Source organism: Cellulomonas sp. PhB150 (genome assembly GCF_003755175.1).
Classification (GTDB): Bacteria; Actinomycetota; Actinomycetes; order Actinomycetales; family Cellulomonadaceae; genus Cellulomonas.
The window spans coordinates 572,280-629,688 of sequence record NZ_RKHX01000002.1; the positions used below are offsets into that span (position 1 = coordinate 572,280).

The 57,409-nt window shown below is 73.9% G+C and carries 53 protein-coding genes (2 of these 53 only partly in view); 42 read left to right on the plus strand and 11 right to left on the minus strand.

The window, feature by feature from the left end:
• From ftsW to EDF34_RS10110, 16 genes are all read left to right on the plus strand, one after another.
• Positions 1-1,121, plus strand: the 3' portion of a protein-coding gene (gene ftsW, locus EDF34_RS10035) for a putative lipid II flippase FtsW (RefSeq protein WP_123371193.1). Its footprint begins 118 nt before the window's first position; only the last 1,121 of its 1,239 coding nucleotides appear in the window; its start codon lies off the left edge, out of view; it ends in the stop codon at positions 1,119-1,121.
• Positions 1,114-2,244 carry an undecaprenyldiphospho-muramoylpentapeptide beta-N-acetylglucosaminyltransferase gene (murG, locus tag EDF34_RS10040; RefSeq protein ID WP_123371194.1) on the plus strand — a complete coding sequence of 377 codons (1,131 nt, stop codon included), beginning with the start codon at positions 1,114-1,116 and terminating at the stop codon, positions 2,242-2,244. The genes ftsW and murG overlap by 8 nt, the downstream gene beginning before the upstream one ends.
• The gene (murC, locus tag EDF34_RS10045; RefSeq protein WP_123371195.1) at positions 2,241-3,650 is read left to right on the plus strand and encodes a UDP-N-acetylmuramate--L-alanine ligase; all 1,410 of its coding nucleotides are present in this window, start codon (positions 2,241-2,243) and stop codon (positions 3,648-3,650) included. The genes murG and murC overlap by 4 nt, the downstream gene beginning before the upstream one ends.
• A complete protein-coding gene (locus EDF34_RS10050) occupies positions 3,647-4,654 on the plus strand; it encodes a cell division protein FtsQ/DivIB (protein ID WP_123371196.1) in 1,008 nt (335 codons plus the stop codon). Before murC ends, EDF34_RS10050 begins: the two co-directional genes overlap by 4 nt.
• Before the next feature lie 215 nt (positions 4,655-4,869).
• Positions 4,870-6,108, plus strand: coding sequence for a cell division protein FtsZ (gene ftsZ, locus EDF34_RS10055; protein ID WP_123371197.1), 1,239 nt, complete (start codon positions 4,870-4,872; stop codon positions 6,106-6,108).
• Positions 6,105-6,830 carry a peptidoglycan editing factor PgeF gene (pgeF, locus tag EDF34_RS10060; protein WP_233575304.1) on the plus strand — a complete coding sequence of 242 codons (726 nt, stop codon included), beginning with the start codon at positions 6,105-6,107 and terminating at the stop codon, positions 6,828-6,830. The genes ftsZ and pgeF overlap by 4 nt, the downstream gene beginning before the upstream one ends.
• A gap of 158 nt (positions 6,831-6,988) precedes the next feature.
• Positions 6,989-7,480: a cell division protein SepF gene (locus EDF34_RS10065; RefSeq protein WP_123371198.1), complete on the plus strand. Its 492-nt coding sequence runs from the start codon at positions 6,989-6,991 to the stop codon at positions 7,478-7,480.
• Between the two features lie 3 nt (positions 7,481-7,483).
• Entirely contained in the window at positions 7,484-7,762 is a 279-nt protein-coding gene (locus EDF34_RS10070) for a YggT family protein (RefSeq protein WP_123371199.1), read from the plus strand.
• A gap of 161 nt (positions 7,763-7,923) precedes the next feature.
• Positions 7,924-8,619 (plus strand): DivIVA domain-containing protein, encoded by a 696-nt coding sequence (locus tag EDF34_RS10075; protein ID WP_123371341.1) that lies wholly within the window; start codon positions 7,924-7,926, stop codon positions 8,617-8,619.
• 136 nt (positions 8,620-8,755) lie between these two features.
• Positions 8,756-9,211 (plus strand): TraR/DksA family transcriptional regulator, encoded by a 456-nt coding sequence (locus EDF34_RS10080; RefSeq protein WP_123371200.1) that lies wholly within the window; start codon positions 8,756-8,758, stop codon positions 9,209-9,211.
• A gap of 20 nt (positions 9,212-9,231) precedes the next feature.
• Positions 9,232-9,864, plus strand: coding sequence for a signal peptidase II (lspA, locus tag EDF34_RS10085; protein ID WP_233575305.1), 633 nt, complete (start codon positions 9,232-9,234; stop codon positions 9,862-9,864).
• Positions 9,857-10,792: an RluA family pseudouridine synthase gene (locus tag EDF34_RS10090; RefSeq protein ID WP_123371201.1), complete on the plus strand. Its 936-nt coding sequence runs from the start codon at positions 9,857-9,859 to the stop codon at positions 10,790-10,792. Before lspA ends, EDF34_RS10090 begins: the two co-directional genes overlap by 8 nt.
• Entirely contained in the window at positions 10,789-11,307 is a 519-nt protein-coding gene (locus tag EDF34_RS10095) for a GNAT family N-acetyltransferase (RefSeq protein WP_233575306.1), read from the plus strand. The genes EDF34_RS10090 and EDF34_RS10095 overlap by 4 nt, the downstream gene beginning before the upstream one ends.
• 10 nt (positions 11,308-11,317) lie before the next feature.
• Entirely contained in the window at positions 11,318-14,872 is a 3,555-nt protein-coding gene (gene dnaE / locus EDF34_RS10100; protein ID WP_123371202.1) for a DNA polymerase III subunit alpha, read from the plus strand.
• A 38-nt stretch (positions 14,873-14,910) separates the two neighbouring features.
• Entirely contained in the window at positions 14,911-15,300 is a 390-nt protein-coding gene (locus EDF34_RS10105) for a helix-turn-helix transcriptional regulator (RefSeq protein ID WP_123371346.1), read from the plus strand.
• Positions 15,297-15,839 carry an SRPBCC family protein gene (locus EDF34_RS10110; protein WP_123371203.1) on the plus strand — a complete coding sequence of 181 codons (543 nt, stop codon included), beginning with the start codon at positions 15,297-15,299 and terminating at the stop codon, positions 15,837-15,839. Before EDF34_RS10105 ends, EDF34_RS10110 begins: the two co-directional genes overlap by 4 nt.
• On the opposite strand, the gene EDF34_RS10115 is transcribed toward EDF34_RS10110, so the two are convergent.
• Complete coding sequence (locus EDF34_RS10115; protein ID WP_199737767.1) at positions 15,815-16,033, minus strand: RNA-binding S4 domain-containing protein; 219 nt, start codon at positions 16,031-16,033, stop codon at positions 15,815-15,817. The genes EDF34_RS10110 and EDF34_RS10115 overlap by 25 nt on opposite strands.
• 67 nt (positions 16,034-16,100) lie before the next feature.
• Between EDF34_RS10115 and hisD the strand changes: the two genes are divergently transcribed.
• The 7 genes from hisD (at position 16,101) to EDF34_RS10150 (ending at position 24,336) form a co-directional block, all read left to right on the plus strand.
• On the plus strand, positions 16,101-17,423 hold the full coding sequence (gene hisD / locus EDF34_RS10120) for a histidinol dehydrogenase (protein ID WP_123371205.1): 1,323 nt from the start codon (positions 16,101-16,103) through the stop codon (positions 17,421-17,423).
• A 111-nt stretch (positions 17,424-17,534) separates the two neighbouring features.
• A complete protein-coding gene (locus EDF34_RS10125) occupies positions 17,535-18,542 on the plus strand; it encodes a 3-oxoacyl-ACP synthase III (RefSeq protein WP_123371206.1) in 1,008 nt (335 codons plus the stop codon).
• A complete protein-coding gene (locus EDF34_RS10130) occupies positions 18,542-21,115 on the plus strand; it encodes an alpha/beta fold hydrolase (protein ID WP_123371207.1) in 2,574 nt (857 codons plus the stop codon). The genes EDF34_RS10125 and EDF34_RS10130 overlap by 1 nt, the downstream gene beginning before the upstream one ends.
• Positions 21,112-22,095, plus strand: a complete 984-nt coding sequence (locus EDF34_RS10135) for an NAD(P)-dependent oxidoreductase (RefSeq protein ID WP_255414186.1) — start codon at positions 21,112-21,114, stop codon at positions 22,093-22,095. The genes EDF34_RS10130 and EDF34_RS10135 overlap by 4 nt, the downstream gene beginning before the upstream one ends.
• 35 nt (positions 22,096-22,130) lie before the next feature.
• Entirely contained in the window at positions 22,131-23,246 is a 1,116-nt protein-coding gene (locus EDF34_RS10140) for a histidinol-phosphate transaminase (RefSeq protein WP_123371208.1), read from the plus strand.
• Positions 23,243-23,854: an imidazoleglycerol-phosphate dehydratase HisB gene (gene hisB / locus EDF34_RS10145; protein WP_123371209.1), complete on the plus strand. Its 612-nt coding sequence runs from the start codon at positions 23,243-23,245 to the stop codon at positions 23,852-23,854. Before EDF34_RS10140 ends, hisB begins: the two co-directional genes overlap by 4 nt.
• The gene (locus EDF34_RS10150; protein ID WP_123371210.1) at positions 23,854-24,336 is read left to right on the plus strand and encodes a hypothetical protein; all 483 of its coding nucleotides are present in this window, start codon (positions 23,854-23,856) and stop codon (positions 24,334-24,336) included. The genes hisB and EDF34_RS10150 overlap by 1 nt, the downstream gene beginning before the upstream one ends.
• Positions 24,337-24,455: 119 nt before the next feature.
• Here EDF34_RS10150 and EDF34_RS10155 read toward each other — a convergent pair whose 3' ends face one another.
• Together EDF34_RS10155 and EDF34_RS10160 are read right to left on the minus strand one after the other, a co-directional pair.
• Positions 24,456-26,780, minus strand: coding sequence for a glycosyltransferase (locus EDF34_RS10155; protein WP_148076610.1), 2,325 nt, complete (start codon positions 26,778-26,780; stop codon positions 24,456-24,458).
• A gap of 8 nt (positions 26,781-26,788) precedes the next feature.
• Positions 26,789-28,234 (minus strand): glycosyltransferase family 29 protein, encoded by a 1,446-nt coding sequence (locus EDF34_RS10160; RefSeq protein ID WP_123371212.1) that lies wholly within the window; start codon positions 28,232-28,234, stop codon positions 26,789-26,791.
• 235 nt (positions 28,235-28,469) lie between these two features.
• Between EDF34_RS10160 and EDF34_RS10165 the strand changes: the two genes are divergently transcribed.
• From EDF34_RS10165 to EDF34_RS10185, 5 genes are all read left to right on the plus strand, one after another.
• Positions 28,470-31,262, plus strand: a complete 2,793-nt coding sequence (locus EDF34_RS10165; RefSeq protein WP_123371213.1) for a glycosyltransferase — start codon at positions 28,470-28,472, stop codon at positions 31,260-31,262.
• Complete coding sequence (locus tag EDF34_RS10170) at positions 31,259-32,431, plus strand: DUF6716 putative glycosyltransferase (RefSeq protein ID WP_123371214.1); 1,173 nt, start codon at positions 31,259-31,261, stop codon at positions 32,429-32,431. Before EDF34_RS10165 ends, EDF34_RS10170 begins: the two co-directional genes overlap by 4 nt.
• A gap of 64 nt (positions 32,432-32,495) precedes the next feature.
• The gene (gene hisH, locus EDF34_RS10175; RefSeq protein WP_123371350.1) at positions 32,496-33,146 is read left to right on the plus strand and encodes an imidazole glycerol phosphate synthase subunit HisH; all 651 of its coding nucleotides are present in this window, start codon (positions 32,496-32,498) and stop codon (positions 33,144-33,146) included.
• A 38-nt stretch (positions 33,147-33,184) separates the two neighbouring features.
• Positions 33,185-33,937, plus strand: a complete 753-nt coding sequence (gene priA, locus EDF34_RS10180; RefSeq protein ID WP_123371215.1) for a bifunctional 1-(5-phosphoribosyl)-5-((5-phosphoribosylamino)methylideneamino)imidazole-4-carboxamide isomerase/phosphoribosylanthranilate isomerase PriA — start codon at positions 33,185-33,187, stop codon at positions 33,935-33,937.
• 2 nt (positions 33,938-33,939) lie between these two features.
• On the plus strand, positions 33,940-34,668 hold the full coding sequence (locus EDF34_RS10185) for an SseB family protein (RefSeq protein WP_123371216.1): 729 nt from the start codon (positions 33,940-33,942) through the stop codon (positions 34,666-34,668).
• 1 nt (position 34,669) lies between these two features.
• Here the strand turns inward: EDF34_RS10185 and EDF34_RS10190 are convergent, their stop codons facing one another.
• Genes EDF34_RS10190 through EDF34_RS10200 form a run of 3 tightly spaced genes read right to left on the minus strand, consistent with a single transcriptional unit; the run spans position 34,670 to position 36,421 of the window.
• The gene (locus EDF34_RS10190; protein WP_123371217.1) at positions 34,670-35,098 is read right to left on the minus strand and encodes a spore germination protein GerW family protein; all 429 of its coding nucleotides are present in this window, start codon (positions 35,096-35,098) and stop codon (positions 34,670-34,672) included.
• Between the two features lie 16 nt (positions 35,099-35,114).
• Complete coding sequence (locus tag EDF34_RS10195; protein ID WP_123371218.1) at positions 35,115-35,825, minus strand: S1C family serine protease; 711 nt, start codon at positions 35,823-35,825, stop codon at positions 35,115-35,117.
• Positions 35,822-36,421 carry a hypothetical protein gene (locus EDF34_RS10200; protein ID WP_233575307.1) on the minus strand — a complete coding sequence of 200 codons (600 nt, stop codon included), beginning with the start codon at positions 36,419-36,421 and terminating at the stop codon, positions 35,822-35,824. Before EDF34_RS10200 ends, EDF34_RS10195 begins: the two co-directional genes overlap by 4 nt.
• A 95-nt stretch (positions 36,422-36,516) precedes the next feature.
• Between EDF34_RS10200 and EDF34_RS10205 the strand changes: the two genes are divergently transcribed.
• On the plus strand, positions 36,517-37,728 hold the full coding sequence (locus tag EDF34_RS10205; protein WP_233575308.1) for an MFS transporter: 1,212 nt from the start codon (positions 36,517-36,519) through the stop codon (positions 37,726-37,728).
• 3 nt (positions 37,729-37,731) lie between these two features.
• Here the strand turns inward: EDF34_RS10205 and EDF34_RS10210 are convergent, their stop codons facing one another.
• Positions 37,732-38,091 (minus strand): DUF1844 domain-containing protein, encoded by a 360-nt coding sequence (locus EDF34_RS10210; protein ID WP_123371220.1) that lies wholly within the window; start codon positions 38,089-38,091, stop codon positions 37,732-37,734.
• Between the two features lie 93 nt (positions 38,092-38,184).
• Between EDF34_RS10210 and EDF34_RS10215 the strand changes: the two genes are divergently transcribed.
• The 7 genes from EDF34_RS10215 to thpR all read left to right on the plus strand — a co-directional run bounded on the left by EDF34_RS10215 (position 38,185) and on the right by thpR (position 42,948).
• A complete protein-coding gene (locus EDF34_RS10215; RefSeq protein WP_123371221.1) occupies positions 38,185-38,490 on the plus strand; it encodes a carboxymuconolactone decarboxylase family protein in 306 nt (101 codons plus the stop codon).
• A gap of 324 nt (positions 38,491-38,814) precedes the next feature.
• On the plus strand, positions 38,815-39,951 hold the full coding sequence (gene infC / locus EDF34_RS10220; RefSeq protein ID WP_123371354.1) for a translation initiation factor IF-3: 1,137 nt from the start codon (positions 38,815-38,817) through the stop codon (positions 39,949-39,951).
• A 107-nt stretch (positions 39,952-40,058) separates the two neighbouring features.
• Complete coding sequence (gene rpmI, locus EDF34_RS10225; RefSeq protein ID WP_118765679.1) at positions 40,059-40,253, plus strand: 50S ribosomal protein L35; 195 nt, start codon at positions 40,059-40,061, stop codon at positions 40,251-40,253.
• 60 nt (positions 40,254-40,313) lie between these two features.
• Complete coding sequence (gene rplT / locus EDF34_RS10230) at positions 40,314-40,697, plus strand: 50S ribosomal protein L20 (protein ID WP_118765680.1); 384 nt, start codon at positions 40,314-40,316, stop codon at positions 40,695-40,697.
• A gap of 88 nt (positions 40,698-40,785) precedes the next feature.
• Positions 40,786-41,436: a hypothetical protein gene (locus tag EDF34_RS10235; RefSeq protein WP_123371222.1), complete on the plus strand. Its 651-nt coding sequence runs from the start codon at positions 40,786-40,788 to the stop codon at positions 41,434-41,436.
• Positions 41,433-42,266, plus strand: coding sequence for an RNA methyltransferase (locus EDF34_RS10240; RefSeq protein WP_123371223.1), 834 nt, complete (start codon positions 41,433-41,435; stop codon positions 42,264-42,266). The genes EDF34_RS10235 and EDF34_RS10240 overlap by 4 nt, the downstream gene beginning before the upstream one ends.
• Positions 42,267-42,294: 28 nt before the next feature.
• Positions 42,295-42,948: an RNA 2',3'-cyclic phosphodiesterase gene (gene thpR, locus EDF34_RS10245; protein ID WP_123371224.1), complete on the plus strand. Its 654-nt coding sequence runs from the start codon at positions 42,295-42,297 to the stop codon at positions 42,946-42,948.
• On the opposite strand, the gene EDF34_RS10250 is transcribed toward thpR, so the two are convergent.
• Complete coding sequence (locus EDF34_RS10250; protein ID WP_370450044.1) at positions 42,917-43,888, minus strand: LLM class flavin-dependent oxidoreductase; 972 nt, start codon at positions 43,886-43,888, stop codon at positions 42,917-42,919. The two genes, thpR and EDF34_RS10250, sit on opposite strands and share 32 nt — an antisense overlap.
• Positions 43,889-44,271: 383 nt before the next feature.
• Between EDF34_RS10250 and pheS the strand changes: the two genes are divergently transcribed.
• The 5 genes from pheS to EDF34_RS10275 all read left to right on the plus strand — a co-directional run bounded on the left by pheS (position 44,272) and on the right by EDF34_RS10275 (position 55,029).
• Complete coding sequence (gene pheS / locus EDF34_RS10255; protein WP_123371225.1) at positions 44,272-45,333, plus strand: phenylalanine--tRNA ligase subunit alpha; 1,062 nt, start codon at positions 44,272-44,274, stop codon at positions 45,331-45,333.
• Positions 45,333-47,882, plus strand: coding sequence for a phenylalanine--tRNA ligase subunit beta (pheT, locus tag EDF34_RS10260; protein WP_123371226.1), 2,550 nt, complete (start codon positions 45,333-45,335; stop codon positions 47,880-47,882). The genes pheS and pheT overlap by 1 nt, the downstream gene beginning before the upstream one ends.
• Positions 47,883-48,087: 205 nt before the next feature.
• Positions 48,088-53,550, plus strand: a complete 5,463-nt coding sequence (locus tag EDF34_RS10265; protein WP_233575309.1) for an ExeM/NucH family extracellular endonuclease — start codon at positions 48,088-48,090, stop codon at positions 53,548-53,550.
• Between the two features lie 121 nt (positions 53,551-53,671).
• Positions 53,672-53,890: a hypothetical protein gene (locus tag EDF34_RS10270; RefSeq protein ID WP_148076611.1), complete on the plus strand. Its 219-nt coding sequence runs from the start codon at positions 53,672-53,674 to the stop codon at positions 53,888-53,890.
• A 74-nt stretch (positions 53,891-53,964) separates the two neighbouring features.
• Complete coding sequence (locus EDF34_RS10275) at positions 53,965-55,029, plus strand: LacI family DNA-binding transcriptional regulator (RefSeq protein WP_233575310.1); 1,065 nt, start codon at positions 53,965-53,967, stop codon at positions 55,027-55,029.
• 1 nt (position 55,030) lies between these two features.
• Here the strand turns inward: EDF34_RS10275 and EDF34_RS10280 are convergent, their stop codons facing one another.
• Genes EDF34_RS10280 through EDF34_RS10290 form a run of 3 tightly spaced genes read right to left on the minus strand, consistent with a single transcriptional unit; the run spans position 55,031 to position 57,278 of the window.
• On the minus strand, positions 55,031-55,540 hold the full coding sequence (locus tag EDF34_RS10280) for a GNAT family N-acetyltransferase (RefSeq protein ID WP_158615079.1): 510 nt from the start codon (positions 55,538-55,540) through the stop codon (positions 55,031-55,033).
• Positions 55,528-56,298, minus strand: a complete 771-nt coding sequence (locus tag EDF34_RS10285; protein ID WP_233575311.1) for a DsbA family oxidoreductase — start codon at positions 56,296-56,298, stop codon at positions 55,528-55,530. The genes EDF34_RS10280 and EDF34_RS10285 overlap by 13 nt, the downstream gene beginning before the upstream one ends.
• Positions 56,295-57,278 carry a quinone oxidoreductase gene (locus EDF34_RS10290; protein ID WP_123371362.1) on the minus strand — a complete coding sequence of 328 codons (984 nt, stop codon included), beginning with the start codon at positions 57,276-57,278 and terminating at the stop codon, positions 56,295-56,297. Before EDF34_RS10290 ends, EDF34_RS10285 begins: the two co-directional genes overlap by 4 nt.
• A 71-nt stretch (positions 57,279-57,349) precedes the next feature.
• On the opposite strand from EDF34_RS10290, the gene argC reads away from it, so the two are divergent.
• Positions 57,350-57,409 carry the beginning of an N-acetyl-gamma-glutamyl-phosphate reductase gene (argC, locus tag EDF34_RS10295; protein ID WP_123371230.1) on the plus strand. Its footprint extends 1,017 nt past the window's final position, so the window shows 60 of its 1,077 coding nt (coding positions 1-60); the start codon lies at positions 57,350-57,352; its stop codon lies off the right edge, out of view.

Here is a 57,409-nt window from a genome sequence, read left to right on the forward strand (position 1 = left end):
TGCTGCTCGTCATCGGTCTCGTCATGGTGCTGTCGAGCTCGAGCGTGGAGTCCCTCGCCGACGGGAACTCGCCGTACGCGGTGTTCTTCGACCAGGCCAAGTACGCCCTCATGGGCCTGCCGGTGCTGTTCGTCCTGTCCCGGCTGCCGGTGCGTGCCTACAAGGCGGCCGCCTGGCCCGCGCTGATCGCCGCGATGTTCTTCCAGCTGCTCGTGTTCAGCCCGCTGGGCCGGGCCGTCGGCGGCAACAAGGGCTGGATCGTCGTCGGTGGGTTCTCGGCGCAGCCGTCGGAGGCGCTCAAGCTCGCGCTCGCCGTGTGGCTCGGCGTGGTCCTCACGCGCAAGCAGGCGCTGCTGCACCAGTGGCAGCACGTGTTCGTGCCCGCCGTGGTGGTCGCCGCGGGCGCCATCCTGCTGGTCCTGGCGGGTCACGACCTCGGGACCGCGATGGTGATGATCGTGCTGGTCGCCGGTGCGCTGTTCGTCGCGGGCGTGCCGATGCGCATGTTCGCGGTCGCGGGCATCGCTGGTGTCGGGGCCGCCGTCGTGCTCGCCGCAACGAGCAAGAACCGCACCGACCGCATCAGCAGCTGGCTGAACAGCGACACCTGCAGCAGCTCGGGCCCGTGCTACCAGACGCTGCACGGTGGCTGGGGTCTGGCGAGCGGCGGCATCGGCGGCCTCGGCCTCGGGCAGAGCCGCGAGAAGTGGAACTACCTGCCCGCGGCGCACAACGACTTCATCTTCGCGATCCTCGGCGAGGAGCTCGGCCTGGTCGGCACGATCATCGTGCTCGGGCTCTTCGGCCTGCTCGCGTTCGCGATGATCCGCGTCATCCGCCGCCACCCCGACCCGTTCGTGCAGATCACGACCGGCGCGATCCTGTGCTGGATCATCGGGCAGGCGCTGCTCAACATCGCGGTCGTCATCGGGCTCGCGCCCGTCATCGGCGTCCCTCTACCCCTCGTCTCCGCCGGAGGTTCGGCCCTCATCATGACCATGGCCGCGCTCGGCGTCGTCATCTCCTTCTCCCGCTCGGAGCCCGGTGCGGCAGAGGCCCTCTCGGCCCGGCCCAGCGTGGTGCGGCGCTCGCTCGCCGTGATCGGGCAGGCCCGTGGCTGAGCCGCTGTCCGTCCTGCTCGCCGGTGGTGGCACCGCCGGCCACGTGAACCCGCTCCTCGCGGTGGCCGACGAGCTGCGGCGACGACACCCCGATGCGGTGCTGACCGTGCTCGGCACGGCCGAGGGGCTCGAGGCGCGCCTGGTGCCCGAGCACGGTCTGCCGCTCGCGCACGTGCCGCGGGTCCCGCTGCCGCGCCGCCCCTCGACCGACCTGCTGCGGCTGCCCGGCCGCCTGCGCGCTGCCGTCGCGGCCGCCGGCACGGCGATCGACGACTCGGGCGCGCAGGTCGTCGTGGGCTTCGGCGGGTACGTCTCGACGCCCGCCTACCTCGCGGCACGCAAGCGCCGCATCCCCGTGGTCATCCACGAGCAGAACGCCCGGCCCGGCCTGGCCAACCGGCTCGGCTCGCGCTGGGCCGCCGCCGTCGCCGTGACCTTCGCGGGGACGACGCTGCGTGGCGCGCAGGTCACGGGCCTGCCGCTGCGGGCGACGATCGCCGAGCTCGTCGCGCAGCGCGCGACGGACGCCGCCGCCTCGCGCCGCGCGGGCGCCGCAGCGCTCGGCCTCGACCCGGCTCTGCCCACGCTGCTCGTGACCGGCGGCTCGAGCGGGGCCGCGAGCGTCAACGCCGCCGCGGCTGGCGCCGCTGCCGACCTGCTCGCCGCAGGCGTCCAGGTGCTGCACCTGACGGGCCTGGGCAAGGCCGAGCCCGTGACCGCGGCCCTGGCCGGCGTCCCGGGCGCCGAGCGCTACCTGGTGCGCGAGTACCTGACCGACATGCACCTGGCGCTCGCCGCCGCCGACGTCGTCCTGGCCCGGTCCGGTGCCGGCACCGTCTGCGAGCTCGCGGCCCTCGGCATCCCGGCCGTCTACGTCCCCCTGCCCGTCGGCAACGGCGAGCAGCGGCTCAACGCCGCCGACGTCGTGGCGGCGGGTGGCGGTGTGCTGGTCGACGACGCCGAGCTCGACGCCGCGTGGATCCGCACGCACCTGCCCGTTCTCCTGGTCGGGGACGAGGCTCCCGAGACCCGCGCACGGATGGGAGCCGCCGCGGCGAGCGTGGGCGTGCCCGACGCCGCCGGCCGGGTCGCGGCACTCGTCGAGGCGCAGGTCCGACGATGAGGACGGTCGCCGAGCTCGGCCACGTGCACCTCGTGGGCGTGGGCGGCGCCGGCATGTCCGCGATCGCCACGCTGCTCGTGGCCCGCGGGCTGCGGGTCAGCGGGTCGGACGGGGCGGACGGCCCCGCGCTGCCGGCCCTGCGCGCGGCGGGCGTCGAGGTCCACGTGGGGCACGACGCGTCGCTGGTCGACGACGTCGACACCCTCGTCGTCTCGTCGGCGATCCGTGCGTCGAACCCCGAGCTCGCCCGTGCAAGGGAGCGCGGCATCCCCGTGCTGCACCGTTCCCAGGCCCTCGCCGCGCTGATGGCCGACCGCGACGCCGTCGCCGTGGCCGGCGCGCACGGCAAGACGACGACGAGCGCGATGGTCGCGGTCGCGCTGCTCGCCGCCGGCGCCGACCCCTCCTTCGCGATCGGCGGCACGGTCCTGTCCGACGACGGGCCGCTGGGCGGTGCGCGGGACGGCTCCGGCGCCGCGTTCGTCGCGGAGGCCGACGAGTCCGACGGGTCGTTCCTCGCCTACGAGCCGCTCGTCGCGCTCGTCACCAACGTCGAGCCCGACCACCTGGACCACTACGGCTCGCGCGAGGCCTTCGAGCAGGCGTTCGTCGACTTCGCGGCCCGGGTCCGGCCCGGCGGGACCCTCGTCGCGTGCGCGGACGACGAGGGCGCGGCGCGGCTCGTGGCGGCGGCGCGACCGGATCTCGAGCGCCGCGGTGCCACGGTCGTGACCTATGGGCGGTCCGCCGACGCCGACGTCGTGCTCACGGACGCACCCGGCGGCTGGTCCGCCCACGTGGTCGGGCTGGGTGCCGAGGTGGACGTCGAGCTCGCCGTCCCCGGAGCGCACAACCTGCTCAACGCCGCCGGCGCCTGGGCCGCGTGCGTCCGGCTCGGCGTGGACCCGGGTGCGGCCGCTGCCGGCCTCGGCGCCTTCCGGAGCACCGGTCGACGGTTCGAGCACCGCGGCACGGTCGACGGCGTGCGCGTGGTCGACGACTACGCGCACCACCCCACCGAGGTCGCGGCGCTCCTGCGCGCCGCCCGGTCCGTGGTGGGCGACGGCCGCGTCGTCGCGCTGTTCCAGCCGCACCTGTACTCCCGCACGCGGACCTTCGCGACGGAGTTCGGCGCCGCGTTCGACCTCGCGGACGTCGTCGTCGTGACCGACGTCTACGCGGCCCGTGAGGACCCCGACCCCGAGGTCACCGGTGCGCTCGTCGTCGACCGCGTGCCGACCGCGGGCAAAGCGACGTTCGTGCCGGACAAGCGCGAGGCGGCACTGGCGGCCGCGGCCGCGGCGCTGCCCGGCGACCTGGTGCTGACCATCGGCGCGGGCGACGTGACGGCCCTCGGCCCGGTGATCCTCGCGGCGCTCGAGGCCCGGGCGGGGGACGGCGCATGAGCCCGTCGCGCCCGACCGCCCCCCGCCCGTCCACGCCGACGCCGGCCGCCTCGCCGCGGCGCCCGTCGTCGACCCAGCCGACCCAGCCGACCCAGCCGACCGTCCCCGTCCGCCCGGCGCGCACCGGCGCCGTGCCCACGCAGCCCACGCAGCCCACGGCGTCACCCGCCGCCGGGCCGACCCCGAGCACGGCCACCGGCACGCACCGCAACGTCTCGACGTACTCCGCGTCCGGCCGGCGCCTCTCGGCGACGCCCGCACCCGCGCCGGTCGTGTCGACCACGTCGATCGCCCGGTTCGCCGAGCGCGCGCGTGCTCGGCGCACGATCGCGCGTCGCCAGATCCTCGGCATCGCCGGCGGGGTCGTCGCGGTGCTGGCCCTGGCCTGGCTGCTGTTCTTCTCGCCCGTGCTCGCGCTCGACCCCGACCAGGTCACGGTGACCGGCGCCGGCTCGGTCGTGGCCGTGGACAAGGTCACCGACGTGGTCCACGCGCGCGCCGACGTGCCGCTGCCGCGGCTGGACACCGTGACGATGCGCGACGAGATCCTCGACGTCCCGGGCGTGCGCGAGGCGCGCGTCATGCGCGACTGGCCGCACGGCATCTCCGTGACGATCGTCGCGCGCGAGCCCGTCGCGGCCGTCCCCGACGAGGGCGGGTTCGCGCTGCTCGACATGGACGGGGTGCAGGTCGGCCGCGTGGACAGCGCGCCCAAGGGCCTGCCCGTCGTCGACGTGCCGGTGGGGGAGAAGCGGACGCTGGCCGCGGTCCTCTCGGTGCTCGAGCAGCTGCCCGCCGACCTGCTCGGCGACGTGCGCTCGGTCGCGGCCCGCACGCAGGACACGGTCACCATGACGCTGCGGGACGGCGTGCGGGTCGACTGGGGGAGTGCGGCCCGGACGCCGCTGAAGATCTCGGTGCTGAGCACGATCCTGGGCTCGAAGGAGGGTAAGGACGTGAAGGTCGTCGACGTCTCCGCGCCCCAGCTCCCGGTCACGCGCTGAGGCGCGCGGCACGACGGATCGCAGCAGTCGCCGACACGCGCGGCGCGGTCGTTGAAGTAGGGCGACGAGCCACCTAGCGTCACGCACTGACAGCACACCTGACATAACTATAACCCTCAACCTGAGGGTGAAGGTTGAATGCCGGAGCCGGCGTGTCGGCTCCGGGGACCCGCGGCTCGACCGCGGCCGGCAAGCGAGAACGAGAGGCACCCACCGTGGCAGCTCCGCAGAACTACCTGGCGGTCATCAAGGTCGTCGGCATCGGCGGCGGCGGCGTCAACGCCGTGAACCGCATGATCGAGGTCGGGCTCAAGGGTGTCGAGTTCATCGCCGTCAACACCGACGCCCAGGCCCTGCTCATGTCCGACGCTGACGTCAAGCTCGACGTGGGCCGCGAGCTCACGCGTGGCCTCGGCGCCGGCGCGGACCCCGAGGTCGGCAAGAAGGCCGCCGAGGACCACTCGGAGGAGATCGAGGACGTCCTGCGCGGCGCCGACATGGTCTTCGTCACCGCGGGCGAGGGCGGCGGCACCGGGACCGGTGGCGCGCCCGTCGTGGCCCGGATCGCGCGCTCGCTCGGCGCCCTGACCATCGGCGTCGTGACGCGCCCGTTCACGTTCGAGGGTCGTCGCCGCTCCGTCCAGGCCGACGCGGGCATCGACGCCCTGCGCGCCGAGGTCGACACGCTGATCGTCATCCCGAACGACCGTCTGCTGCAGATCTCCGACCGCTCGGTCTCGGTCCTGTCGGCGTTCCACTCGGCCGACCAGGTGCTGCTCTCGGGTGTCCAGGGCATCACGGACCTGATCACCACGCCGGGTCTGATCAACCTCGACTTCGCCGACGTGAAGTCGGTCATGCAGGGCGCGGGCTCGGCACTCATGGGCATCGGCTTCGCCCGCGGGGAGGACCGGGCCGTCCAGGCGGCCGAGATGGCGATCTCCTCGCCGCTGCTCGAGGCCAGCATCGACGGCGCGCACGGCGTGCTGCTCTCGATCCAGGGCGGCTCCGACCTCGGCCTGTTCGAGATCAACGAGGCGGCCCGGCTCGTGCAGGAGGCCGCGCACCCGGAGGCGAACATCATCTTCGGCGCGGTCATCGACGACGCGCTGGGCGACGAGGTCCGCGTCACGGTCATCGCCGCCGGGTTCGACGGCGGCTCGCCGTCGGTGCGGCGCGACTCTCGCGCGCTCGGCCAGGTCTCCGGCTCCGCAGCCCCCGCGGCGCGCCCGGCGCCCCAGGTGCCGGCTCCCCGCCAGGGCGAGCGCGGCGACGAGCTCACCGCGCCGATCCCCGCGTCCGTCCCGGTCGCGCAGCCTGCCGTCCCGGCGTTCCTGTCCACCGAGGCCGAGCCCGTGCCGATCACCGGCGCGCTCGAGGTCCCGCGGATCTTCTCGGAGGACGCGCCCCGCCGTGAGCGCGACGAGCTGGACGTGCCCGACTTCCTCAAGTGATCGCCCCCGACGAGGTGCGGCTCGGCGCGGGTGTCCGCGCCGGGTTCACCTCGCGGCGGGGCGGCACGAGCCTGGCGCCCTACGCCGGGCTGAACCTGGGTGACCACGTCGGCGACGACCCCGAGGCCGTGGCGCGCAACCGCGCGCTGCTCGCCTCGTGGGTCGGCGCCGACGTCGTGTTCTCCACCCAGGTGCACGGGCGCGGCGTCGTGGTGCTCGACGCCGTGCCGGCCGGACCCGTCGGCGAGGCCGACGCGCTCGTCTCGTGCGACCCGTCGGTCGCGGTGGCCGTCGTGGTGGCGGACTGCGTGCCGGTGCTGCTGGCCGACGACCAGGCGGGGGTGGTCGCCGCGGTGCACGCCGGGCGGCCCGGACTGGTCGCGGGCGTCCTGCAGGCCGCCCTCGACGCGATGGTCGGGGCGGGCGCTCGCCGCGACCGGGTCGTCGCCGCGCTGGGGCCGAGCATCGCGGGCTCGTCGTACGAGGTGCCGGCCGCGATGCGCGACGAGGTCGAGGCGGCCGTTCCCGGCACGGCGACGCTCACGTCCTGGGGGACGCCCGCGCTGGACCTGCCGGCCGGCGTCGTCGGGGTGCTGCGCGCCCAGGGCGTCGGGTCGGTGGTGACGTCGTCGGCGGACACCTGGACCGATCGCGACTACTACTCCTACCGGCGCGACGGGCGCACCGGACGGTTCGCCGGCGTGATCCGGCCCACCCATTGACAGCACACGGACCGACCTGCTGTGCGGGCGTGTCGCGCGCCGGACGGCGTGTCCCGCGTTGCTAGCGTGACCAACGAGACGGACCCGCCCTGATCCGGGGTCCGGACGCAGCACCACCTGTAGACACGCCGGAGCTTTCCGGGGGAGGGGCGAGGGCCATGGCCGGAGCACTGCGCAAGACGATGCTGTACCTCGGACTGGCCGACGACCGCGGCGAGCACGAGGAGTACCTCGACGAGTACGACGAGGGAGAGGCTGCTGTGGAGCACCAGGAGTACGAGGCCCAGGTCACGCCGCTGCGTCCGACGCGCGTCGCCACCACGCCCCAGCACGAGGCGCACGGCGCCGTGTCGCAGGCGGGCGAGCTGCGCCGCATCACGACGATCCACCCGCGCTCGTACAACGACGCGCGCAAGATTGGCGAGGCGTTCCGCGAGGGCACGCCCGTGATCATGAACCTCACCGACATGGACGACGCGGACGCCAAGCGGCTCGTCGACTTCTCGGCCGGCCTCATCTTCGGCCTGCACGGCGCGATCGAGCGGGTCACCGCCAAGGTGTTCCTGCTCTCGCCGTCGCACGTCGAGGTGTCGGGCGAGGCGCCCGCCGCCGAGCCGCCGACGCGTGCCGGTTTCTTCAACCAGAGCTGACGCGTGCGGACAGTCCTGGACGTCGCGTACCTGGCGCTGCTGCTCTTCTTCATCCTGCTGCTCGTCCGCCTGGTGCTGGACTGGGTGATGGTGTTCGCGCGCTCGTGGAAGCCCACGGGCGTCGCGCTCGTCATCGCCGAGGCCACGTACACGGTCACCGACCCGCCGCTGCGGCTGCTGCGTCGTGTGATCCCGCCGCTGCGGATCGGGGCGATCTCGCTCGATCTCGCGTTCCTCGTGCTCTTCCTGCTCTGCTCCGTGGGGCTCTCGCTGCTGAGGTGACCAACGCGACAGACGGCAGCCCGGTGTTCACCGTGCCGGGCGAAACGCCGTCGAGATCGTCGCTGCCAGGGCGTGCTGCCCAGGCAATGTCCGCTACGGTGGCCCGAGGTGGTCGGTGGACTGCCCCGGCCTGACCAGTTCGACCGACAGAGGTGACGACCATGGCGCTGCTGACCGCAGACGAGGTGCTGAACAAGAAGTTCCAGGCGACCAAGTTCCGCGAGGGCTACGACCAGGACGAGGTCGACGACTTCCTGGACGAGGTCGTCAACACGCTCCGTGACATCCAGGGCGAGAACGACGACCTGAAGACCAAGCTGGCCGCCGCGGAGCGCCGCATCGCCGAGCTGAGCCGCGCGGGTGCCCAGCAGGCCGCGCCGGCCCCCAAGCCGGAGCCGACGCCCGAGCCGACGCCCGAGCCCGTCCCGGCCCCCGCGCCGGTCGCGGCCGCGCCGGCCCCTGTGGCCGCGCCGATCGTCGCCCCGGTGGCGGCGCCCCAGCGCGGCAACGAGCCCGAGTCGGCGACCGGCATGCTCGCGCTCGCCCAGAAGCTGCACGACGACTACGTGCGCAGCGGCCAGGAGGAGTCCGAGCGGCTCGTCGCGGACGCGAAGAACCAGGCCACGCGCATCGTGCGGGAGGCCGAGGAGACGTCGCAGCGCACGCTCGGCCAGCTCGAGCAGGAGCGGTCGCTCCTCGAGCGCAAGATCGACGAGCTGCGGGTCTTCGAGCGCGACTACCGCACGCGCCTGAAGAGCTACCTCGAGAACCTGCTCGGCGACCTGGACAACCGGGGCAGCGCGCTGCCGCCGCGTTCGGGTCAGTCCCAGCCGGGCACCGAGGCTCACAACCTCTGACGCCGACGCGCCCCGCGGGACGCGTCGCACCAGGTCAGCAGCAGCACGCCACGCCGGATTCACCCGGCGTGGCGTGTTGTGTCCCTAGTCCCGCACGCCTACAGTCACGTGACCTTGACAGACAGGGGGCACCGTCGTGGCCAACGACTCGCTCAGCACCGTCGACCTGACCGACTCCAAGGACTTCGCCAAGCTCGTGCGCGGCTTCCCCGTCCGGGACGGTGAGAAGGCATGGACCGTACGAGAGGTGCGCGACGTCGCCGACGAGCTCACCTCGGACATCGACCGCCTGACCTCGGAGCTCGCCGCGGCGGACGCGGAGCTCTCCGACCTGCTGCGCAACTCCGGTGACGGTGCGGGTGACGACCAGGCGGACTCCGGCTCGTCGGCGCTCGAGCGCGAGCAGGAGCTCGCGCTCGTCAACAGCACGCGCGACATGCTGGGCCAGACCCGTCGGGCGCTCGCCCGGATCCAGGTCGGCACGTTCGGCACCTGCGAGTCCTGCGGGCTGGCCATCGGCAAGGCCCGCGTGCAGGCCTTCCCGCGCGCGACGCTCTGCGTGGTGTGCAAGCAGCGGGAGGAGCGGCGCTGAGGCGCCCGTAGACTCCTGCGGTGCCCTCCAGCAGCCCGACCACCCGTTCCTCCGTGGCGCGCCGACGCCTGATCGCCACGCTCGTCGTCGTGACGGTCGTCGTGCTCGTCGTCGACCAGCTCACCAAGGCCTGGGCGCTGCGCTCGCTGACGCCCGGCGAGCGCACCGACATCATCGGTGACCTGCTCGGCTTCCAGCTCGTGTTCAACCCGGGTGCCGCGCTCTCGATCGCCACGGGCATGACGTGGGTGCTGACGATCGTCGCGATCGTGGTGGTCGTCGTCATCGCGCGCGCGTCGCGGAAGATCGGCTCGGCGCTGTGGGCCGTCGCGCTCGGGCTGCTGCTCGGCGGTGCGCTCGGCAACCTCGTCGACCGCATGGTCCGTGACCCCGGGGTCGCGCGCGGTCACGTCGTCGACTTCATCGCGTACGCGGACTTCTTCGTCGGGAACGTCGCCGACATCGCCATCGTCGTGGCGGCCGTGCTGATCGTCCTCGCGGTGGTGCTCGGCATCCACCTCGACGGGACGCGGGACGGTGCGCGCGACCTCGAGACGACCGACCATGCGGCCGACGAGCCCGCGCCCGCCGCCCCCGCCCCGGCCGCCCCCGCGCCGGCACGCACCGAGGACGAGGCGCAGGCCGGTGCCTGACACCCGCGCGCTGCCCGTGCCCGACGGGCTGGCCGGCGAGCGCGTCGACGCCGCCCTCGCGCGCCTCCTGGGCCTGTCCCGCACCCGCGCGGCCGAGATCGCCGCGGCCGGTGGCGTGCGCGTGGACGGTCGCGAGGTCGGCAAGTCCGACCGCCTCGTCGCGGGCGCGTGGCTCGAGGTGGAGATCCCGGACGTCGCGCCCGTCTCCCTCGAGGTGGTCGCCGAGCCCGTGCCCGGGATGGTCGTCGTGTATGACGACGACGACCTCGTGGTCGTCAACAAGCCCGTCGGCGTCGCGGCGCACCCCTCGCCCGGCTGGACCGGGCCCACGGTCGTCGGCGCGCTGGCTGCGGTGGGCTACCGCATCTCGACGTCGGGCTCGGCGGAGCGGCAGGGCATCGTCCACCGGCTCGACGCCGGCACGAGCGGACTGATGGTCGTCGCGAAGAGCGAGCACGCCTACACGGTGCTCAAGCGCGCGTTCAAGGAGCGCACGGTCGAGAAGGTCTACCACGCGCTCGTCCAGGGCCACCCGGAGCCGACGACGGGCACCATCGACGCGCCCATCGGCCGGCACCCGAGCTCGGACTGGAAGTTCGCGGTGGTGGCCGACGGCAAGCCGTCGATCACCCACTACGAGGTGCTCGAGATGCTCCCGTCCGCCTCCCTCGTGGAGGTGCACCTGGAGACGGGCCGCACGCACCAGATCCGGGTGCACTTCGCGGCGACGCGGCACCCGTGCGTCGGCGACCTGACCTACGGCGCGGACCCGTCGCTCGCGGCCCGCGTCGGGCTGACGCGGCAGTGGCTGCACGCCATGCGGCTCGGCTTCCACCACCCCAGCACGGGGGAGTGGCTCGAGCTGACCAGCGAGTACCCCGAGGACCTCGCGCGGTCGCTGGCGGTGCTGCAGGACGGGTACGTGTGACCACCGTCGTCCGGGTGGACTCGCCCGAGCGGCGCGCCGCGATGACTGCGATCCGGATGACCGTGTTCGTCGAGGAGCAGCACGTCGACCCGGCGCGCGAGATCGACGCGCTGGACGACGACCCGACGACGGTGCACGTCCTGGCGCTCGCCGACGACGGCACCCCGCTGGGCACGGCTCGGCTGCTCGCGCCGCACCACGGCGGCGAGCCAGCCCACATCGGCCGTGTCGCGGTCAGCGCCGCGGCGCGCGGGCTCGGCGTCGGCGCGATGCTCATGACGGATCTCGAGGCGCGGGCGCTGGACCTGTTCGGTGCGCCCCTCGACGGCGTCCGGGCGGTCGCCGTCGAGCTCAGCGCGCAGGAGCAGGCGCTCGGCTTCTACGCCCGACTGGGGTACGTCGCCCGGCCGGAGCGGTACCTCGACGAGGACATCTGGCACCGCGACGCGGTGAAGATCGTCACGTCCTCGGACACAGGTCGCGGGTCGCCCGGGAGTGTCGGCGCGGGCACGTAGGATCGCCCGCATGGCTGCTGCTGGGGGTTCCGACTTCGTCCACCTCCACGTGCACACCGAGTACTCGATGCTCGACGGCGCGGCCCGTCTGGGCGACCTGTTCACCGAGGTCGAGCGCGTCGGCCAGACCGCGATCGCGACCACGGACCACGGCTACCTGTTCGGCGCGTTCGACTTCTGGGCCAAGGCCACGGCCGCCGGGATCAAGCCCATCATCGGCGTCGAGGCGTACGTCACGCCGGGCACCAGCCGGTTCGACCAGACCCGTGTGCGGTTCGGCCAGCAGGGCCAGGAGAAGGACGACGTCTCGGCCCGCGGCTCGTACACGCACATGACGCTGCTGGCCCGGAACAACGAGGGCCTGCACAACCTCATGCGCGCCTCGTCGCTGGCCTCGCTCGAGGGCCAGATGGGCAAGTGGCCGCGCATGGACCGCGACCTGCTCGAGCGCTACGGCAAGGGCCTGATCGCGACCACCGGGTGCCCGTCGGGCGAGGTGCAGACCCGCCTCCGCCTGGGCCAGTGGGACGAGGCCGTGCGCGCCGCAGGCGAGCTGCAGGACCTGTTCGGCAAGGACTTCTACTACGTCGAGCTCATGGACCACGGGCTCGACATCGAGACGCGCGTCATCAAGGACCTGCTGCGTCTGGCGGAGACGATCGGCGCGCCGGTCGTCGCGACCAACGACCTGCACTACGTGCGCGAGGAGGACGCCGGCTCGCAGGAGGCGCTGCTCGCCATCAACTCGGGGTCCGCGCTCACCGAGCCGAGCTACGAGCAGGGCGGCAACCGCTTCGCGTTCGAGGGCTCGGGCTACTACGTCAAGTCCGCCGACGAGATGCGCCGCGTCTGGTCCGAGCTGCCCGAGGCCTGCGACAACACGCTGCGCATCGCCGAGCAGTGCGAGGTCTCGTTCAACACCTCGGCCAACTACATGCCGAACTACCCGGTCCCGGCCGGGGAGGACGAGACCAGCTGGTTCGTGAAGGAGGTCGAGACCGGCCTGCACGTGCGCTACCCGGACGGCATCCCCGACGACGTGCGCCAGCAGGCGGAGTTCGAGACCGAGGTCATCACCTCGATGGGCTTCCCGGGCTACTTCCTCGTGGTCGCCGACTTCATCAACTGGGCCAAGGACAACGGCATCCGCGTCGGCCCGGGCCGTGGTTCGGGCGCCGGCTCGATGGCCGCGTACGCGATGCGCATCACCGACCTGGACCCGCTCCAGCACGGCCTGATCTTCGAGCGGTTCCTCAACCCGGACCGCGTCTCCATGCCCGACTTCGACGTCGACTTCGACGAGCGCCGTCGTGGCGAGGTCATCCGGTACGTGACGGACAAGTACGGCGAGGACCGCGTCGCCCAGATCGTCACCTACGGCACCATCAAGGCAAAGCAGGCGCTCAAGGACTCCGCCCGGCTGCTCGGCATGCCGTTCGCGATGGGGGAGAAGCTCACCAAGGCGATGCCGCCCGCGATCATGGGCAAGGACATCTCGCTCACGGGCATCTTCGACCCGTCGGACAAGCGGTACTCCGAGGCCGAGGAGTTCCGCCAGGTGCACGCGGCGGACCCGGACGCGCAGCGCGTGGTCGAGCTGGCCAAGGGCATCGAGGGGCTGAAGCGCCAGTGGGGCGTGCACGCCGCCGGCGTCATCATGTCCAGCGACCCGCTGATCGACATCATCCCGATCATGCGCCGCCCGCAGGACGGCGCGGTCATCACGCAGTTCGACTACCCGACGTCCGAGGGCCTCGGCCTGATCAAGATGGACTTCCTCGGGCTGCGCAACCTGACGATCCTCGACGACGCGCTCGAGAACATCGTGATGAACGGCAAGGAGCCGGTGGTCCTCGAGGACCTCGAGCTCACCGACCGCTCGACCTACGAGCTGCTGGGCCGCGGTGACACGCTGGGCGTGTTCCAGCTCGACGGCGGCGGCATGCGGTCCCTGCTGCGGCTCATGCGCCCCGACAACTTCGAGGACATCTCGGCCGTCGGTGCGCTGTACCGGCCCGGACCGATGGGCGCGAACTCGCACACGAACTACGCGCTGCGCAAGACCGGCGCGCAGCAGGTCACGCCGATCCATCCCGAGCTCGAGGAGCCGCTCGCGGAGATCCTCGGCACGACGTACGGCCTGATCGTGTACCAGGAGCAGGTCATGGCGATCGCCCAGCGCGTCGCCGGGTACTCGCTCGGGCAGGCCGACATCCTGCGCCGCGCGATGGGCAAGAAGAAGAAGTCGGAGCTGGACAAGCAGTTCGAGGGCTTCTCGGGCGGCATGATCGAGCGCGGCTACTCGATGGCCGCGGTGCAGACGCTGTGGGACATCCTGCTGCCGTTCTCCGACTACGCCTTCAACAAGGCGCACTCGGCCGCGTACGGCGTCATCTCCTACTGGACGGCCTACCTCAAGGCCAACTACCCGACCGAGTACATGGCCGCGCTGCTGACCAGCGTGCGCGACGACAAGGACAAGTCGGCGCTGTACCTCGGCGAGTGCCGGCACATGGGCATCACGGTCCTGCCGCCCGACGTCAACTCGTCGGCGGCCAACTTCACGGCCGTCGGCACCGACATCCGGTTCGGCCTGACCGCGGTGCGCAACGTCGGCGCCAACGTCGTCGACGCGATCGTGCGCTCGCGCGAGGAGAAGGGCGAGTTCGCCTCGTTCACGGACTTCCTCGACAAGGTGCCGGCCGTCGTCTGCAACAAGCGGACCATCGAGTCGCTCATCAAGGCGGGGGCGTTCGACTCCCTCGGACACCCACGCCGCGCGCTCCTGCTGGTGCACGAGCAGGCCGTGGACGCCGTGATCGGCGTCAAGCGCAAGGAGGCCGAGGGGCAGTTCGACCTGTTCGCCGACGTGTTCGGCGGTGACGACGACCCCGGGTTCGCGGTCGCGATCCCGGACCTGCCCGACTGGGACAAGAAGCAGCGGCTGGCCTTCGAGCGCGAGATGCTCGGCCTGTACGTCTCCGACCACCCGCTGTCCGGCATCGAGCACGTGCTCGCGGCGGCCGCGGACGTCTCGATCGCCACCCTGATGGCCGACGAGCAGCGGCCGGACGGCTCGACGGTCGTCATCGCCGGGCTCATCACGTCGCTGCAGCGCAAGATGTCGAAGCAGGGCAACCCGTGGGCCGCGGTGACGATCGAGGACATGGAGGGCTCCGTCGAGATCATGTTCTTCGGCGAGACCTACCTGGCCTACTCCACGGTGCTCGCCGAGGACGCCGTGGTCGTCGTGCGCGGCCGGGTGCGCCGTCGGGACGAGACGATGCAGCTGCAGGCCATGGAGGTCTCGCTGCCCGACGTGTCGGTCACCGCGGACTCACCCGTCGTCGTCTCGATGGCGGTCGCCCGCTGCACGCCGCCGCTCGTCGAGCGACTGCGCGAGGTGCTGTCCACGCACCCCGGCGTCACCGAGGTCCACCTGCGCCTGACGCAGCCGGGGCGGGCGACGGTCATGCGGCTCGACGACGGCCTGCGCGTCGAGCGGTCGCCCTCGCTGTTCGGCGACCTCAAGGCGCTGCTCGGTCCGAGCTGCCTCGCGTCTTAACTCTTGCGTTATATAACCTGGGGTGCAAACATCGGGTGATGCACCCGATGGACGCGCTGGGGGACCCGGTCCGACGCCGGCTGGTCGAGCTGCTGGCCGACGGCCGGCGGCCCGCGGGCGAGCTCGCCGCCGCCGTGGGGGCGGAGTTCGGCATCAGCCAGCCCGCCACCTCGCGCCACCTGCGCGTGCTGCGGGAGGCGGGCGTGGTCGAGGCCGAGGTGCGCGGGCCCGTACGGCTGTACGCGGTGCGTTCCGAGCCGCTCGACGACCTCGCGGCGTGGGTCGACGACGTGCGCCGGTTCTGGTCGACGCGCCTGGACGCCTTGGACACCGAGATCGCCCGGGGTCGGCGGGCTTCCGCCGGTCGACCCGCACCCGCCGGCCGACAAGCGGCCGCCGGCCCGACTGCAGCGGAGGACCCGAGATGACGAACGACGTCCGAGCCACGCTCAGCCCGTTCCGGGACGGCACCGCCGTGCTGTTCGAGCGGCGGTACGCCACGACGACCGACGACCTGTGGGACGCCGTCACCACCCCCGAGCGGCTCGCGCGATGGCTGGGTCCCGTCTACGGCGACCTCCGGGCCGGCGGCTCCTACGAGCTGCGCATGGGGGAGGACCTCCCGGGCGCGGCCGAGAACGCCGTCGGCGAGATCCGGGACTGCGACGCCCCGCACATGTTCTCCGTGACGTGGCGCTTCCCCGGAGAGGAGCAGACCTTCGTCATCGTGAGCGTCAGCCCGGACGACGACGGTGCCGTGCTCCAGCTCCAGCACTACGGCCTGACCCCGGCGGGTGCGCGCGGGTACGCCGGTGGGTGGCACGCGAGCCTCGACCAGCTGACGGACCACGTGGCCGGCGTGCCGGTGCGGTCCTGGCAGGAGGCGTTCGACGCGGCGCTGCCGCTCTACCGGGAGGGCGAGACCGGTGACACGGGCGGCGGTCAGCCGACCGTGGCCTCCTCGTAGCCGCCGGGCAGGTCGACCTCGACGACGTCTCCCTTGACCAGCTGGCGGCCGCGGCGGGTCTCGTCCTCGCCGTTGACGGTCACCGCGCCGTCGTCGAGCAGGGCGCGGGCGTGGGCGCCCGACTCGGCGAGGTTGGCCAGCTTGAGGAACTGACCGAGGCGGATCGAGTCGTCCGTGATGGGCACCGTGATCATGCGCACAGTCTGCCCGTGATGCGGCCCTGCCGGGCCCGCGTCCAGCCCAGCGGCATACACTCGGCCGGTGATCTCCCGCATCGACCTGCGCGGTCGCGCCCTGTCGCGCCGCGAGCTCCTCGCCGAGCTCCCGCGCGCCGAGGTCGACGTCGAGCACGCGGGCGAGGTCGTCGCGCCCCTGCTGGACGACGTCCGCCGGCGCGGGGCCGCCGCCCTGCGTGACCTGGCCGAGCGGTTCGACGGCGTGCGACCCGAGCACCTGCGCGTGCCCGCGAAGACCATCGCCGCGGCGGTCGACGTCCTCGACCCGGACGTGCGGGCCGCGCTGGACGAGACGATCAGCCGCGTCCGGGCCGTGCACGCCGCACAGGTCCCGCAGGGCTTCACCGTGCAGGTCGCCCCCGGCGCGCAGGTCCGCCAGCGCTGGATCCCCGTCCGCCGCGTGGGCCTCTACGTGCCCGGTGGGCTGGCCGTCTACCCGTCCTCGGTGATCATGAACGTCGTCGCGGCCCAGGCCGCGGGCGTCGGCTCGCTCGCGGTCGCGTCCCCGCCGCAGAAGGACCGCGACGGCCTCCCGGACGCGGTCGTGCTGGCCACGTGCGCGCTGCTCGGTGTCGACGAGGTGTACGCCGTCGGCGGCGCGCAGGCGGTCGGCATGTTCGCCTACGGCGCGGCAGGCTCCGACGAGGTCGACGGCGAGACGCTGTGCGAGCCCGTCGACGTCGTGACCGGCCCGGGCAACGTCTACGTCGCCGCGGCCAAGAGGCTCGTGCGCGGCGTCGTCGGCATCGACTCCGAGGCCGGCCCGACCGAGATCGCGATCCTGGCCGACGGCACCGCCGACGCGGGCCACGTCGCCGCGGACCTGGTCTCGCAGGCCGAGCACGACCCGCTCGCCGCGGCCGTCCTCGTGACGCCGAGCGCGGAGCTCGCGGGCGCGGTCGAGGCCAAGCTGGCCGACCGCACCGAGGCGACCTTCCACCGCGGCCGCGTCGCGCAGGCGCTGGACGGCTCGCAGTCCGCGATCGTGCTCGTCGACGACCTCGAGCAGGGGCTGGCCGTGGTCAACGCCTACGGCGCCGAGCACCTCGAGATCCAGACGGCGGACGCCGCGGAGGTGGCGGAGCGCGTCACGAGCGCGGGCGCCATCTTCGTCGGTCCGTACTCGCCCGTGTCGTTGGGCGACTACATGGCCGGCTCGAACCACGTGCTCCCCACCGGGGGCTGCGCACACTTCACCAGCGGGCTCGGTGTCCACTCGTTCCTGCGCGCCGTGCAGGTCATCGAGTACGACGCGGACGCGCTGGGCGAGGTGGCGGACCGGATCGTCGCGCTGGCGGAGGCCGAGGGTCTCCCCGCACACGGCGAGGCGGTACGCGCGCGCTTCTGACGGTGCGGGCCGTTGGCCTGCACCGTCGCCCGGGGAGTAGCACAGTAGGAGCAGGACGAACGCGCCCGTGCAGCGCGAGGGAAGTGGGCGCATCCAGTGACCGGTAATGCCATGTTCGAGCACCGAGACGTCGCGCTGCTGGCGGTGACGGCCGTCGAGGCGCCCGTCGTCATGCCCTCGCAGCGGTTCGACGAGCAGCTCGCGAGCACCCTCAAGCGGCTCCGGCTGCCCAAGGGCCTGCTGCGCCGCGTCGCCGGCGTGACCGAGCGCCGCTGGTGGGATGACGGGACGACGTTCGACGACGCCGCCACCCAGGCCGCCGCCAAGGCGCTCGCCGAGTCGGGCGTCGACCCCGGCGAGGTCGGGCTGCTCATCAACACCTCGGTGACCCGCACCCATCTCGAGCCGTCGGTCGCCTCGCGCATCCACGACGGGCTCGGCCTGCCGTCGAGCGCGCTGAACTTCGACATCACCAACGCGTGCCTCGGCTTCGTCAACGGGCTGACGCTCGCCGCCCAGCTCATCGACGCCGGTCAGATCCGCTACGCCGTGATCGTCGACGGCGAGGACCCGCGCCCCACGCAGGAGGCGACGATCCGGCGCCTGTCGCGCGAGGACTCCACGCGCGACGACTTCCTGCGGGAGTTCGCGACGCTGACGCTCGGAGCGGGCGCCGCGGCCGCGGTGCTCGGCCCGGCGAGCCTGCACCCGGGCGCGCACCGCGTGCTCGGCGGGGTCTCGCGCGCCGCGACGCAGCACCACACGCTGTGCGTCGGCGGCCCCGACGGCATGTCGACGGACCCGCAGGGCCTGCTCGACGGCGGGCTCGAGCTCGTCGTCGAGGCGTGGAACGAGGCCGAGCCGCGCTGGAACTGGAACGCCGCCGACCGGTTCATCACGCACCAGGTCTCCACCGTGCACACCACGTCGATCGTCGACGCCCTGGGCCTCGACCGGCGCCGCGTGCCGACGACGTACCCGCGCTGGGGCAACGTCGGCCCCGCGTCGCTGCCGATGACCCTGGCCGCCGAGGCGGACTCGCTCAGCGCGGGCGACCGCGTGGTCTGCATGGGCGTCGGCTCCGGGCTGAACACCGCGATGACGGAGATCGTCTGGTGATGCCGGCGACGACGGTGGCCACGCTCGCACCGAGCGGGCTGCCGGGGCTCGACCCTGCCTGGTCGCGCGTGGTCCGGACGCCCTCGGGCGCCTGGCACGTGCTAGACAACGCCGCGCACCTCACGGCCGAGCCCGTCGGGACCCTGCTGTGCGTGCACGGCAACCCCACCTGGTCGTACCTGTGGCGGACGTTCGTCGCGGCCGCCACGGCGGCCGAGCGGCCGTGGCGCGTGATCGCGGTGGACCAGCTCGACATGGGCTTCTCGCAGCGCACCGGAGACACGCACCTGCTTGCCGACCGCGTGCGCGAGCTCGGCGAGCTCACGGACACGCTCGGACTGGCCGGCCCGGTCGTCACCGCCGGGCACGACTGGGGAGGCTCGATCAGCCTCGGCTGGGCCGTCGACCACCCCGAGCTGCTCGCCGGCGTGGTCCTGCTGAACACCGCGGTCTTCCAGCCGCTCGCCGAGCGCGCCCCCGCCGCCCTGCGTCCCGTCATGGTCCCGGGCGTGCGGCAGGCCGCGACGGTCACGACCACCGGCTTCATCGACACCACGCTCGCGCTGGCCCACCCGCGCCTCGACGGCGCTGTGCGCCACGCCTTCCGCGCGCCGTACCGCACCGCCGCGCGCCGTACCGCGGTCGGCGACTTCGTCGCGGACATCCCGGCGGTCGCCGACCACCCCAGCCGCCCCGAGCTGGAGCGGATCGCGGCCGGCGTCAGCGAGCTCGACGTGCCCGCGCTGCTGGCATGGGGCGCGCGCGACCCGGTGTTCTCCGACCGCTTCCTGCGCGACCTGCAGGATCGCCTCCCGCACGCCGACGTGCACCGGTACCCGACCGCGGGCCACCTGGTCGCGGAGGACGAGGACGTCGCGACCGGCGTGCTGCGCTGGCTCGACGCCCGCGTCGCCGCGCCCGCCGTCCAGCCGCCGGCGCCCGAGCCTGCCCCCGTCCGCCTGCTCGGCGCGACCCTGACCGAGCGCGCGGACGACGACGGCCCGGCGCTCGTCGAGCTGCACGGCGACACCTCCCGCACCGTCTCGTGGCGCGCCCTGGCGCGCCGTACCGAGGAGATCGCGCGCGGCCTGGCCGTGATCGGCGTCCGCCCGGGGGACCGCGTCGCGGTGCTCGTGCCGCCCGGTGCCGACCTGACCGCGGTCCTCTACGCGTGCCTGCGGCTCGGTGCGGTCGTCGTGGTGGCGGACGCGGGGCTGGGTGTCGGCGCGCTCTCGCGCGCGGTCAAGGCGGCCGAGCCCGTGGCCGTGATCGGCATCGAGCGGGCGCTGCTCGCCGCGAAGGCGTTCCGGTGGGCTCCCACGCTCGTCGCCGCAGGTCCGATCCACCGCCGGGCCCGCGCCGCGCTCGGTGTGGAGGCGACCCTGGTGGAGCTGGCCGACCTGGGTGCCGTCTCCGACGTGGAGCTCGCGTGGCCCGACGGCGACGACGAGGCCGCGGTGCTGTTCACCTCGGGATCGACCGGGCCGGCCAAGGGAGTCGTCTACACGCAGCGCGGCCTGGCGGGCATGCGCGACGCCGTCGCGCGGACCTACGGGATCTCGGCCGAGCGCTCGTTCGTCGCCGCGTTCGCGCCCTTCGCGCTGCTCGGCCCGGCGCTCGGGGCCACGAGCGTCAGCCCGGACATGGACGTGACCGCACCGCGCACGCTGACCGCCGCCGCGCTGGCCGCGGCCGTGCGCGCCGTGGACGGCGCCGTCGTGTTCGCCTCGCCGGCCGCGCTCGCGGGCATCCTGGCCACGCAGGACGAGGCGTCCGACGACGACCGTGCCGCGCTGGCCGGCGTCGAGACGCTGCTGTCGGCGGGCGCGCCCGTGCCCGCCGACCTGCTGCTGGCCGTGCGCGAGGTGCTGCCCGCGGCCCGCCTGCACACGCCGTACGGCATGACCGAGATGCTGCCGGTCACCGACATCGAGCTCGACGAGATCCTCGCGGCCGGCGACGGCCCGGGCGTGTGCGTCGGTCGGCCGGTCGAGGGCGCGCGCGTCGCGATCAGCGCGCTGTCCGACGAGGGCGTAGCGGTCGGCGTCCCGGACGGCACCGCGGACGTGCTCGGCGAGATCCTCGTGACCGGCCCGCACCTCAAGGACCGCTACGACCGGCTGTGGTTCACGCAGGACGCGTCCGCGCGCGACGCCGGCTGGCACCGCACGGGCGACGTCGGGCGGCTCGACGCCGAGGGGCGGCTCTGGGTCGAGGGCCGGCTCGCGCACGTCGTCGCGAGCGACCGCGGCGTGGTGACGCCCGTCGCGCCCGAGCGGCTCGTCGACGCGCTCGACGGCGTCGCCCGCTCGGCGGTCGTCGGGGTGGGCCCGCGGGGCACCCAGCAGCTCGTCGTGGTCGTCGAGCCCGACGAGCCCGCGCGGGCCGGCCTGGCCGACCCGGACCTCGCGGGGCGCGTCAGGCGGGCGCTGGCCGGCCTGCCCGTGCCGGTCGCCGCGGTGCTCGTCGTCCCAGGGCTGCCCACCGACCTGCGGCACAACTCGAAGATCGACCGCACCCGGCTGGCCGGCTGGGCCGCCGCGGTGCTCGCCGGACGGCGGGCCCGCCTGTGAGGACCGTGCTGGTCACCGGCGCGAGCGGCATGCTCGGCGGCGCGGTCGCCGCGCGGCTCGTGGCCGACGGGTGGGACGTCCGCACGCTGCAGCGCCGCCCCTCGGGCGTGGCAGGCGCGCACGACGAGCTCGGGTCGGTCACCGACGCGGAGGCCGTCGCCCGTGCGGTCACCGGCGCCGAGGCGGTCGTCCACCTCGCCGCGAAGGTCGACATCGTCGGGCCCGAGGACGAGTACCGCATGATCAACGTCGAGGGCACCCGGACGGTGCTCGACGCCGCGCGTGCCGCGGGCGTGGCCCGTGTCGTCTACGTCTCCTCGCCGTCGGTCGCCCACACGGGCGCGTCGCTCGTCGGCGCCGGTGCCGGCCCCGCCGAGCCGGCCCACGCGCGCGGACCCTACGCGCGCACCAAGGCCGCCGCCGAGCAGCTCGCGCTCGCCGCCGACCAGCCCGGGTTCCGGGTCGTCGCCGTCCGCCCGCACGTCGTGTGGGGGCCGGGGGACACCCAGCTCGTCGGCCGCATCGTCGACCGCGCCCGCGCGGGCCGGCTGCCGATCCTCGGCACGGGTGCCCCCCTCATCGACACGACCTACGTGGACAACGCCGTCGACGCGCTCGTCGCGGCCCTGGTCGCTCCCGCCGACTCCTACGGTCAGGCGTACGTCGTGACGAACGGCGAGCCGCGCCCGGTCCGCGAGCTGATCGACGCGATCTGCGCCGCCAGCGGCGTCCCGGTCCCGCGGCGACGCGTGCCCGCCGCGCTCGCTCGCGCCGCCGGTGCGGGCCTCGACGCCGCGTGGGCGCACCTCCCGCTGCCCGGCGAGCCGCCTCTGACGCGGTTCGTCGCCGAGCAGCTGTCCACCGCGCACTGGTTCGACCAGCGGCGCACGCGCGAGGCGCTCGGGTGGGAGCCGCGCGTGAGCGTCGACGAGGGCATCGCGCGGCTGGCGGCGCACGCGCGCGCGGCTGTGGACGCCTGACCGGCACGGACGCGCACGTCCCTAGACTCGGACCCGTGACTGCCGACATCGCCCGTCCCGCGTTGCCGCTGCGGCCGGAGCTCGTCGGGCTCGAGCCCTACGGGGCGCCGCAGCTCGACGTCCCGCACCTGCTCAACGTCAACGAGAACCCGTACGCCCCCTCGGAGCAGGTCGTCGCGGACATCGCGGCCGCCGTCGCGGAGGCGGCCCGTGGCCTCAACCGGTACCCCGACCGCGACTTCGAGGCGCTGCGGGCCGACCTGGCGGACTACCTGGCCACCGAGTCGGGCGTGCGGCTCGACGTCGCCCAGCTGTGGGCCGCCAACGGCTCGAACGAGATCATGCTGCACGTGCTGCAGGCGTTCGGCGGCCCCGGCCGCACCGCGCTGTCGTTCGCGCCCACGTACTCGATGTACCCCGAGTACGCCCGGGACACCTCCACGGCCTGGGTCGCCGGGCGGCGCGCGGAGGACTTCAGCCTCGACCCCGACGCGGCCCGCGCGGCGATCGCCGAGCACGCGCCCTCGGTGGTGCTGCTCGCGAGCCCCAACAACCCCACGGGCACGGCGCTGCCGGCATCGACGGTGCTCGCGGTGCTCGACGCGGCCGCCGAGGTGCCCGGCGGGTGCGTCGTCGTGGTCGACGAGGCCTACGGCGAGTTCCGCCGCCGCGGCGTCCCGAGCGCGCTCGAGCTGCTCGCCGAGCACCCGCACCTGGCCGTGAGCCGCACGATGTCCAAGGCCTTCGGGCTGGCCGGCGCGCGCGTCGGCTACCTCGCCGCGGCGAGCGAGCTCGTGGACGCGCTGCGCGTGGTCCGCCTGCCGTACCACCTGTCCGGCGTGACGCAGGCGGTCGCGCGGGCCGCGCTCGCCCACAGCGCCGAGCTGATGGCGCAGGTCGGCTCGCTGCGCGACGAGCGCGACGCCCTGGTGGGGTGGCTGCGGGGCAGGGGCCTGACCGTCGCGGAGTCCGACGCGAACTTCGTGCTGTTCGGCCTGTTCGACGACCGGCACGCGATCTGGCAGGGTCTGCTCGACCGGGGGGTCCTGATCCGCGAGGTCGGCCCGGACGGATGGTTGCGGGTGTCGGTCGGCACACCGCAGGAGACGGCGGCGTTCAAGGACGCCCTGGTGGAGGTCGCATCACTATGAGCCCGACGAAGAAGCGCGTCGCCCGCATCGAGCGCGCGACGAGCGAGTCGAGCGTGCTGGTCGAGCTGGACCTGGACGGCACGGGCCGCACGGACATCTCGACGACGGTGCCGTTCTACGACCACATGCTCACCGCGCTGGGCAAGCACTCGCTGATCGACCTCACGGTCAAGGCGACCGGCGACACCCACATCGACGCGCACCACACGGTCGAGGACGTGGCCATCGTCATCGGCGAGGCGCTGCGCGAGGCGCTGGGGGACAAGCGCGGGATCTCCCGGTTCGGCGACGCGACCGTCCCGCTCGACGAGGCGCTCGCGCAGGCCGTGGTCGACGTGTCGGGCCGCCCCTACCTCGTGCACACCGGCGAGCCGATCGGCCAGGAGTACCACCTCATCGGCGGTCACTTCACCGGCGCGCTGACGCGGCACGTCCTGGAGTCGATCGCGCACCACGCGGCGTTCAGCATCCACGTCCGCGTGCTCGCCGGCCGGGACCCGCACCACATCGTCGAGGCCCAGTTCAAGGCGCTGGCGCGTGCGCTGCGGTTCGCCGTGGCGCTCGACCCCCGCGTGGAGGGCATCCCGTCCACGAAGGGCGCGCTCTGATGGCCGACGACGACGAGATCGTCGTCCCCGACGACCTGTCGTCGCTGTTCGCCCCGGTCGACGAGGACCCGTCCGTCGCGCTCGTCGTGACCCCGGTGGCCGTCCCCGCGCCGCTCGCCGCGGCGTGCGTGCTCGCCGGCGTGGCCGTCGACGTCGTGCCCTCGTCGTCGGGCGCGATCGCCGTGCTCCGCGAGCCCGCCAGCGCCACGGACGGCGCGACCGCCATCTCCAAGCTGCTGCGCGCCACGCCCGTGGTGCTGCTCGAACGGCGCGAGGGCAACGTCCGCGCCGTGCGGTGGTCGGGGGGCGAGGCGGGCGAGGAGATCGCGTCCGGGCTCCTGCTCGCCAACGGTCCGGGCGTCCTCGAGGACCTGCTGCTCGGGTCCGTCGAGGCGTCCGAGCTCGAGGGTGTCGTCACGAGCGTCGGCATGTCCCGCTGGAAGGCCACGCGGCTGCTGGCCGCGTCGGCGCGCAAGCGCTGACCTTCACAGCGCGTTCACAGAACTTCCCCCTTGCGGCCACGACGCGCGGCCCGCGATGATGGGCCTTCCGACGCCCGCACTGGCCCCCTGGTGCGGGCGTCGTCCTGTCCCGAGCGTGCCTACAGCGCCTCGAGGAACGGTCGCAGTGCCGCGACGCTGGTGTCGTAGAGCCCCTGCCGGGCGTCGGCGACCTGCGAGCGGTACCGGTCCTGCGCGCCGAGCACGTCGGTCGACAGCTCGAGCAGCCGCGCGCCGAGGTGGCGCTCCGCGACGTCCACGCCCCACTCGGGCCGGCCGACGTCCTCGAGGAAGTAGCGCAGCTTGGCGTGCGAGACCAGGCTGAGGATCGGCGTCCCGAGGCCGAACGGGATCATCCCGGCGTGCCCGCGCATGCCGACCACGAGGGCCGCCTCGCGGTAGAGCCGGGTGGTCTCCTCGACGCCGAGCCGGAAGAAGCTGTCGACGCCCACGCGCGTCCCGTGCTCGCGGAACAGGTCGACCGCGATGCGCTCGTCGGGGATCGTGTGCGCCCCGATCCGCACCTGCGCGACGCCGGACAGGCCCCGCACGAAGGCGTCGATCTCGGCCAGGAACGCCGGGTACTCGTCCTTGAACCGCAGCGCGGAGCGGTCGTAGGCGACGTTGAGGTAGACGACGTCGCGCGTGGCGGTGTCCTCGACCGGGTCGGTGTACGCCGTGCCGGGCAGCAGCCCGAGGATCGTCGTCGGGCACGGCAGGTACGTCACGCGATCGGCGAGGTCCGCGGGCAGCAGCGCGCGCACGCGCTCGATCGACCCGCGGTTGCGCAGCCCGACGAACTGCGCGCGGTCGACGACGTGCGTGAGGGACTCGCGGAACCGTGAGCCGAGGAACTCCTGGCCGGGGAAGAGGTTGTAGCCGACGGCCACGAGCCCCAGCGGCACGGTCAACCGGTCGAGGCTCGCGTCGGGCACGTTCCACTGCCAGCCGGAGTTGCCGTTGGGCGAGGTGTCCGGCAGGAACAGCCCGCCGCCGCCTACCAGCAGGCCGCTCGTCGCGTTGACCGCGTCGACGGCGGCCTCGTCGAACACCTGGTGCACGTGCACGCCGTGCCAGTCGGCGACCCCGCGCACGTGCGTGACCGCCTCGCGGACCGCGGCGGGCAGGAGCACGTCGCCGTAGTTGCCGAGCGGGTCGACGTAGAACGCGGCGTGCGACAGCGTGATGCCGGCGGGGTCGCTCGTGGCCACCACCTCGGCGTCCGGCGTCGTGCGGACGGCACGGGCGTGCACGAGGCGTGCCTTGTGGCGCAGCGGCTCGAGGGCCAGCGCCGAGCGGGCGTGCTCGCGGGCCCCGTCGAGGTCGCCGACGATCCACGCGACCTCGGCGAGCGCGACGTGCGCCTCGCCCGCACGGTTCGAGGCGAGCGCCGTGGAGGCCAGGACGGCGGCGTCGTCGTACCGCGAGACCGCTCGGTAGGAGGCCGCGAGGTCGAGCGCGTAGCCGGTGTCGAGCTGGCCGGCCTCGAGCGCGTGCGACTCGAGCAGCGCGACGGCCCCGGCGAAGTCGCCCGCGCCGCGCAACCGGGTGGCCTCGCGCTGCGCGGCCACGGGCCCGCGCGCGTCGGTCTCGGGCACGCCCGCGCCGCGCGCCTTGTACGCGGTCGCCGCGGTGGGGTCCGCGATCTGCCCCTGCTCCGCGAGCCGCGCGCACGCGGTGAGGAACGCGGCGTCGCTCACGTCGTACTGGTGCCACAGCGCCTCGAGGCGCGCGTAGCCGTGCTCGCCGCCGTCCCACGGCTTGAACTTGCCCGTGAAGTGCAGGATCGCCGTGTCCTGCGGCGGCACCCCGCCGCGGCGGGTGGCGCGCTTGACCCAGTTGTAGCGCCGCGGCAGGTGCAGGTAGTCCCCGTCGAGCGCCGCGGTGATGACGCCCTGGTCGTGCCGCTCGAGCTCGTACTCGCCGCTCTCGCCGATGGCGTCCAGCCGCGCCGCGAACGTGCCGTCGGTGTACGTCTCGTCGAACGCCAGCAACCCGCTGTTGAGCTTGCGGCCGCCGTCGGAGTCGAAGAACTGCGGGACGGCGGCGAACGGGGCGTCGAGCGCGAACAGGTCGTCGATCCGGTCGAGCACCACCATGTCGGTGTCGAGCGTGACGATCCTGCGGTACCCCGTCAGCCGGAACGCGTCGAGGATGTAGTACGCCTTGGTGTACAGGTAGTTCGCGGCCGACCCCTTGGTGTACCGCTCGTAGCGCTCGGTCCCCACGCGCACGAAGCGCAGGTCGGGCCGCAGCGAGACCGCGCGCGAGATGTTCGCCAGGGACAACCCGTCGTGCAGCACGACGACGTCCGCCTCGACGTCCGGGTTCGTCAGCGTCAGGCTCTTGAGCAGCACGACGAAGCCCGGGAAGTAGTTGTCGTCGACGAAGGCGACGAACGCTCTGTCGTGGGTGGGTCCGGTCATGGGGGTGCTCACCTCAGGCTGATCGTGATGTCGGTGGTGGACACGGCGCGGTCCATGACCCAGCGCCGCTCGTTCTCGTAGCTGTGGGCCGCCGCGACGGGCAGGTGCATCGCCTCGGGGACCCGGTAGGCGCCCCCGTCGTAGAAGTCGAAGCCGACGAGGTCGATGGCCGTGCTGACGTCGAGGTAGTCGACGAGCCGCAGGGTGTTGAAGCCCGTCGTCGGGACCTTGAGGTCCTCGCGCTCCGCGGGCGTGAACAGGCTCAGCGCGGGCCAGCGCAGCGACTCGTCGCCGAGGTAGGTCTGGGCGCCGGGCTCGACGTGCTCGAGCACCGACGAGCGCCACAGGTCGCGCTTGCCGCTGAACACGAGCCGCACGTCGACGGGGCGCGACCAGTTGAAGCTGTGCAGGTGGATCGTGGCGTGCACGTCCGTCTTGGTGCCCGTGTGCGGCGCGTCGATCGCGAACGAGTTGAACCGCACGACGACGTCGTAGGAGTCGATGAGGGGCCCGGCGTCGTGCTCGAGCAGGCGCGCCGAGTTCGCGACCAGGCAGACGGACTTCCCGGCGAGGTACTGGCGCAGGCCGGACATGTCGAGGGTGCGCAGCGCGACGGCCTCGTCGGCGGTGAGCCGGCCGCGGGTGGGCAGGCGGCGGGCCCCGTTGACGGCGGCCACGAGCGGCGCGAGCGGTGCGAGCGGCTCACCGGCGCTGACGGTCCGGGCGACGAGCGCCTCGTACCCCGCGCCGAACCCGGTCCCCGCGGCGCGGGTGGCGGCGAGGGCGGCGGCGAAGGTCGGCAGGCCGGCGCTCCCGGCCGCCACCAGCTGCTCGGCGTGCACCCACGCGTCGACGGCGTCGGGAGCCTCGAGCCCGCCCGCGAGCGCGGCCAGCGACGCGTCGAGCTGGGCGGCGCCGGCGCCGGAGTCCCAGCCCTGCGCGCCGTCGTTGGGCAGGGCGAGGTCCTGGCCGGTGAGGTCGCGGTAGCGCTGCGCCGCCGTGCGGGCGCCGGTGTAGTCGCCGAGCGCGTCGAGGCTCGTGGCCAGCCCGCGCCAGCTGCCCTGCGAGGCGGGGCGGGACTCGACGAGCAGGCGGTAGACCTCGACCGCCAGCTCGGTCTCCCCGGCGGACTGCGCGCGTCGCGCGACGTCGAGCAGCGACGTGAACAGCGCCGGCCACGCGCCGTGCCACGGTCGCACGCCGGCCTCGACCGCGAGCGACCGGGCGGCGTTGCGGCGCAGGTCGGCGAGCGCCTGGGCGTGCGCGAGCACGGCCTGGGTCAGCACGATGCGCTGCCACTGCGAGCTCGACGACACGCCGGTCGCGGTGGCGGAGACGGACGAGACGACCGCGGCGTACCGGCGGTTGAGCCGCAGCGACGGGGCGACCGTGGTCGCCGTCCGGCGGGCGACCCCGGTGACGGCACGCCGTGCGCGGCGCCTGACGTTGTTCACGCGACTTCCTCCCGGTGGTCCGGCCCGTGGTCTCACGTGCCGTTGGACCGGACCCTAGGAGGGCCAGGTGACGCGAGGGGGTCGTCCGGATGCCGCGCCTGACGCCTGGTGGAACGCGAGGTGAACATTGGCTGGCGCCGAGCGCGCGGCGGTGGTGAGTGGCCCGACGGGGCGGGCATCCTCCGGGGGTGAGAGCGGCACCGAGGCGGTGCCGCAGGACTCGGACGAAGGACTGATGGAGCTGCGCAACCCGCCCCTGCTCGTCGACGGCCCGGCCGTCGACGAGACGTACGACATCGCCTACCTGACGAACTACCTCGGCAAGCTCGACACCGGGATCGCGTTCACGGACCGGGCGTACCTCGCCGCGCTCGCGGGCTCGGCGTACTCGACGCTGGTGCTCGGGAACAGCCTGACGCCGCAGTACCCCGGGGACGGCCTCGCGTACACCACGTCGCTCGCGGAGTACCGGCGGCGCGACCCGCTGCTGCACCTCGTCAACGGGCTCGGCTCGTTCGTCAGCCACCTGCGCCAGGGCTACCTCCCGGAGCACCGGGCGGGGCACAAGGTCGCGATCATGCACGACGAGCCGCAGGCCTTCGACTTCTACTCGACCGACGTGTGGAACCGCGCGCACGTGCGCGACACGCTCATGGCCGCGCAGGACGGGTTCGTGTTCGTCTCGGCCCGGAGCCGCGACCTGTGGGTCGAGGAGGCGGGCCTGCACGACGCTCCGCTGCACGTGCTGCCGAACACGTGCGCCGAGGAGGCGCTCATCGAGGCGACGCTCGCGCACCGCGACCGGGCCGACGTCGCGCGCGGGCTCGGGATCGACCCGGACGTGCTCAACGTCGTCGTGGTCGGCACCGTGCAGCGCCGCAAGGCCCAGCTCGACGTGGTGGACGCGGTGCGCCGGCTCCGGGCCCGCCGCCCGGACCTGCCGGTCCACCTGCGCATCGTGGGCCGCCCGCGCGAGCCCCTCTACGGCGACGAGCTCGCCGCGTACGTCGTCGAGCACGACCTCGCCGACGTGGTGACCGTCGTGGGCGAGGTGGCCAAGCCCCAGGCGCTCGCGCACATCGCCGCGGCCGACGTCCTCGTGCTCGCGTCGCACACCGAGGCGATGCCGCTCGTCCTGCTCGAGGCCATGCTGCTGCGCACGCCGATCGTCACGACCGCGGTCGGCGGGGCCCCCGAGATGCTCGGCGACGGGTTCGAGTCGTTCGTCGACGTCGCGGACGTCGAGGCGATCGCCGCGCAGGTCGAGCGGGTCGGCGACGACCCTGCCTGGGCCCGACGGTCGGCGGCCGCAGCTGCGGACCGCTACTGGGCGCAGTTCTCCAACGCGCGCTTCCGGGCGAGGTTCGACGAGGCGCTCGCCGCGATGGCCGCCGACGCGGGCCTCGCGTCCCCGCCCCTGGGCGTGCCGGGCGGTCCGGTCCTCCGGTCCGGCCGGCCGGGGGCGCTCACCGTGACGGGACCCGTGTCCGGACGCCCGTGGCGCGCCGCGCTGGCGGCCCGGCACGCGCAGGAACCGCTGACGCGGGTGAAGCTCGCCGCGCCGGGGGCCGCGCTGGTGCCGGTGCTCGCCGCGGCGGCACCGCTCGCCCGCCTCGGCCTGGCGGTCGCCGCGCTGGATTCGTCGGCCGGCCGGGTGGTGTGCGCGCCCGACGACGGGTCGGCGCTCGTGCCGACCGCGGACGTGCTGGACCTGGTCGGACGGCCGGCGCACGAGGCGGCCTACGCCGAGCACGTGCGCGCCGCGGCCCGCCGTCGGGCCCGCGCCAAGACCCTCGCGGACGCGGCCGCCGAGCCCGTCCCGGCCGCACCGGCTCCGGCGTCGTTGACCCGGCGGGCCCGCCGTTGGGCGCGCCGGGTGATGCGGCCCCGACCGCCGGTCGCGCCCGTGGCGCCCCCGGTCCCGACGGCGCCGACCGTGGTGATGATGTTCAACAGCCCGATGCAGCTCATGGCCGTCCTGTCCCTGTGGGACCACGCGCCGACGCTGCCCGCCGCGCGCCTGGTCGCGCTGGTGCACTCGACGAACGGCGCACCCGGCTTCGGCGCGCGCCTCGTCGACCTGTGCCGCCGGACCGGCCGGTTCGACGCGGTCGTCGACATCACCGAGACCTACCGCGAGGTGTACGCCGCGCGGCCGAGCGTCGCGTCCGTGCGCGCGTTCGGCGACCGGCTGCGTGACGCGTGGGGCGGGGGAGCCGTGCACGCGATCTACGTCTCGGCGTACATGTCCGCGCGCGGCCAGAAGTTCCTCTACGAGACGGCCGGCGCGGTGCCGGTGCGGCTGTTCGAGGACGGCGTCGGCTCGTACGTCCCCAAGTCGATCAAGCAGCACGACGTCGGCCTCATGGACCGCGTCACGAGCCGCGACTGCGCCGAGGCCCGGCACATCGCGGGCATCGCGTCGGTCGACCTGATGCTCGCGAGCATCCCCGTGCCGCCCCAGTACGACGCGGACCTGCCGCGCGTCACGTTCCCGCCCGTCACGGTCGGGGGGTACCGGATCGACTACGCCCACTTCCACCGCGTCCTCGGAGCGCACGGCCGCGCGTTCGCGCCCGACGAGGTCCTGCTCGTCGCCCAGAACTTCGCGGACCACCTGGTGCCGCGGTCCGTCGTGGCCGAGGCCGAGCGCGGCGTCAACGACGCCGTCGTCGCACAGCTCCTGGCGGCGGGCCGGCGGGTCGTGATCCGGCCGCACCCGCGGGCCGGGTCCCGCACCTGGGGGCCGCAGTGGGACGACGACCCGCGCGTGGTCGTCTGGGACGATGAGCCGATGCTGCCGGTGGAGGTGCTCCTGGACCCGCAGGCGCCCCCGGCGCTGACCGTGGGCGCCACCTCGTCGTGCCTGTTCTACCTGCACGAGCTGACCGACGTGCCCGTGAGCCGCTACCCCGACGACCTGCTCGACGTCCTGCGCACGCACGCCAACGACGAGCACCGCTGGATGATGGACCTCGCCGCGCAGGTGCTGCCCGCGCTCGACACCCGCGTGGTCGCCGCCCGATGACCCTGGGCTCCGTCCTCGCCGTCGCCGACTCCGACTCGTACGTGAAGTGGGCGGCCGCCACGCTCGACCGGCTCGAAGCGGTCCCGCGGCGCGAGCTCGCGGTCCTGCGCACGCCGATCCGCCCCGACGACGCGCAGACCACGGCCGCCGTGGCGGGCACGGGCTGGGCCGGCCGGGTCGTCGACGACCACTCGCTGATCGGCCTGGCCGCGCGGTTGCGGCGCACGCGCCCCGACGCGGTCCTCGTCGCGACGACCGGCCCGGCCGCCGAGGCGCTGATCCGGATGATCGCGGGCCTGCCCTACCGGCCGGTCGTCGTGACGGGCCTGCCCGGCATGTCCATCCCCGCGACCGAGCGGGCGCTGCGGTTCCGCTCGGGTGCCGACGTGTTCGTCGTGCACTCGCGGCACGAGCGCGAAGCCTTCGCGCTCGCGGCCGCCACGGTGGGCGTGGACCCCGTGCTGGCCGTGAACCGGCTCCCGTTCCTCGACGGCTCCGCCGACGTGGACGCCGCACCCGACGAGGCTCCGCTGTCCCGGGTCGTGTTCGCGCCGCAGGCCAAGTTCCCCACCGCGCCCGACGAGCGCCGCGCGGTGCTGCGCTCCCTCGCGACCCTCGCGCGCTCGCGCCCGGACCTCGAGGTCGTCGTGAAGCTGCGCGCCGTGGCGGGCCAGGTGCAGACGCACGACGAGCCCCATCCCTACGACGTCCTGTGGCGCGGGCTGCGCGACGACGCCCCGGTGCACCTGGCGACCGGGCCGCTCGCGGCGCACCTCACGCCCGGCACGGCGCTCGTGACGGTCAGCTCGACAGCGCTGCTCGAGGCGTTGGCCGCCGGGCTGCGGGGGCTGGTGCTCGCCGACTTCGGCGTCGGGGACGAGAACCTCACCACGGTGTACGAGGGCAGCGGGCTGCTGGGCACGTTGCGTGACCTCGAGGCCGGACGGTTCTTCGCCGCGGCGCCGCGGTGGCGGTCCGAGAACTACTTCCACCCCGAGCCCGACGAGCTCCCGGCCGTGCTCGCGTCGCTCGGGACGCTGCCGCCGGTCCGGCCGGGCCCGCCCGTCGGTGGTCGCCGGGCGCAGGCACGCCGGTACGCGCGGCTCGCGCTGCCGGGCCTCGCGCTGCGCGGTGCTCGGCGGCGAGCCCGGGGGCAGGGCGGGCACTGACGCGCACGTCTCGCACCCCGGGACCAGGCCGGACCGGTGGGCGCCCGCCGGTAACCTGGGCCGCGTGAGCACCCCCGCGCGCGTCGTCGTCCTCGACTACGGCTTCGGCAACGTCCGCTCCGCCGTGCGCGCGCTCGAGCGGGTGGGCGCCCAGGTCGAGCTCACGGCCGACAAGCGCGCCGCGGCCGAGGCCGACGGGCTCGTCGTCCCCGGGGTCGGGGCCTTCGCGGCGGTCATGTCCGGTCTGCAGGGCGTCGACGGGCACCAGGTCGTCGACCGACGGCTGGCGGGCGGCCGCCCGGTGCTGGGGATCTGCGTCGGCATGCAGGTGATGTTCGCCGAGGGCGTCGAGCACGGCGAGCGCGCCGAGGGCCTGGGGGAGTGGCCGGGCGTCGTGGACCGTCTGGACGCGCCGATCGTCCCGCACATGGGCTGGGCGACCGTCGAGGCGCCGCAGGGCTCCACGCTGTTCGACGGCATCGCCGACGAGCGCTTCTACTTCGTGCACTCCTACGCGGCGCGCTCGTTCCCCCTGACCGACGACATCCCCACCGACTCGCCGATCAACCGCCCGCTGGTCACGTGGGCGGACCACGGCGGCCCGTTCGTCGCCGCGGTCGAGAACGGCCCGCTGTCCGCGACCCAGTTCCACCCCGAGAAGTCCGGCGACGCCGGCGCGCAGCTGCTGACCAACTGGGTCGCCTCCCTGCGCTGAGTCCCTCGCCGGATCCGATGAACGGAGCACCACCAGCCATGAGCACCACCACCGAGGCGCGCCTCGAGCTGCTGCCCGCCGTCGACGTCGCCGACGGGCAGGCCGTGCGCCTGGTCCAGGGCGAGGCCGGCTCCGAGACCGGGTACGGCGACCCGCTCGCCGCCGCGCTCGACTGGTACGAGGGCGGTGCCGAGTGGATCCACCTCGTCGACCTCGACGCCGCCTTCGGCCGCGGCTCCAACGCGGGGCTGCTGGCCGAGGTCACCGCCGAGCTCGCCGGCAAGGGCGTCAAGATCGAGCTCTCGGGCGGCATCCGCGACGACGCCTCGCTCGAGCGTGCGATCGCCATGGGGGCCACGCGCGTCAACCTCGGCACCGCGGCGCTGGAGAACCCCGACTGGACCGCCCGCGTCATCGAGGCGCACCGCGAGCAGGTCGCGGTCGGCCTGGACGTGCGCGGCACCACGCTGGCCGCGCGCGGCTGGACGCAGGAGGGCGGCGACCTGTGGGACGTGCTCGCGCGCCTCGAGGAGGCCGGCTGCTCGCGCTACGTGGTGACCGACGTGACCAAGGACGGCACCCTGCGCGGCCCCAACGTCGAGCTGCTGCGCGAGGTCTGCGCCCGCACCGACGCGCCGGTCGTCGCCTCCGGCGGCATCTCGAGCCTGGACGACCTGCGCGTGCTGCGCACCCTCGTGCCGATCGGCGTCGAGGGCACCATCGTCGGCAAGGCGCTCTACGCGGGAGCGTTCACGCTGCCCGAGGCGCTGGACGTGGCCGGACGGCCCTGACCGTGGCCGGTCGCGAGCTGCCGCCGTCGTCCCCGTTCGCGGGCGACGACGGGACCGCCGACCCCGCGCTCGCCGCAGCCCTGGACGGCTACGCGCAGGGCACCGGCTCGGTCGCCGGGGTCGTCGCCGCGCTCGCCGGGACGCGCGTGCTCGTCCCCGTGGTCGCCGAGCTCGAGGTCGCGGACGTCGTCGTCCACGACGGGCACGAGCACACGGTCGACAAGGAGGCCTCGGCCGGGATCGTCGCGCTGCAGGCGCCCGACGGCCGCACCGCACTGCCCGTGTTCACGAGCGTCGCGAGCCTGGGGCTGTGGCGACCCGCCGCGCGCCCGGTGCCCTCGGGCGTGGCGCGCGCGGCGCTGTCCGCGGTGCAGGAGGGGTGGGAGGTCATGGTCGTCGATCCGGGCGGCCCCGTGACCGTGCTCGTGCCCCGGCCCGCGGTCTGGGCGCTCGCGCAGGAGCAGGCCTGGCGCCCGGCCGTCGTGGACGGCGCGGTGGACGACGAGGTCCGCTCCGCGGTCGCCGCGGCGCTCGCGCCGATCCCGGAGGTCGTCGCGACCGACGCGGTGCCCGGCGCGCGTGCGGAGGTCGCCGTCGTGGTCACGCTCGTGGCGGGCCTGGACCGTGCCGGCCTCGATGCCGTCCTCGCGCGCGTCAACGGCGCGCTCGCGGCCGACGACACGATCGCGAACCGCGTCGACGGCCTCGAGCTGCGGCTGCGCGCCGCCTGACCTACTTGCGGAAGCTCTGCGCGATCCCGCGGATCGCCCAGGCGATCGCGCCGGCCGAGAGCACGGCCGCGGCCGCGGCCTGACCGCCGAGGATCACGCGGTTGACGTCGAGCGACGGCTGCCAGTGCACCCCGGCGTCGTCGATCACGTAGACGCCGACGGCCTTGACGTGCACGCCGTACCCGCCGCCGCCCCCGTGCCCGCCGCCGTGCCCGCCACCGACGCCACCGTCCTCGGCGGCGGCCCGGTAGGTCGGCAGGCCTCCCTCGCCGTCGCCCAGGCCCATGCCCGTCGCGGCCCACACCCGGGCCACGGGGATCACAGTCGAGCCGTTCGACTCGTACGCCTCGCCGAACACGCGGCGGACGGTGACGGTGTCGCTCACGGCGTTGGTCAGGTGGGCGGCGTCGAAGCGCGGGTTGTCGGTCATCGTGTCCTCCGGGTGGTCAGCTGCAGCCGGGTGCGGGGACGAGCGCGTCCCCGTCGTCCAGCATGGACCGCAACGTGCTCACAGGCACGAAGTACGTCGTGTCGTCCTGCCCCTTGGCATAGACGACGCCCACCACGTGGCCGTCGTCGTCCAGGACGGGGGAGCCCGACGAGCCGGGCTCCACGGGCGCGTCGGTCACCAGGACCGGCGCCGCGTTCTCGTGCAGCGGGTCGTCGCGCCCCCGGGTGACGTGCCCGGTCGTGACGCTCAGCGCCTTGCCGAGGGGGTAGCCGACGACCGTGACCCGGTCGCCGACGGCCGGGTCGGCGTCCGCGAGCTCGGGCGCCGCGGGCAGCGCGTCGCGGGTCCGGACGATCGCGAGGTCGGCGTCGCGCGCGATCTCGGCGGTCGTCGTGACGACGTCGTGCCCGTCGTACGTGCTGACCTGCACCGACGACGACTCGTCGACCACGTGCCGCGCGGTGACCAGGGTGTGGGCGTCGATCGCGAAGCCCGAGCCGGTGGCCAGACCGTCGCAGTCGACCGCGCGCAGCCGCAGGGCGATGCGGTGCGCGGTGTCGAACCCGTCGGGGGAGTCGTCGGCCGCCGTGGTGGCCGAGGCGACCGGTGGGACGACGGACGTCGGCACCGGGGGCGGCGGGTCCGGGACCACGCCGCACGCCGCGAGCACGCCGACGAGCAGGAGCGCGGCGGCCCCCCGCCTCATCCCGCGTCCAGCGCGCGCTGAAGCGCGTCGTTGGCGTCCGTCGCCGCGCCGCACACGCTCGACACGTCGTCGCGATACCGCGCCAGGTCGGCGGCGTCGTAGCTGTCGGCGTCGTCGAGGTAGGTGATGAGCTGCTGCTGGCTGTCGACGCACCGGGTCAGCGCGGCCGCGACGTCACCGGCCGCCGCCGACACGCGCGACTGGTAGGCGGCGAGCTGCTGGCGGCTCGCGTCGGAGTCGGCGAGCTCGGCCTTCTCGTCGGCCAGCGCGGTGATGCGCTTCTTCGCCGTCGCCAGCTGCTTCTTCGTGGTCGCGAGGTCCGCCTCGGCCTGGGCCGCGGCGGCCTGCGCGCTCGCGGCCTGCTCGCCCGCGTCCTTCGCGAGCGCCTCCCAGCTCGCGCTCGCGGCCTGCCACTCGTCGTTGCGTGCCTGCAGGCGGGTCACGAGCACGGCCCCGACGACGATCGCGGCGACGAGCAGGACGGCCAGCACGGCGATCACGGCCGGTGCGGCGCGCCCGCGGCGGCGGGCCGCCGGCTCGACCGGCTCCGCGCCGGGGTCGGCCTCGGCGGCGGGTGGCTCCTCGGGGGACAGCACCGGCCCAGGATAGGGCGGCGCGCCGAGGCCGGGACCCGGGCAGGGCGACGGAGATCACGTCGAGGAGCCCGCGCGCGCCGGGGAGAATGGAGCCCATGCTCTCGACCTACGGACCCGTGCTGCGCCTGCCCGGCGTCGCCCGGCTCTACCTGGTCGGATTCGTCGCACGGATGCCCGCGTCGATGGTCGGCGTGGTCCTGACGCTGCACGTCGTCACCACCCTGGACCGTGGCTACGCGCAGGCGGGCCTCGTCGCCGGGGCTGCGACCGTCGGGGCCGCGATCGGCGCCCCGTGGCGAGGACGGCTCGTCGACCGCGTCGGGCTGCGGCGGGCGATCGCACCGTCGATCGTCGTCGAGTCGGCCGTGTGGCTGACCGCGCCGCACCTCGGCTACGAGGCGCTCATCGCGGCGTCGTTCGTCGCCGGTCTCTTCCTGGTGCCCGTCTTCTCCGTGACCCGCCAGTCGCTGTCGGTGCTCGTGCCCTTCCCCCTGCAGCGTTCCGCCTTCGCGCTCGACTCGGTCTGCGTCGAGCTGACGTTCATGCTCGCGCCCGTGCTCGGCGTCGTGCTGGCCACGCAGGTCTCGACGACGGCTGCGCTGACCGTGGTCGGCTGCATCACCGTGGCCGCGGGAGTCCTGCTCATGTGGGCGAACCCGCCGACGCGCTCGCAGGTCCCGACCCAGGCCGGTGCGCCGGCCACCGAGGTCGTGCGCACCCGCCTGCTCACGCCGCCGCTGCTCGTCGTGCTGCTGGCCGGCCTCGCCGCGAGCTTCGTGCTCGTCGGGACGGACGTCGCGCTCGTCGCCGCCCTCAACGAGGTCGACCGGGCCGGCGACGTCGGCTGGATGATCGCGCTGTGGGCCGGCGGCTCGGTCGTCGGCGGCCTCGTCTACGGCGCGAGCAAGCGCGCGGTGCCGCCGCTCGTCCTCGTCGCCGTCCTGGGGCTGGCCACCGTGCCGGCGGCGTTCGCGCCCGCGCCGCTGTGGCTCGCGCTCGCCGTCGTCCTCGCCGGCCTGCCGTGCGCCCCGGCGCTGTCGGCGATCAACGCGACGCTCGTCTCGCTGGTGGAGGAGGGGCGTCGCGGCGAGGTGATGGGCTGGAGCGGGACCATGTCGACCGTCGGCAACGCGCTGGGCGCGCCCGTCGTCGGCTTCGTCATCGACCGCACGCACCCGGGCGCCGGCTTCCTGGCCGCGGGAGTCGTCGGAGGCGGGGTGGCGCTCGGCGGTCTCGCGACCCTGCGCCTGACCCGGCGCCGGCGCGCCGGCCGTGCTGCTGACGCGCCAGCACTCGTCGACGCGTAGGGGTCAGACCACCGAGCCCGTGTACTTCTCGCCGGGCCCCTCGCCGGGGGCGTCGGGGAACGCGGACGCCTCGCGGAACGCCAGCTGCAGCGAGCGCAGCCCGTCGCGCAGCGAGCGGGCGTGCTGGTTGCCGATGTCGGGAGCCGACGCGGTGACCAGCGCGGCGAGCGCCGTGATGAGCTTGCGGGCCTCGTCCAGGTCCAGGTACTCGCTGCCGTCGCCCTCGTCGACGGACAGGCCGCACTTGACGGCGGCGGCGCTCATGAGGTGGACGGCTGCCGTGGTGATGACCTCGACGGCGGCGACGTCCGCGATGTCACGGGTGGCGGAGGTGGCTGCGGTCGGGTCTGCGGGCTCGCTCATGCCTCGATTCTCCCACCGGCCGAAGGTCCCCCTCGCGCGGAGCCGACCGGTCCTACGGTCGTGCACGTCGGCCCGTCCAGCTCAGGAGGCACCATGTCGGTCAGCACCGCGTTCCAGACGTTCGCCACGCAGGCCCCCGCGCACCACACGGCCTGGATGACCGCCGTGCGCTCGCTCGCAGGGGCCAGCACGCTCGACGAGCGCACGGACGAACTCGCCTACGTCGCGGTGCTCGCGGCGACGGGCCTGCACTCCGGCCTCCCGTTCCACGTGCAGCGGCTGCGCGAGCTGGGCGCGACGCGCGAGGAGGTCGTCTCGGCGGTGCTCGTCGGGCTGCCAGCCGTGGGCAACGGGGTGGTCTCCGCCCTGCCGGTCGCCCTGGAGGCCTACGACGCGTGACCTGCGGTGCGCGCGGGGTGCGGGTCGGTGTGAGGCACGTCCCGTCGGCTGGCCAGCGATCCTCTGGTAACCTTTCACTCGACTGATTCGGTCTCGCACGCCTTCACGCCTTCGGGTAGGTGGGTGCGGGGGACCGGATGCACAAGCGGAGTCCATCCCACCTGGGTACCGACCGCGCGGCACAGCCGCTCAACCGGGACCGGGTTCCAGTCCGGCTCGTCGGCCCGCCGACGAGAACGTGTGGCCGACCTCGGGGTCGTCCCGCTCGGACGACCAGGCCTCCGCTCGTGCGATCGCACGACGGAGGCCTTCTTCGTTCCTGCGATGTCACCCGAGACGACAACCGAGGAGCACCACATCAGCGAGCCCCGCATCAACGATCGGATCCGCGTAGCCGAGGTCCGCCTGGTCGGCCCCAACGGCGAGCAGGTCGGCATCGTCCGCGTGGAAGACGCACTGCGCCTGGCGCAGGACGCAGACCTCGACCTGGTCGAGGTCGCACCTGACGCCCGCCCGCCCGTCTGCAAGATCATGGACTACGGCAAGTACAAGTACGAAGCCGACATGAAGGCGCGTGAGGCACGGCGCAACCAGACCAACACGGTCCTCAAGGAGATTCGTTTCCGGCTGAAGATCGACCCGCACGACTACGGCACCAAGAAGGGCCACGTCGAGCGGTTCCTCAAGGCCGGCGACAAGGTCAAGGTCATGATCATGTTCCGTGGCCGCGAGCAGTCGCGCCCGGAGATGGGCGTGCGGCTGCTGCAGCGCCTCGCCGACGACGTGACCGAGCTGGGCTTCATCGAGAGCATGCCCAAGCAGGATGGCCGCAACATGGTCATGGTGCTGGGGCCGACGCACAAGAAGGCCGACCAGAAGCTCGAGCAGCGCCGCGCCGCCCAGGCCGCCGCTGCCCGTGAGGAGAACGCCGCGAAGGCCGCCGCCAAGGCAGCCCAGGGCGACGACGCTCCGGCCGACGAGCCCGCCGCGCCTGCTCCCGTCGATGCGCCTGCTGCCGAGGCACCCGCCGTCGAGACCCCCGCGGTCGAGACGCCGGCCGCCGAGGCTCCCGCGGAGCCCGTCGTCGAGGAGACGCCCGTCGAGGTCGTCGCCGAGTCGGCGCCCGAGCCGGTCGAGGCACCTGCCCCGAAGGCGGCTCCCGCACCGAAGGCTGCTCCCGCACCGAAGGCTGCTCCGAAGGCCGCGGCCCCCAAGGCTGCTGCTCCCCGGGCCGCCGCCCCGAAGGCCGCACCTGCCGCGCCGGCCGCACCGGCCAAGGCCGCTGAGCCCAAGGCGGCTCCGGCACCCGCGCCGCGCCCGGCAGCCACGCCCCGACCGGCCGCTCCGCGACCGGCCGCCCCCCGTCCCGCGGCAGCGCGCCCGGCGGCCACCACGGCCACCAAGCCCGCACCGCGACCGGCTCCGAAGCCCCGCGCGACCCCTTCGGACCCCACAGCCTGACCAGCACTGCTTGCCAGAACCACGGACGGGCCGACTCATTCGGCCGGCCCGCACCAGACGAGTCGTACGAGCCCGTGCGATGCGAACGACAAGGAGACACGGCAGCCATGCCGAAGAACAAGACGCACTCCGGTGCCAAGAAGCGCTTCCGGGTCACCGGGACCGGCAAGGTCATGCGCGAGCAGGCCGGCGGCCGCCACCTGCTGGAGCACAAGTCGAGCCGCCAGACCCGCCGCATCGCCGGCGACGTGGTCGTCTCCGCCGCCGACACCCCCAAGATCAAGAAGCTGCTCGGTAAGTGATCCGGCGGGCGCGCAAGCGCCCCCGGGGCACCTGAGCCCTAGACCAGCAAGGAGCATCACGTGGCACGCGTGAAGCGGGCGGTCAACGCCCACAAGAAGCGCCGGGCAACTCTCGAGCGCGCCAGTGGTTACCGCGGGCAGCGCTCGCGCCTCTACCGCAAGGCGAAGGAGCAGGTCACCCACTCCCTCGTCTACGCCTACCGCGACCGCAAGGCGCGCAAGGGCGACTTCCGTCGTCTGTGGATCCAGCGCATCAACGCGGCCTCGCGTGCGCAGGGCCTGACGTACAACCGCCTCATCCAGGGCCTCAAGCTCGCGGGCGTCGAGGTGGACCGTCGCGTCCTCGCCGACCTCGCCGTGACGGACGCGGTGGCGTTCAACGCCCTCGTCGCCGTCGCGAAGAAGGCCCTGCCGGCCGACGTCAACGCGCCGAAGGCTGCGTGATCTCCGCCTCCTCGTGAGGTGACGGCTTTCCGAAGTCCCCGGGTCGTTCCGACCCGGGGACTTCGTCGTACCCGCTAGCGTCCGTGAGATGACCCTGCGACGACGGCGGCCGGGCGAGCAGATCCGCGTCCCTCGGTCGGCATGGGAGGTCGCGGAGGAGGCGCACGAGCTGCTGACTCACGCCGGCGAGCCGGTCGGGCCTGGCCTCACGGCAGACGAGCGGGAAGCCGTCGAGGAGCGCTTCGGCTTCCGCTTCGCCCCCGTGCACCGGGCGTTCCTCGCGCTGGGTCTCCCGCGAGGACCGCAGTGGCCGAGCTGGCGGTCGGGCTCGGCGCGCGTCCTGCGGGCGCGGCTGCGGCTGCCCGTCGATGGCGTGGTCGCGGACGTGCTCGAGCACGACCTCTGGCCCGCCCGCTGGGGGCCACGGCCGACCGACCTGGCCGAGCGAGAGGCCGTCGCCCGCGACGAGCTGGCCGGCGTGCCCGTGCTCGTCCCGCTGTTCGGGCAGCGGTACCTCCCGGCGGATGATCCTCTGCCGACCCTTCCCGTGCTGTCGGTGCACCGGAGCGAGGTGCTCGTGTCCGGCCGTAGCCTCGTGGAGTTCATCGGCCGCGAGTTCTCGATGGACCTCAACCCGTCCGACGCCGACGCCAGGAGCGCGGCGCGCGTGCCGTTCTGGACCGACCTGTCCGAGGTGGTCGAGGCGACCAGGCTCGGACGGGGGATCATGTCCCCGTGAGCGAAACCCCGTACCTCGACAACCTCCGCGCCGAGCGGGTCAAGGCCGTCAAGGCCCTGGCCGGTCGATCGGCGCGCCAGCGGGCCGGGCGGTTCCTCGTCGAGGGGCCGCAGGCGGTGCGTGAGGCGGTGGCCGCCACGGAGCTGGCGGTCCACGACCTGTACGTGACCGCGACGGCGACGGCCCGGTACGCGGACATCGTCAAGGCCGCCGCCGCGCGAGGGATCCGGGTGCACCGGGGCTCGCCGGAGGTGCTGGACGCGATGAGCCCGGACGCCCAGCAGATGATCGCCGTCGTCGACCTGCTCGACAGCTCGCTCGGCGAGGTGCTGGCCGGGCCGCCGCGGCTCGTCGCCGTGCTGTCGAACGTGCGTGACCCTGGGAACGCCGGCGCCGTGATCCGCGCCGCGGATGCGTCCGGGGCCGACGCCGCGCTGCTGACGCCCGAGAGCGTGGACATCCACAACCCCAAGGTGGTCCGCTCGACGGCAGGGTCGCTGTTCCACCTGCCGGTCGCCACCGGGATCGACCTCAAGGGCGGTGTCGCGGCACTGCGTGCGGCTGGCCTGACCGTGCTGGCAGCCGACGGCGCGGGGGAGCACGACCTCGACGACCTGCTCGACGTCGTGGGTCAGGCGCCGGACGGGATGCCGGACCTCGCCGCGCCGACCGCATGGATCTTCGGCAACGAGGCATGGGGGCTGCGCGACGAGGACCGCGCGCTCGCCGACGCTGTCGTGCGCGTGCCGCTGCGGGGACGTGCCGAGTCGCTCAACCTCGCGACCGCGGCCACCGTGTGCCTGTACGCGAGCAGCCGCGCCCACCGGTGAGTCGGACCCTGGTGGCAGGGTGGCGCGCATGAGGCTCTTCGCTGCCGTGTGGCCGCCCGACGAGGTGCTCGACCACCTCGACATCGCGCTGGCCTCCGTGCGGGGCGGGCCGTCCGGGCTGTCGTCGGCGCTGCGCTGGTCCGCGCGGGAGACGTGGCACCTCACCGCGGCGTTCTACGGTGACCTGCCCGACGGCGCGGCGCCCGGTCTGACGGCCGACCTCGCGGCGCTCGCCACCGGCGTGCAGCCGTACTCGCTCAGGCTGCACGGCGCGGGCGTCTTCGCCCACCGCACGCTGTGGGTGGGCGTCGGCGGTGACGTGACCGCCCAGCGGCAGCTGACGGCAGCGTGCGTCGACGCCGGCGAGGCGGCGGGAGCCTGGCCCGACCAGCGCGCGCGGGATCGGCCGCACCTGACCGTCGCCCGCGTGCGACCGGGCAGCGGGCCTCCGCGCCGCCGGGGCTCGTCGTCGGCCAGCGCGCCGGCCGGCCGACGAGGACCGGGCGCCGACGAGGACGCGGCGGCGATCCTCGTGCACGCACTCGCCGTGTACGACGGCCCGACGTGGCAGGTCGACGAGCTCCTGCTGGTCGAGTCCCGACCTGGTGCCGGTCGCGGCGGCGGGCCGCTGTACGAACCCGTCGGGCGGATCAGCCTCGCAGGACCGCCGCGAGCGAGCTGAGCGCCGCGAACGGGTCCGGCCCGACGGGCACGAGCACCACGCTGCCGAGCCCGGCGGCGTGCAGCTCGTCGATCCGGGCGCGTGCGGTCGCCGCGGGCCCGACGACGGCCAGGGTCGACACCCACTCGTCGGGCATGGCTGCCACGAACGCCTCGCGGCTCGCGCTGGCGGCGCGGAGCTCGGCGAGCGCTGCCGCGAACGGCAGGGGAGCGATGTGCGGCGCCCAGTCGGGCTCGCCGATCCACTCGAGCCCGGCCCGCGCGGCGGCGAAGGTCGCCTCGGAGTCGTCGCCCACGGCCGCAACGTTGTAGCCGACCAGGCGGTGGGGCCCCTCGGCGGCGACGTGCGCGAGCGTGGAGGCGACGTACTCCGGCGTGACCGGCTCAGCCAGGATCGTCCCGTCGGCCACGGCACCGGAGACGGCCAGCGAGCGCGGCCCGCGCACCCCGGTGAGCAGCGGCGGGACGACGTCGGGACGCGTCTCCAGCTCGACGCCGGTCAGCTGCACGTACCGGCCGTCGATCGTGACCCGCTCGCCGCGCAGCAACGCGCGCAGCGTGCTCACGTACTCGTCGAGGAGGGTCAGCGGGCTCGCGGGCCACGCGCCGACGGACCGCATCCAGTGCGGCATGCCGTGGCCGACGCCGACGTCGACGCGGCCGGGGAACAGCTCGGCGAGGCTCGCGACCTCCATCGCGGCGAACGCGACGTTGCGGGCCGCGGTGGGCAGGATGCCGACGCCCACGCGGATCCGGGACGTCACGGCGAGCACGGCTGCGGCCTGCGCGACTCCGCCGCGGAAGCCGAGGTCCTCGACCACCCACAGCTCGTCGAACCCGAGCTCCTCCGCGCGCCGTGCGTACTCGAGCACGCGGCCGGCGGGCAGGTCCCGCGGCAGCATGACCCCGACGGCGTCGTCCTTCGGCCCGGTCCCGCTCACGTCACCCTCGCTTCCCGGCGGCCCGTCCGCCCCGCCTCAGTCTCGCCGCTCCGAGCGGTGGTTCACGCACGCAACCCGGCCCGGAAGCGTGCGGGAGCCACCGTCCGGCGTGGAATCGGCTCGACAGCGATGGCAGGATCGGGGTCATGCGCATCCTGGGCGGCAGTGGTCGCCGATTTAGCCGGCCCGTTCCCGGGCTCTGCTGACGACTGACGTCTGACGCGCACGTGCGGAACCGCCCTCGCGGGCGGTGGACCACGGAACGGACCCGGAGCGGGCGCCGATAGACTCGTCCGCTGGTCGGCCGCTCCATGCGCGCCCGGCCACGGCCCCGCCCGCCGAACGCCGGCGTGGGTCGCCCAGCACCTCCCTGGAAGGTCCGGATGTCCGACGACACCCCTGTGCTGTCCCCGCTCGACGAGAGCGGCATCGCCGCCGCCGTCGACGCCGCCCTCGCCGCGGTCGAGGCCGCGCGCACGCTCGACGAGCTCAAGTCCGCCCGCCTGGCGCACACCGGCGAGCGCAGCCCGCTCGCGCTGGCCAACCGCGGCATCGGCGCGCTCGCGCCGGCCGACAAGGGCACGGCCGGCAAGCTGCTCGGCGCCGCCCGCGGCCGCGTGCAGCAGGCGCTCGCCGCCCGCCAGACCGTGCTCGAGGCCGAGCGCGACGCGCGCGTCCTGGTCGAGGAGACCCTCGACGTCACGCTCCCGAGCGACCGCCACCCGCGCGGCGCGCGCCACCCCCTGGAGACGCTGCAGGAGCGGGTCGCCGACATCTTCGTGTCGATGGGCTGGGAGATCGCCGAAGGCCCCGAGCTCGAGTCGGAGTGGTTCAACTTCGACGCGCTCAACTTCGGCGTCGACCACCCGGCACGGCAGATGCAGGACACGTTCTTCGTCGAGGGCGAGCCGGGGAAGGAAGCAGGACTGGTGCTGCGCACGCACACCAGCCCGGTCCAGGCACGCACGCTGCTCGAGCGCGACCTGCCCGTCTACATCGCGTGCCCGGGCAAGGTGTTCCGCACCGACGAGCTCGACGCCACGCACACGCCCGTGTTCCACCAGATCGAGGGCCTGGCCGTCGACAAGGGCCTGACGATGGCCAACCTCAAGGGCACGCTCGACCACTTCGCGCGCGCGATCTTCGGTCCGGAGGCGCGCACGCGCCTGCGCCCGGCGTTCTTCCCGTTCACCGAGCCGTCCGCCGAGATGGACCTGTGGTTCCCGCAGAAGAAGGGCGGGGCCGGCTGGATCGAGTGGGGCGGGTGCGGCATGGTCAACCCGAACGTGCTGCGCGCGTGTGGCGTCGACCCCGAGGTGTACTCCGGCTTCGCGTTCGGCATGGGCATCGAGCGGACGCTCATGCTGCGCCACGGGATCGCTGACATGCACGACATGGTCGAGGGCGACGTCCGCTTCTCCACCCAGTTCCAGGCGGTGATCTGATGCCTCGCATCCCCCTGACGTGGCTCGCCGAGCACGTCTCCACGCCCGACGGCCTCACGGCCGAGCAGCTCGCCGCGGACCTCGTCCGGGTGGGGCTCGAGGAGGAGGCCATCCACGCGGCGGCGGTGAGCGGTCCGCTCGTCGTCGGCGAGGTCGTGGAGCGCACTCCCGAGCCGCAGAAGAACGGCAAGACGATCAACTGGTGCCGTGTCGACGTCGGGCCTGACCACAACGAGCCCGGCGGCATGCCTCGGGGCATCGTGTGCGGCGCGCACAACTTCGACGTGGGCGACCGCGTCGTCGTCGCGCTGCCCGGGGCGGTCCTGCCCGGGCCGTTCCCGATCGCATCGCGCAAGACCTACGGTCACGTGTCCGACGGCATGATCTGCTCGGCGCGCGAGCTCGGCCTCGGCGAGGACCACGACGGCATCATCGTGCTGGCGTCGATCGGCATCGACGCCCCGGTGGGCACCGACGCGCGCGAGCTGCTCGGGCTCGGCGAGGAGGTCCTCGAGATCAACGTGACCCCGGACCGGGGCTACTGCTTCTCGATGCGCGGCGTCGCCCGCGAGTACGCCCACTCCACGGGTGCGACGTTCACCGACCCGGCGCTGCCGGTGCCGACCGACGCGCCCGCGGCGGGGTTCACCGTCGAGATCGACGACCAGGCGCCCATCCACGGCGTCGTCGGCGCGGACCGCTTCGTCGCGCGCGTCGTGCGCGGCGTCCGGGCGACCGACCCGTCGCCGACGTGGATGCAGCGCCGGCTGCAGCAGGCCGGCATGCGCGCGATCAACCTCGCGGTCGACGCGACGAACTACGTGATGCTCGACCTGGGCCAACCGCTGCACGCCTACGACCTGGCGCGGGTCGCCGAGCCGATCGTCGTGCGCCGCGCGAAGCCGGGCGAGACCCTGCGGACGCTCGACGACGTGGTGCGCACCCTCGACCCCGAGGACCTGCTCGTCACCGACAGCCCCGCCGCGCGCGGTGAGCGGATCATCGGTCTCGCCGGCGTGATGGGTGGCGGCGACAGCGAGGTCGGCCCGACGACGACCGACGTGCTGGTCGAGGCCGCGCGCTGGGACCCGATCACCGTCGCGAGGACCGCCCGGCGCCACAAGCTGCCCACCGAGGCGGCCAAGAGGTACGAGCGTGGCGTCGACCCGCAGCTCGCGCGGGTGGCCGTCGACCGCGTCGTCGCGCTGCTCACGGAGCACGGCGGAGGCGAGGCCGACGAGGCCGTGACCGATCTGGACACGACGACGTCGCCCGAGGCCATCACGCTCGACGTCGACCTGCCGGCGCGACTCGTCGGCGTGCCGTACACGGCCGACGAGGTGCGCGAGACGCTCACAGCCATCGGGTGCACCGTCACGGGCGAGGACCCGCTGACCGTGGTCCCGCCGTCGTGGCGTCCCGACCTGACCGTCGGCGTCGACCTGGTCGAGGAGGTCGCACGCCTGCGCGGCTACGACGCGATCCCGTCGATCCTGCCGTCGGCGCCCGCCGGCCGCGGGCTGACCGAGGCGCAGCGCTCGCGGCGATCGGTGGCCCGCGCGCTCGCCGAGTCCGGCCTGGTCGAGGTGCTCAGCTACCCGTTCGTCGGCCTGGACCAGGTGGACGCGCTCGGCCTGGCGCCGGACGACGACCGGCGGCACGCCGTCCGGCTGCTCAACCCACTGTCCGACGCGCAGCCGTTCATGCGGACGAACCTGCTGGTCACGCTCCTGGACACGGCCAGGCGGAACGTCAACCGCGGCGAGAGCGACCTCGCGCTGTTCGAGATCGGCCTCGTCACGCGGCCGGTCCCGGGCGCGCCGTCCGCGCCCCGGCTGCCCGGCGGCGTCCGGCCGTCCGACGAGGACCTCGCGGCGATCGCCGCGGCGGTCCCCCCGCAGCCGCGTCGCGTCGCGGGTGTGCTCACCGGTCTGCGCGAGCCCGCCGGCTGGTGGGGGAGCGGCCGCCGGGTCGACCACACCGACGCGATCGCGGCCGCACGGCTCGTCGCGGGCGTGGTCGGGGTGCCGGTCGTCGTGACCGCCGACCACGACCACGCGCCGTGGCACCCCGGTCGCTGCGCGCGTCTCGAGACGCTCGACGGGGTGCTCGTCGGGCACGCCGGCGAGCTGCACCCGAACGTCGTCGCCGCGCACGGCCTGCCCACCCGGGCGGCCGCCTTCGAGGTCGACCTCGACGTGCTGCTCGCCGCGGCCCCGGACGAGCCGCTGCAGGCGAGCGAGCTCTCGACGTTCCCGATCGCCAAGGAGGACGTCGCGCTCGTCGTGGCCTCCGACGTCCCCGCGCACGACGTGCTCGAGGCCGTCCGGATCGGTGCCGACGCGAGCGAGGCCGGTGCCGTGCTCGAGGACCTGCGGCTGTTCGACGTGTACACGGGCGAGCAGGTGGGCGAGGGCAACAGGTCGCTCGCCTTCTCCTTGCGGCTGCGCGCGGGCGACCGCACGCTGACCGCCGCGGAGACCGCCGCCGTGCGCGAGGCCGTCGTCGCGGAGGCCAGCCGCCGGTTCGGGGCCACGCTGCGCGCGTAAGCGGCTGACCTGCACCGACGAAGGCCCCCGATCCGTCCGGATCGGGGGCCTTCGTCATCCACGGTTCACGGGTCGTGGGACGAGTTCACACCATTGTTACCGGGGAGTAGTTGCGGCAAAACGGACAACGGGCGAAGGTTGCCCAGGCCGCCTCGCGCGGCCTTCGACGTTCCCGACGAAGGAGTTGTCCGACGTGCGTGCTGCTGTGAGATCGGTGGGGGGCCTCACGGCTCTCGCCGTGGTGCTGGCCGGCTCGGTCGCAGGGGCGGGGGCGGCCTCGGCCGCCGTCTCGCCCTCAGCGCCCGTGATCATCAACGAGGTGTACGGCGGGGGAGGGAACGGCGGGGCCACGCTCAAGCAGGACTTCATCGAGCTGTACAACCCCGGTGCCTCCCCGGTGTCGCTGGCGGGGTGGTCGGTGCAGTACGCATCGGCCTCCGGCACGTCCTGGGCGACGACCGCGCTGACCGGGTCGATCCCGGCGCACAGCCACTACCTCGTGGCCGAGGCGGTCGGTGCGGGTGGCTCCGTCGATCTGCCGACTCCCGACGCGGTCGGCACGATCGCCATGGGCGCTTCGGCGGGCAAGGTCGCTCTCGTGAACGCCACGACCGCCCTGGCCTGCGGGAGCACGTGCTCGACCGCGGCCAGCGTCATCGACTTCGTCGGGTTCGGGGCGGCCAACGACAAGGCTGGTACCGCGCCGACCCCGGCGACCTCGGCCACGAACTCGGCCTCCCGGAACGCCCAGCACGTGAACACGGCGGACAACGGCGCGGACTTCACCACGGGTACGCCCACCCCGCAGAACAGTGGCTCGACGCCCGTCGACCCGACCGACCCCACTCCCGGCACCCCGAAGACGATCGCCGAGATCCAGGGCACCGGCGCGGCCTCGCCGCTCGTCGGCCAGACGGTCACCACGGACGGCGTCGTCACCGCGGCGTACCCGACCGGCGGGATCAACGGCTACGTCATCCAGACGAAGAGCACGGGCGGCCCGCTCGGCGACGCGACCGCGTCCCAGGCGCTGTTCGTCTACTCCCCGAGCACGGTCGCCTCCGTGACGATCGGCGACCACGTCGAGGTCACCGGTGCGGTCAGCGAGTTCGCCGGCCTCACGGAGCTGACGGTCACGTCGGCCGCGGGCCTGAAGGCGATCGACGACGACGCCGCGGTCACCCCGACGACGGGTGCATGGCCGACGACGGCCGCCGGCCGCGAGGCGCTCGAGTCGATGCTGTTCGCCCCGACCGGTGACTGGACGATCTCGAACACGTACTCGACGAACCAGTACGGCGAGGTCGGCCTGGCGAGCGGCACCAAGCCGCTCATCCAGCCCACCGACGCCGCTCGCCCGGGCACGCCCGCGGCAGCAGCCGTCGAGGCCGACAACGCCGCGCGCGGCGTCGTCCTGGACGACGGTGCGACCACCAACTTCCTGTCTGCGGCGAACCAGAACCTGGTCCCGCCGTACATCTCTCTGACGAACCCGGTCCGCGTGGGCGCGGCGGCGACGTTCACCCAGCCGGTGATCGTCGACTACCGCAACGACGTGTGGAAGCTCAACCCGACCGCCCCCGTCTCCACGGGGGGCTCGCCGGCGACGTTCGAGAACGACCGCACGGATGCTCCCGAGAACGTCGGGGGTGACCTCAAGATCGCCTCGTTCAACGTCCTGAACTACTTCACGACTCTCGGTGCCACCACCTCGGGCTGCTCGTCGTACAAGGACCGTGCGGGTGACGGCGTGACCGTCAACACCGGGTGCGACCCCCGCGGGGCGTGGGACCCGGCCGACCTGACGCGGCAGCAGGCCAAGATCGTCGCGGCGATCAACGACCTGGACGCGGACGTCGTGGGCCTGCTCGAGATCGAGAACTCGCTGGTCGTCGACAACGACGCCGACGAGGCCCTCGCGACGCTGGTCGCCGCGCTCAACGCGGCCGCCGGCTCCGACGTGTGGGCGTTCGTCCCCTCGTCGGCCGACCTGCCGCCCGCCTCGCAGATGGACGTCATCACCAACGCGATCATCTACCGCAAGGCCGCCGTCGAGCGCACGGGTGCCTCGCACGCGCTGGGCACGCTCAGCTCGGGCGACGCGGCGTTCAGCAACGCGCGCGAGCCGATCGCGCAGACCTTCACGCCGGTCGGGGGCGGCGAGCCGTTCCTCGTCGTCGTCAACCACTTCAAGTCCAAGGGCTCGGCAGGACCGCTCGCGGGCGACGCCGACACGGGTGACGGGCAGGGCGCGTCCAACGCGTCGCGCATCGCCCAGGCCACGGCGCTGAAGAACTGGGTCCCGACGATCCAGGGCGACACGAAGTCGGTCGCGCTCCTCGGCGACTTCAACTCCTACACGCACGAGGACCCGCTGCAGGTGCTGTACGACGCGGGTTACACCGACGCGGCGTCGACCCTGGCCGACGGCCAGTACTCGTACTCGTTCAGCGGCCTGTCCGGCTCGCTCGACCACGTCCTGCTCAACGGTCCCGCGCTCGAGCGGGCCACCGGTGCGGACATCTGGGAGATCAACGCCGAGGAGTCCATCGCGCTGGAGTACAGCCGGTACAACTACCACGGCGCCCTCTACTACGCGCCCGACGAGTACCGCTCCTCCGACCACGACCCGGTGGTCGTCGGGCTCAAGGCGAAGGCAGACCCTGTCGACCTGACCCTGCTGAACATCAACGACTTCCACGGGCGCATCGACGCCAACACGGTGAAGTTCGCCGGCACGGTGGAGAAGCTCCGGAAGGACGCCACCGGTCCGGTCGCGTTCCTGTCCGCGGGCGACAACATCGGCGCGTCGCTGTTCGCCTCGGCGACCGCGCAGGACAAGCCGACGATCGACGTGCTCAACGCGCTCGACCTGCAGGCCTCCGCGGTCGGCAACCACGAGTTCGACAAGGGCTACGCCGACCTGACCGACCGCGTCAGCGACGCAGCCGACTGGGACTACCTGGGTGCCAACGTCTACGACAAGGGCACCACGAACCCCGCTCTCGACGAGTACACGATCATCGACATGGGCGGCGTGCGCGTCGGCGTCATCGGCGCCATCACGCAGGAGACCCCCACGCTCGTGACGCCCGGCGGGATCGCGGACCTCGACTTCGGCGACCCGGTCGCCGCGGTGAACCGCGTGGCCGCCCAGCTGACGGACGGCGACGACTCGAACGGCGAGGCCGACGTGCTCGTCGCCGAGTACCACGAGGGGGCCGGCGCGGGTACGCCCGACGGCGCCTCGCTCGACCAGGAGATCGCGGCCGGCGGAGCGTTCGCCGACATCGTGACCAAGACGTCGGCGAAGGTCGACGCGATCTTCACCGGCCACACCCACAAGCAGTACGCGTGGGAGGCGCCCGTCCCGGGCGAGGCCGGCAAGACGCGGCCGATCCTGCAGACCGGGTCCTACGGCGAGTTCGTCGGCAAGATCGTGCTGACGTACGACCCGACGACGCGTGACGTCACGGCCCACACGCAGTCGAACGTGGCCCGTTCCATGCTGGCCGACGCCGACCTGGTGGCCGCCTACCCGCGCGTCGCCCAGGTCAAGACGATCGTCGACAACGCGCTCGCCTACGCCAACACGGTCGGCTCGGTGCCGGTCGGCTCGGTCACGGCGGACATCACCACCGCGTACAGCGGCGGCACCTATGTCGACGGCAAGTACACCGGCGGCACCCGCGACGACCGGGCGAACGAGTCCAGCCTGGGGAACCTCGTCGCGAACGCGCTGCGGGACACGCTCGAGCCGGAGACCCTCGGCGGCGCGCAGATCGGCGTCGTCAACCCGGGCGGCCTGCGGGCCGAGCTGTTCTACGCCCCGGACGGCGTGGTCACGACGGCCGAGGCGAACGGCGTCCTGCCGTTCGTCAACAACCTCTGGACGACCACCCTCACGGGCGCCCAGGTGATCACGATGCTCGAGCAGCAGTGGCAGACGAACGCGGACGGCACCGTCCCCTCGCGCCCGTACCTGCAGCTGGGCCTGTCGGACAACGTGGCCTACACCTACGACGCCACGGCGGCGCAGGGGCACCACATCACGTCGGTGACCGTGGACGGGCAGCCGCTCGACCCGAGCGCCGACTACCGGATCGGGACGTTCTCGTTCCTCGCCCAGGGCGGGGACAACTTCCGGGTCTTCAGCAGCGGCACGGACACCAAGGACTCGGGTCTGATCGACCGGGACGGCTGGATCGCCTACCTGCAAGACCACGAGAAGCTCGCACCGAGCTTCGCCCGGCACTCGGTCGGCGTCCCGGCCCTCCCGGACACCGTCACGGCCGGCGAGGTCTTCGAGACCACGGTCTCGAAGCTCAACCTGACCAGCCTCGGCGCGCCGCTCAACACGTCCCTGGACGTGAAGCTGGACGGCACGTCGATCGGGACCGCGACGGTCACGGACGGCAACGCCACCGTGTCCGTCACGATCCCGGCGGCCACCACGGCGGGTGACCACGTGCTCACGCTCGTGGCCGCCCCGAGCGGCACCACGGTGACCCTCCCGCTCACGGTCGAGGCCAAGGCTGCGGTCGAGACGAGCACGCACCTGGTCTCGTCGGGCACCCCGACGACCGCGGGCGAGCTCACGCTCACCGCGACCGTCGCCCCGTCCGACGCGGCCGGCACCGTCACCTTCCGTGACGGCACCACGGTCATCGCCCAGGACGTGGCGGTCACCGACGGCGAGGCGACCACCACGGTCGACGAGCTCGGCGCGGGGGAGCACACGTTCACGGCCGAGTTCGTGCCGTCGAGCGTGGCGTTCTCCGGCTCGACGTCGAACACCGTGACGGTCGCGATCGCGCAGGCCACATCGACGACCCTCGCGGTCTCGGGTGGCAAGCGCGTCGGGCAGACGCAGACGCTCACCGCCACGGTGTCGCCGGCGACGGTGGCCGGGTCCGTGACGTTCTACGACGGCGCGAAGGTCCTCAAGACCGTGCCCGTCACGTCCGGCAAGGCCAGCACGACGACCTCGCTCGCGGTGGGGACGCACGCCCTCAAGGCGGTGTTCACGCCGACTGGCACCACCACGTCCGTGGGGTCGACGTCGCCGGTCGTCTCGGTGACCATCGCGAAGTCGACGTCCGCGACCTCGCTCACCCTCAAGCCGACGTCGACGACCTTCGGGTCGCCGGTCAAGGCCACGGTGACGGTCATCGGCTCGACCTCCGCGCCCAAGGGCAAGGTCGAGATCCGCGACGGCAAGACCGTGCTCCTGACGACGGTCCTGTCGACGACGGGCACCAAGGGGACAGCCAAGGTCACGCTGCCGTCGTTCCTGAAGGTCGGCAAGCACACCCTGACGGCGGTCTACCTCGGTTCCTCGACGGTGGACACCTCGAAGGGCACGGCGACGCTCAAGGTCGCCAAGGCCGCCGCCGCCGTGAAGCTCTCGACCGCGAAGTGGTCGGTCAAGCAGGGCGCTCGCGTCAGCCTGACGATCACCGTCAAGGGTGAGCCGGGTGCGCCGAAGCCGTCGGGCAAGGTGACCGTCAAGGTCGGCGGCACGACCGTCGGGACCGCGGCGCTCTCGGGCGGCAAGGCCACGATCACGCTGCCGAAGGCGAAGAAGACGGCAACGGTCACGGTGACCTACGCCGGCAGTGCGAGCTACACCTCGGCGAAGGCGAGCCACAAGCTCACCGTCCGCTGATCGTCCGGGACGCCCCACCCAGCATCCGTGCGGGGTGGGGCGTCCTTTCGCTCCTACTCTTGACCGGTAAAGCCGGCACCGCTACTGTAGCGGTACAGAAGGCCTCAAGGAGGGAACGATCATGGACGCACCACCCTTTGCCCTGGCGATGGCCCGCGCTTCCACGGTGCACGCGGCGCACAGCGCCGAGCCGGACGCCCCCGTGGTCGAGCAGCGCCGACCGCGCGCCTTCCGCATCCGGTCGGCCGTCGCCGGACTGCTCGCCCGGCTCGCGACCTCCGTCGAACCCACGGCGGTGCGGCACGACGCCCCGCGCGGCATGGGCCACGCCGCGACATGAGCGAGGCGGCCGCGCGCCTCGCGGGCGCCTACCCTGACCTCTATGGGTCGAACGAGGGTGGCGCCGTGGGGCGCGTGACGTTGCAGACGATCGCCGACCAGGTCGGCGTGAGTCGCATGACGGTCTCGAACGCGTTCTCGCGCCCCGACCAGCTCTCGACCGAGCTGCGCGAGCGAGTGCTGGCGACCGCCGAGGAGCTCGGCTACGCCGGCCCCGACCCCGCCGCTCGCGTCCTGGCCCGCGGCACCACGGGGGCCGTCGGAGTGCTGCTCACCGAGTCGGTCGGCACCGCGTTCCAGGACCCCATCGCGGCGGCGTTCTTCGGCGCGGTCGCCGAGGAGCTCGCGCCGACGGGGCTGGCCGTGGCACTGCTGCCCAGCTCGGGGTCCGCCGCGATGATCCCGGCGCGCGACATCCCCATGGACGGCGCTCTCGTCTACGCCTGCGCGGGCGACAAGGCCGCGGTGTCGTGGCTCCTGCGCCGCAAGCTTCCGCTCGTGTTCGTCGACCAGGCCCCCGTCGAGGGCGCCTCGAGCGTGCTGCTCGACGACCGTCCGGGGGCACGCGCCGCCGCGCAGCACCTGCTCGACCTCGGGCACCGCCGGATCGGCATCCTGACGACGGGCTTCGGCCTTCCGCCCGGCGTCGCGCCCGACCCGGCCGGTGCCGGGACCGGGTACGTCTCGCGCGAGCGCGTCGCCGGGTGGATGAGCGCGCTGGGCCCGGCGGGCGCCGAGGTCACCGCGGTGAACATCACGGACAACAACGAGGAGGACGCCGCCGAGGGCATCCGCACGCTCCTGGCGCTGCCCGACCGGCCCACCGCCGTGCTGTGCTTCTCCGACCTGGTGGCCTGGACCGTCGAGCAGGTCGCGCGCGAGCGGGGCCTGCGGGTCCCCGAGGACCTCTCGGTCGTCGGGTACGACGACAGTGCCGTCGCCCGCAACGCGCAGCCGCAGCTCACCACGGTCCGCCAGGACCTCGCGGCGAAGGGCCATGCGGCCGCGACGACCCTGACGCGCGCGATCGCGCGGTCGAGGGGCGAGTCCGGCGCGCCGACCAGTCCCGAGCACGTCCTCGTGCCCACCGAGCTCGTCGTGCGGGCGAGCACGGGACCGGCGCCTGCCGAGACGTCCTGACCTAGACCGTCAGCGCCAGCAGCTCCACCCGCACGGAGCCGCCCTTGGTGACCTGCTCGCCGACGCGCGCGAACCCGAGCCGGGCGTGGAACGCCGACGAGCCCGGGTTCGGCGGGTCGAGGTTGACCTCGGCCGTGATGCGCGACAGGCCGAGGACCCGGGCCTGCTCGCTCGCCGCCGCGTACAGCGCCCGGCCCACGCCGCGGGCCTTCGCGGAGGGCGTGACGACGATCCGGTCGACGTACAGCGAGCCGGGCACGTTCGTCGAGAACCACCGGTAGTTCTCGCTGGAGTACTCGGCGCCGGGGGACAGGGCCATGAGGAAGCCGATGACGCCGGTCGAGTCGTGCGCGACGAGCGCCGCCGAGCACCGCGGCAGGTGCTCCGCCATCCCGTCGGCACCCAGCACGTTGACCGCGGGAGCGGCGGCGTCGTTCATCGCCGCGACGGCCTCGAGGTCGGACTCGCGCATGACGCGCAGACGGACGGGCGCGTCCATCAGATCGCGCACGAGTCGTCGACGCACGCCTGCGCGTCCGAAGCGCCGAGGGTGACGAGCGGGTTCGCGTCGCGCCAGCTCGTCTCGAGCAGCTGCGTGAAGACCTCTGCAGGCTGGGCACCGGAGACGGCGACGCGGCGGTCGACGACGAAGAACGGCACACCGGTCACGCCGATGGCGCGGGCGTCGGCGATGTCGGTCCGCACAGCGTCGGACTCGTCGTCCCCGTCGAGGAACGCCAGGACCTCGTCGTCGTCCCAGCCGCGCTCGCCGAACCCGGCCGTGTGAGCCAGGTCGACGAGGGCCGCGGTCAGACCGAGGTCCGCGCCGTGCTCGAAGTGCGCCGAGAACAGCGCCTCCATCGTCGCCTCGACGAGCTCGCTGCCGCCGACGCGTGCCGCGAGGTGCAGCAGGCGGTGCGCGTCGAAGGTGTTGAACGTGAGCGTCCGGTCGAAGTCGTAGGCCAGGCCGACGCCCGCGGCGACCGCGGTGACCTGGGCGAACATCTGCTGCACCTGGGGGAGCGCGATGCCCTTCATCTCGGCCAGCGCCTGCGCCTCCGGACGCCCGGGCCCGACCGGCGTCTCGGGGGAGAGCTGGTAGGAGCGCCAGGTCACCTCGACGTGGTCGCGGTGGGGGAACTCCGCCAGCGCGGCAGCGAAGCGTCGCTTGCCGATGTAGCACCACGGGCACGCCACGTCGGACCACACCTCGACCTGCAGGGTGCGGACGGGGGCCAGTGCGGAGGGAGTTGTCAGGAGGTTCGTCACGGGATCAGCAGGACCTTTCCGGTCGTGGAGCGCGACTCGAGCGCGCGGTGGGCGTCGGCCGCTTCGGCCAGCGGGTAGGTGGCGCCGATGCGGACGTCGAGCGAACCGTCGAGGACGGCGCCGAACACCTCGGCGGCCCTCCAGTCCAGCTCGTCGCGATCGGCGACGTGGTCGTCGAGCTTGGGGCGCGTGAGGAACACGGACCCGGCGCCGTTGAGCCGCTGCGGGTCGACGGGCGGCACGGGGCCGGACGAGGCGCCGAACAGCACCAGCGTGCCGCGTCGCGAGAGCGAGGCCAGCGACGCGTCGAAGGTGTCGCGGCCCACGGAGTCGTAGACGGCGTCGACGCCGCGGCCCTCCGTGAGCTCGCGGACGATCGCGGGCAGCTCGGCGGTGAGGTCGGACAGCTCGCGGTAGCGGATGACCTCGGCCGCGCCGGCCTGGCGCGCGAGCGTCTCCTTCTCCGCCGACCCGACGGTCGAGATCACCCGGGCACCGTGCGCCACGGCGAGCTGGGTGAGCAGCAGGCCGACCCCGCCGGCGCCGGCGTGCAGCAGCACGGTCGCTCCAGGCTCGACCCGGTAGGACGAGGTCACGAGGTAGTGGGCGGTCATCCCCTGCAGCGGGACGGCGGCGGCCACCTGGTCGCTCACGCCCCGGGGGACGACCAGTGCGGAGCCGGCCTTGACGGCCACGAGCTCCGCGTAGGAACCGGGGGCGGCGGACCACGCCACGCGGTCGCCGACCGCGATGGTCGTGACGTCGGCGCCGACGGCCTCGACCATGCCCGCACCCTCCGACCCCACGACGTGCGGGAACGGCATCGGGTACGTGCCCGAGCGGCGGTAGGTGTCGATGAAGTTCACGCCCGCGGCAGCGACCCGGACGAGCACCTCGTCGGCAGCCGGGACGGGCTCCGGCGAGTCGACGACGGACAGGACCTCGGGGCCTCCGGGGGCGGAGGCGGTGACAGCGCGCACGTCAGCCGGAACGCCCATACTGGTGCGGGACATTCCGAGCACCAGGTTCGTATCTTCGTGCAGTCCTGTGTATGTTCATGCACATGACGTTCTCGGTCGCGATCGCGGGAGCCAGCGGGTACGCCGGGGGG

What these genes read in the sequence shown, in the direction of transcription:
- murC (WP_123371195.1), top strand. Translation starts at nt 2,241, where the DNA reads ATGAGGACGGTCGCCGAGCTCGGCCACGTGCACCTCGTGGGCGTGGGC.
- EDF34_RS10050 (WP_123371196.1), top strand. Translation starts at nt 3,647, where the DNA reads ATGAGCCCGTCGCGCCCGACCGCCCCCCGCCCGTCCACGCCGACGCCG.
- EDF34_RS10065 (WP_123371198.1), top strand. Translation starts at nt 6,989, where the DNA reads ATGGCCGGAGCACTGCGCAAGACGATGCTGTACCTCGGACTGGCCGAC.
- EDF34_RS10075 (WP_123371341.1), top strand. Translation starts at nt 7,924, where the DNA reads ATGGCGCTGCTGACCGCAGACGAGGTGCTGAACAAGAAGTTCCAGGCG.
- dnaE (WP_123371202.1), top strand. Translation starts at nt 11,318, where the DNA reads ATGGCTGCTGCTGGGGGTTCCGACTTCGTCCACCTCCACGTGCACACC.
- EDF34_RS10105 (WP_123371346.1), top strand. Translation starts at nt 14,911, where the DNA reads ATGCACCCGATGGACGCGCTGGGGGACCCGGTCCGACGCCGGCTGGTC.
- EDF34_RS10110 (WP_123371203.1), top strand. Translation starts at nt 15,297, where the DNA reads ATGACGAACGACGTCCGAGCCACGCTCAGCCCGTTCCGGGACGGCACC.
- EDF34_RS10115 (WP_199737767.1), bottom strand. Translation starts at nt 16,033, where the DNA reads ATGATCACGGTGCCCATCACGGACGACTCGATCCGCCTCGGTCAGTTC.
- EDF34_RS10125 (WP_123371206.1), top strand. Translation starts at nt 17,535, where the DNA reads ATGTTCGAGCACCGAGACGTCGCGCTGCTGGCGGTGACGGCCGTCGAG.
- EDF34_RS10130 (WP_123371207.1), top strand. Translation starts at nt 18,542, where the DNA reads ATGCCGGCGACGACGGTGGCCACGCTCGCACCGAGCGGGCTGCCGGGG.
- hisB (WP_123371209.1), top strand. Translation starts at nt 23,243, where the DNA reads ATGAGCCCGACGAAGAAGCGCGTCGCCCGCATCGAGCGCGCGACGAGC.
- EDF34_RS10150 (WP_123371210.1), top strand. Translation starts at nt 23,854, where the DNA reads ATGGCCGACGACGACGAGATCGTCGTCCCCGACGACCTGTCGTCGCTG.
- EDF34_RS10155 (WP_148076610.1), bottom strand. Translation starts at nt 26,780, where the DNA reads ATGACCGGACCCACCCACGACAGAGCGTTCGTCGCCTTCGTCGACGAC.
- EDF34_RS10165 (WP_123371213.1), top strand. Translation starts at nt 28,470, where the DNA reads ATGGAGCTGCGCAACCCGCCCCTGCTCGTCGACGGCCCGGCCGTCGAC.
- EDF34_RS10170 (WP_123371214.1), top strand. Translation starts at nt 31,259, where the DNA reads ATGACCCTGGGCTCCGTCCTCGCCGTCGCCGACTCCGACTCGTACGTG.
- priA (WP_123371215.1), top strand. Translation starts at nt 33,185, where the DNA reads ATGAGCACCACCACCGAGGCGCGCCTCGAGCTGCTGCCCGCCGTCGAC.
- EDF34_RS10190 (WP_123371217.1), bottom strand. Translation starts at nt 35,098, where the DNA reads ATGACCGACAACCCGCGCTTCGACGCCGCCCACCTGACCAACGCCGTG.
- EDF34_RS10195 (WP_123371218.1), bottom strand. Translation starts at nt 35,825, where the DNA reads ATGAGGCGGGGGGCCGCCGCGCTCCTGCTCGTCGGCGTGCTCGCGGCG.
- EDF34_RS10205 (WP_233575308.1), top strand. Translation starts at nt 36,517, where the DNA reads ATGCTCTCGACCTACGGACCCGTGCTGCGCCTGCCCGGCGTCGCCCGG.
- EDF34_RS10210 (WP_123371220.1), bottom strand. Translation starts at nt 38,091, where the DNA reads ATGAGCGAGCCCGCAGACCCGACCGCAGCCACCTCCGCCACCCGTGAC.
- EDF34_RS10215 (WP_123371221.1), top strand. Translation starts at nt 38,185, where the DNA reads ATGTCGGTCAGCACCGCGTTCCAGACGTTCGCCACGCAGGCCCCCGCG.
- infC (WP_123371354.1), top strand. Translation starts at nt 38,815, where the DNA reads ATGTCACCCGAGACGACAACCGAGGAGCACCACATCAGCGAGCCCCGC.
- rpmI (WP_118765679.1), top strand. Translation starts at nt 40,059, where the DNA reads ATGCCGAAGAACAAGACGCACTCCGGTGCCAAGAAGCGCTTCCGGGTC.
- EDF34_RS10235 (WP_123371222.1), top strand. Translation starts at nt 40,786, where the DNA reads ATGACCCTGCGACGACGGCGGCCGGGCGAGCAGATCCGCGTCCCTCGG.
- thpR (WP_123371224.1), top strand. Translation starts at nt 42,295, where the DNA reads ATGAGGCTCTTCGCTGCCGTGTGGCCGCCCGACGAGGTGCTCGACCAC.
- pheS (WP_123371225.1), top strand. Translation starts at nt 44,272, where the DNA reads ATGTCCGACGACACCCCTGTGCTGTCCCCGCTCGACGAGAGCGGCATC.
- pheT (WP_123371226.1), top strand. Translation starts at nt 45,333, where the DNA reads ATGCCTCGCATCCCCCTGACGTGGCTCGCCGAGCACGTCTCCACGCCC.
- EDF34_RS10270 (WP_148076611.1), top strand. Translation starts at nt 53,672, where the DNA reads ATGGACGCACCACCCTTTGCCCTGGCGATGGCCCGCGCTTCCACGGTG.